45 protein-coding genes, 1 tRNA gene, 1 rRNA gene and 1 pseudogene (1 of these 48 running past the window's edge) are annotated in these 57,671 nt (G+C 70.8%); 20 read left to right on the top strand and 28 right to left on the bottom strand.

What is annotated here, in order from left to right:
- From hflX to miaA, 6 genes are all read right to left on the bottom strand, one after another.
- Positions 1–1,100, bottom strand: the 5' portion of a protein-coding gene (gene hflX, locus ACFVYR_RS19495; RefSeq protein WP_384260845.1) for a GTPase HflX. Its footprint begins 391 nt before the window's first position; 1,100 of the gene's 1,491 nt are visible here — the first part of the coding sequence; the start codon lies at positions 1,098–1,100; the stop codon falls past the left edge of the window.
- Positions 1,101–1,296: 196 nt separating this feature from the next.
- Positions 1,297–2,802: a M1 family metallopeptidase gene (locus tag ACFVYR_RS19490; RefSeq protein ID WP_384260847.1), complete on the bottom strand. Its 1,506-nt coding sequence runs from the start codon at positions 2,800–2,802 to the stop codon at positions 1,297–1,299.
- Between the two features lie 127 nt (positions 2,803–2,929).
- Positions 2,930–5,077, bottom strand: coding sequence for a RelA/SpoT family protein (locus ACFVYR_RS19485; RefSeq protein WP_384260848.1), 2,148 nt, complete (start codon positions 5,075–5,077; stop codon positions 2,930–2,932).
- A 142-nt stretch (positions 5,078–5,219) separates the two neighbouring features.
- Positions 5,220–6,098, bottom strand: a complete 879-nt coding sequence (gene dapF, locus ACFVYR_RS19480; RefSeq protein WP_384260850.1) for a diaminopimelate epimerase — start codon at positions 6,096–6,098, stop codon at positions 5,220–5,222.
- A gap of 79 nt (positions 6,099–6,177) precedes the next feature.
- Complete coding sequence (locus ACFVYR_RS19475) at positions 6,178–6,639, bottom strand: hypothetical protein (protein ID WP_384260948.1); 462 nt, start codon at positions 6,637–6,639, stop codon at positions 6,178–6,180.
- A 106-nt stretch (positions 6,640–6,745) separates the two neighbouring features.
- The gene (miaA, locus tag ACFVYR_RS19470) at positions 6,746–7,684 is read right to left on the bottom strand and encodes a tRNA (adenosine(37)-N6)-dimethylallyltransferase MiaA (protein ID WP_384260852.1); all 939 of its coding nucleotides are present in this window, start codon (positions 7,682–7,684) and stop codon (positions 6,746–6,748) included.
- A gap of 182 nt (positions 7,685–7,866) precedes the next feature.
- On the opposite strand from miaA, the gene ACFVYR_RS19465 reads away from it, so the two are divergent.
- Both ACFVYR_RS19465 and ACFVYR_RS19460 read left to right on the top strand, forming a co-directional pair.
- A complete protein-coding gene (locus ACFVYR_RS19465) occupies positions 7,867–8,157 on the top strand; it encodes a hypothetical protein (RefSeq protein WP_384260855.1) in 291 nt (96 codons plus the stop codon).
- A gap of 25 nt (positions 8,158–8,182) precedes the next feature.
- The gene (locus ACFVYR_RS19460) at positions 8,183–8,458 is read left to right on the top strand and encodes an antitoxin (RefSeq protein WP_384260857.1); all 276 of its coding nucleotides are present in this window, start codon (positions 8,183–8,185) and stop codon (positions 8,456–8,458) included.
- 99 nt (positions 8,459–8,557) lie between these two features.
- Here ACFVYR_RS19460 and ACFVYR_RS19455 read toward each other — a convergent pair whose 3' ends face one another.
- Positions 8,558–9,304, bottom strand: coding sequence for a class III extradiol dioxygenase subunit B-like domain-containing protein (locus tag ACFVYR_RS19455; RefSeq protein ID WP_384260860.1), 747 nt, complete (start codon positions 9,302–9,304; stop codon positions 8,558–8,560).
- A 125-nt stretch (positions 9,305–9,429) separates the two neighbouring features.
- Positions 9,430–10,920: a tRNA (N6-isopentenyl adenosine(37)-C2)-methylthiotransferase MiaB gene (gene miaB, locus ACFVYR_RS19450; protein ID WP_384260862.1), complete on the bottom strand. Its 1,491-nt coding sequence runs from the start codon at positions 10,918–10,920 to the stop codon at positions 9,430–9,432.
- Positions 10,921–11,059: 139 nt separating this feature from the next.
- On the opposite strand from miaB, the gene ACFVYR_RS19445 reads away from it, so the two are divergent.
- Entirely contained in the window at positions 11,060–12,055 is a 996-nt protein-coding gene (locus ACFVYR_RS19445) for a TAXI family TRAP transporter solute-binding subunit (RefSeq protein WP_384260865.1), read from the top strand.
- Positions 12,056–12,067: 12 nt separating this feature from the next.
- Here the strand turns inward: ACFVYR_RS19445 and ACFVYR_RS19440 are convergent, their stop codons facing one another.
- Positions 12,068–13,483, bottom strand: a complete 1,416-nt coding sequence (locus tag ACFVYR_RS19440; RefSeq protein ID WP_384260868.1) for a sensor histidine kinase — start codon at positions 13,481–13,483, stop codon at positions 12,068–12,070.
- 15 nt (positions 13,484–13,498) lie between these two features.
- The gene (locus ACFVYR_RS19435; RefSeq protein WP_384260871.1) at positions 13,499–14,188 is read right to left on the bottom strand and encodes a response regulator transcription factor; all 690 of its coding nucleotides are present in this window, start codon (positions 14,186–14,188) and stop codon (positions 13,499–13,501) included.
- Between the two features lie 286 nt (positions 14,189–14,474).
- Between ACFVYR_RS19435 and ACFVYR_RS19430 the strand changes: the two genes are divergently transcribed.
- From ACFVYR_RS19430 to ACFVYR_RS19415, 4 genes are all read left to right on the top strand, one after another.
- Positions 14,475–15,254, top strand: coding sequence for an amino acid ABC transporter ATP-binding protein (locus ACFVYR_RS19430; protein WP_384260874.1), 780 nt, complete (start codon positions 14,475–14,477; stop codon positions 15,252–15,254).
- Positions 15,255–15,300: 46 nt separating this feature from the next.
- Positions 15,301–16,221, top strand: coding sequence for a glutamate ABC transporter substrate-binding protein (locus ACFVYR_RS19425; protein WP_384260877.1), 921 nt, complete (start codon positions 15,301–15,303; stop codon positions 16,219–16,221).
- Positions 16,222–16,340: 119 nt separating this feature from the next.
- Positions 16,341–16,988, top strand: coding sequence for an amino acid ABC transporter permease (locus ACFVYR_RS19420; RefSeq protein WP_384260879.1), 648 nt, complete (start codon positions 16,341–16,343; stop codon positions 16,986–16,988).
- A complete protein-coding gene (locus ACFVYR_RS19415; RefSeq protein ID WP_384260881.1) occupies positions 16,985–17,941 on the top strand; it encodes an amino acid ABC transporter permease in 957 nt (318 codons plus the stop codon). Before ACFVYR_RS19420 ends, ACFVYR_RS19415 begins: the two co-directional genes overlap by 4 nt.
- Positions 17,942–18,004: 63 nt before the next feature.
- On the opposite strand, the gene ACFVYR_RS19410 is transcribed toward ACFVYR_RS19415, so the two are convergent.
- On the bottom strand, positions 18,005–18,763 hold the full coding sequence (locus ACFVYR_RS19410; RefSeq protein ID WP_384260884.1) for a dienelactone hydrolase family protein: 759 nt from the start codon (positions 18,761–18,763) through the stop codon (positions 18,005–18,007).
- Between the two features lie 517 nt (positions 18,764–19,280).
- On the opposite strand from ACFVYR_RS19410, the gene ACFVYR_RS19405 reads away from it, so the two are divergent.
- The 5 genes from ACFVYR_RS19405 (at position 19,281) to ACFVYR_RS19385 (ending at position 23,278) form a co-directional block, all read left to right on the top strand.
- Positions 19,281–20,966, top strand: a complete 1,686-nt coding sequence (locus tag ACFVYR_RS19405) for an FAD-dependent monooxygenase (protein ID WP_384260886.1) — start codon at positions 19,281–19,283, stop codon at positions 20,964–20,966.
- Positions 20,963–21,175: a putative leader peptide gene (locus ACFVYR_RS19400; protein WP_389612127.1), complete on the top strand. Its 213-nt coding sequence runs from the start codon at positions 20,963–20,965 to the stop codon at positions 21,173–21,175. Before ACFVYR_RS19405 ends, ACFVYR_RS19400 begins: the two co-directional genes overlap by 4 nt.
- 80 nt (positions 21,176–21,255) lie before the next feature.
- Positions 21,256–21,795 carry a cysteine dioxygenase gene (locus ACFVYR_RS19395; protein ID WP_384260889.1) on the top strand — a complete coding sequence of 180 codons (540 nt, stop codon included), beginning with the start codon at positions 21,256–21,258 and terminating at the stop codon, positions 21,793–21,795.
- Positions 21,796–21,833: 38 nt separating this feature from the next.
- On the top strand, positions 21,834–22,250 hold the full coding sequence (locus tag ACFVYR_RS19390) for a rhodanese-like domain-containing protein (protein ID WP_384260891.1): 417 nt from the start codon (positions 21,834–21,836) through the stop codon (positions 22,248–22,250).
- Positions 22,251–22,504: 254 nt separating this feature from the next.
- Positions 22,505–23,278: a polysaccharide deacetylase family protein gene (locus ACFVYR_RS19385; protein WP_384260893.1), complete on the top strand. Its 774-nt coding sequence runs from the start codon at positions 22,505–22,507 to the stop codon at positions 23,276–23,278.
- Positions 23,279–23,415: 137 nt separating this feature from the next.
- Here the strand turns inward: ACFVYR_RS19385 and recX are convergent, their stop codons facing one another.
- Both recX and recA read right to left on the bottom strand, forming a co-directional pair.
- A complete protein-coding gene (recX, locus tag ACFVYR_RS19380) occupies positions 23,416–24,192 on the bottom strand; it encodes a recombination regulator RecX (protein WP_384260896.1) in 777 nt (258 codons plus the stop codon).
- Positions 24,193–24,195: 3 nt separating this feature from the next.
- Positions 24,196–25,317 (bottom strand): recombinase RecA, encoded by a 1,122-nt coding sequence (gene recA, locus ACFVYR_RS19375; protein WP_384260898.1) that lies wholly within the window; start codon positions 25,315–25,317, stop codon positions 24,196–24,198.
- Positions 25,318–25,587: 270 nt separating this feature from the next.
- On the opposite strand from recA, the gene ACFVYR_RS19370 reads away from it, so the two are divergent.
- The gene (locus ACFVYR_RS19370; protein ID WP_384260901.1) at positions 25,588–27,540 is read left to right on the top strand and encodes an SMI1/KNR4 family protein; all 1,953 of its coding nucleotides are present in this window, start codon (positions 25,588–25,590) and stop codon (positions 27,538–27,540) included.
- Positions 27,541–27,565: 25 nt separating this feature from the next.
- Here the strand turns inward: ACFVYR_RS19370 and ACFVYR_RS19365 are convergent, their stop codons facing one another.
- Both ACFVYR_RS19365 and ACFVYR_RS19360 read right to left on the bottom strand, forming a co-directional pair.
- Positions 27,566–28,843, bottom strand: a complete 1,278-nt coding sequence (locus ACFVYR_RS19365; RefSeq protein WP_384260904.1) for an AI-2E family transporter — start codon at positions 28,841–28,843, stop codon at positions 27,566–27,568.
- A 116-nt stretch (positions 28,844–28,959) separates the two neighbouring features.
- Positions 28,960–29,154: a DUF3046 domain-containing protein gene (locus ACFVYR_RS19360; protein ID WP_384260907.1), complete on the bottom strand. Its 195-nt coding sequence runs from the start codon at positions 29,152–29,154 to the stop codon at positions 28,960–28,962.
- A 79-nt stretch (positions 29,155–29,233) separates the two neighbouring features.
- Here ACFVYR_RS19360 and ACFVYR_RS19355 point away from each other — a divergent pair, with 79 nt between their 5' ends.
- From ACFVYR_RS19355 to ACFVYR_RS19330, 6 genes are all read left to right on the top strand, one after another.
- On the top strand, positions 29,234–30,262 hold the full coding sequence (locus ACFVYR_RS19355) for a hypothetical protein (RefSeq protein WP_384260910.1): 1,029 nt from the start codon (positions 29,234–29,236) through the stop codon (positions 30,260–30,262).
- A 153-nt stretch (positions 30,263–30,415) separates the two neighbouring features.
- Positions 30,416–35,101, top strand: a complete 4,686-nt coding sequence (locus ACFVYR_RS19350; RefSeq protein ID WP_384260913.1) for an ATP-dependent helicase — start codon at positions 30,416–30,418, stop codon at positions 35,099–35,101.
- Between the two features lie 115 nt (positions 35,102–35,216).
- Positions 35,217–36,017 carry an Fpg/Nei family DNA glycosylase gene (locus ACFVYR_RS19345; protein WP_384260916.1) on the top strand — a complete coding sequence of 267 codons (801 nt, stop codon included), beginning with the start codon at positions 35,217–35,219 and terminating at the stop codon, positions 36,015–36,017.
- Between the two features lie 70 nt (positions 36,018–36,087).
- On the top strand, positions 36,088–36,681 hold the full coding sequence (locus ACFVYR_RS19340; RefSeq protein ID WP_384260918.1) for a TetR/AcrR family transcriptional regulator: 594 nt from the start codon (positions 36,088–36,090) through the stop codon (positions 36,679–36,681).
- Positions 36,678–37,640 (top strand): alpha/beta fold hydrolase, encoded by a 963-nt coding sequence (locus ACFVYR_RS19335; RefSeq protein WP_384260921.1) that lies wholly within the window; start codon positions 36,678–36,680, stop codon positions 37,638–37,640. Before ACFVYR_RS19340 ends, ACFVYR_RS19335 begins: the two co-directional genes overlap by 4 nt.
- 40 nt (positions 37,641–37,680) lie before the next feature.
- A complete protein-coding gene (locus ACFVYR_RS19330; RefSeq protein WP_384260924.1) occupies positions 37,681–38,502 on the top strand; it encodes an SDR family NAD(P)-dependent oxidoreductase in 822 nt (273 codons plus the stop codon).
- Here the strand turns inward: ACFVYR_RS19330 and ACFVYR_RS19325 are convergent.
- From ACFVYR_RS19325 to ACFVYR_RS19280, 10 genes and pseudogenes are all read right to left on the bottom strand, one after another.
- On the bottom strand, positions 38,450–38,881 hold the full coding sequence (locus ACFVYR_RS19325; protein WP_384260927.1) for a hypothetical protein: 432 nt from the start codon (positions 38,879–38,881) through the stop codon (positions 38,450–38,452). The two genes, ACFVYR_RS19330 and ACFVYR_RS19325, sit on opposite strands and share 53 nt — an antisense overlap.
- A 178-nt stretch (positions 38,882–39,059) precedes the next feature.
- On the bottom strand, positions 39,060–39,530 hold the full coding sequence (locus tag ACFVYR_RS19320) for a Dps family protein (protein ID WP_384260929.1): 471 nt from the start codon (positions 39,528–39,530) through the stop codon (positions 39,060–39,062).
- Positions 39,531–39,717: 187 nt separating this feature from the next.
- Positions 39,718–40,092 (bottom strand): helix-turn-helix domain-containing protein, encoded by a 375-nt coding sequence (locus ACFVYR_RS19315; protein WP_055564110.1) that lies wholly within the window; start codon positions 40,090–40,092, stop codon positions 39,718–39,720.
- A gap of 109 nt (positions 40,093–40,201) precedes the next feature.
- Positions 40,202–40,783 (bottom strand): CinA family protein, encoded by a 582-nt coding sequence (locus tag ACFVYR_RS19310; RefSeq protein WP_384260931.1) that lies wholly within the window; start codon positions 40,781–40,783, stop codon positions 40,202–40,204.
- Positions 40,783–41,478 (bottom strand): annotated as a pseudogene (pgsA, locus tag ACFVYR_RS19305) (CDP-diacylglycerol--glycerol-3-phosphate 3-phosphatidyltransferase); the annotation flags it as partial. The gene ACFVYR_RS19310 and the pseudogene pgsA, both read right to left, overlap by 1 nt.
- A complete protein-coding gene (gene rimO, locus ACFVYR_RS19300; protein WP_384260934.1) occupies positions 41,475–42,956 on the bottom strand; it encodes a 30S ribosomal protein S12 methylthiotransferase RimO in 1,482 nt (493 codons plus the stop codon). The gene rimO and the pseudogene pgsA, both read right to left, overlap by 4 nt.
- Before the next feature lie 138 nt (positions 42,957–43,094).
- Positions 43,095–44,000 carry a helix-turn-helix domain-containing protein gene (locus ACFVYR_RS19295; RefSeq protein ID WP_384260937.1) on the bottom strand — a complete coding sequence of 302 codons (906 nt, stop codon included), beginning with the start codon at positions 43,998–44,000 and terminating at the stop codon, positions 43,095–43,097.
- A gap of 212 nt (positions 44,001–44,212) precedes the next feature.
- Positions 44,213–47,005, bottom strand: coding sequence for a DNA translocase FtsK (locus ACFVYR_RS19290; RefSeq protein ID WP_384260939.1), 2,793 nt, complete (start codon positions 47,003–47,005; stop codon positions 44,213–44,215).
- A gap of 146 nt (positions 47,006–47,151) precedes the next feature.
- Positions 47,152–47,835: a two-component system response regulator gene (locus tag ACFVYR_RS19285; protein WP_384260942.1), complete on the bottom strand. Its 684-nt coding sequence runs from the start codon at positions 47,833–47,835 to the stop codon at positions 47,152–47,154.
- Positions 47,836–48,079: 244 nt separating this feature from the next.
- Positions 48,080–53,491: a HAMP domain-containing protein gene (locus ACFVYR_RS19280; RefSeq protein WP_384260944.1), complete on the bottom strand. Its 5,412-nt coding sequence runs from the start codon at positions 53,489–53,491 to the stop codon at positions 48,080–48,082.
- A gap of 437 nt (positions 53,492–53,928) precedes the next feature.
- Between ACFVYR_RS19280 and ACFVYR_RS19275 the strand changes: the two genes are divergently transcribed.
- A complete protein-coding gene (locus ACFVYR_RS19275; RefSeq protein WP_384260946.1) occupies positions 53,929–56,550 on the top strand; it encodes a SpoIIE family protein phosphatase in 2,622 nt (873 codons plus the stop codon).
- A 92-nt stretch (positions 56,551–56,642) separates the two neighbouring features.
- Here the strand turns inward: ACFVYR_RS19275 and ACFVYR_RS19270 are convergent.
- The 3 genes from ACFVYR_RS19270 to rrf form a co-directional block, all read right to left on the bottom strand.
- Positions 56,643–56,715 (bottom strand) — tRNA-Thr (locus ACFVYR_RS19270).
- 86 nt (positions 56,716–56,801) lie between these two features.
- Entirely contained in the window at positions 56,802–57,464 is a 663-nt protein-coding gene (locus tag ACFVYR_RS19265) for a DegT/DnrJ/EryC1/StrS family aminotransferase (protein WP_384260951.1), read from the bottom strand.
- Positions 57,465–57,580: 116 nt separating this feature from the next.
- Positions 57,581–57,671 (bottom strand): 5S ribosomal RNA (gene rrf / locus ACFVYR_RS19260); the annotation flags it as partial.

Genomic DNA, 57,671 nt, shown 5'->3' with positions numbered 1-57,671 from the left:
ACCGGGTGCGAGCCGTCCACCACATGCAGGATCAGGTCGGAGTCGCCGACCTCTTCCATCGTGGAGCGGAACGCCTCGACGAGGTGATGCGGCAGGTGCCGGACGAAACCGACGGTGTCGGCCAGGGTGTAGACCCGGCCGCTCGGCGTCTCGGCCCGGCGCACGGTCGGGTCGAGGGTGGCGAACAGCGCGTTCTCCACCAGGACGCCCGCGCCCGTGAGGCGGTTGAGGAGCGAGGACTTGCCCGCGTTCGTGTACCCGGCGATCGCGACCGAAGGCACCTTGTTGCGCCGGCGCTCCTGCCGCTTGATGTCGCGGCCCGTCTTCATCTCCGCGATCTCCCGGCGCATCTTCGCCATCTTCTCGCGGATCCGTCGCCGGTCCGTCTCGATCTTGGTCTCACCGGGACCGCGGGTGGCCATGCCACCACCGCCGCCGCCACCCATCTGACGGGAGAGCGACTGGCCCCAGCCACGGAGCCTCGGCAGCATGTACTGCATCTGCGCGAGGGCTACCTGCGCCTTGCCCTCTCGGGACTTGGCGTGCTGGGCGAAGATGTCGAGGATCAGGGCGGTCCTGTCGACCACCTTGACCTTGACGACGTCTTCGAGGTGGATCAGCTGCCCCGGGCTCAGCTCACCGTCGCAGACGACCGTGTCCGCGCCCGTTTCGAGCACGATGTCGCGCAGCTCCATGGCCTTGCCGGAGCCGATGTACGTCGCCGGGTCGGGCTTGTCGCGGCGCTGGACGAGGCCGTCGAGCACGAGCGCGCCCGCCGTCTCGGCGAGAGCCGCCAGCTCGGCGAGGGAGTTCTCCGCATCCTGGACCGTTCCCGAAGTCCACACGCCGACGAGCACCACACGCTCCAGGCGGAGCTGTCGGTACTCGACTTCGGTGACGTCCTCGAGCTCGGTGGAGAGGCCCGCGACGCGGCGCAGGGCCGCGCGCTCGGAGCGGTCGAACTGGTCGCCGTCCCGGTCTCCGTCGATCTCGTGGCTCCAGGCGACGTCCTCTTCCATCAGGGCATCGGCCCGAAGACCTTCGGGGTAGTTCTGCGCGAAGCTCTGTGCGTCCTGGGAAGGGGAAGAAGAGGAGGTCATTGGGTCCTAACGTCGATACGTCGATGGAATGTGCGGCGGATGCGGGATCCGTCACTGTCGACAACGCCCGGGCTGGTCCGGAGATTCCCGGCACCGGCCGGATCCGGCCCTGAGAAGTCCCCGAGGGGAAATCCCGGACGGACCGCGCCGCCGACCTGAAGATGGTTGCACGGCACGGTCCGTCTCGTCACCCGGATTATTTCGCGGTCTTCCCGGGTTTCGTGGACTTCCAGTCCGGATGCCCGGGCATCGGCGGCGTCTTCTTCCCGTACAGCCAGGCGTCGAAGAACCCGCCCAGGTCACGCCCGGCAGTCAGGGAGGCGAGCCGCACGAAGTCGGCGGTGGCGACGTTGCCGTCGCGGTGGAGGCGGATCCACTGCCGCTCCACGCGCTCGAAGGCGGCCTTTCCGATCTCCTGGCGCAGGGCGTAGAGCACCAGCGCGCTGCCGTCGTAGACGACGGGACGGAAGATGCTGATCTTCTTTCCGGGCGCCGGCGCCTTCGGCCTGGCCGGCGGCCCGCCGGCCGCACGCCAGATGTCCGACTGGGTGTAGGCGGCCCGCATCCGGTCCGTCAGGGGCTTCTTCGCCTTCTCCTGCGCGAAGAGGGCCTCGTACCAGGTGGCATGGCCTTCGTTGAGCCAGAGGTCCGACCAGCTACGGGGGCTGACGCTGTCACCGAACCACTGGTGTGCGAGCTCGTGCACCATGATCGCCTCGACGTACCACGCCGGGATCTCGGGGCGGGTGAAGATCTCTCTCTCGAAGAGAGAGAGCGTCTGCGTCTCCAGCTCGAAGCCGGTCTGCGCGTGGGCGATCAGGACGCCGTAGACCTCGAAGGGGTAACGGCCGACCTTCTTCTCCATCCAGTCGATCTGGCCGGGCGTCTTCTTCAGCCAGGGTTCCAGGACCTTGCGGTCCTTGGTGGGCACCACATCTCGTACCGGGAGGCCGTTCGGCCCTTCTCGGCGCACCACGGTGGAACGGCCGATCGACACCTGGGCCAGTTCGGTCGCCATCGGGTGGTGGGTGCGGTACACCCTGGTGGTGGCTGCGGCGCCGTGTCGGCTCTCGGACTCCGGGAGGCCGTTGGCGACGGCGGTCAGCCCCTGGGGTGCGGTGATCCGGAAGGTGAACTCGGCCTTGTCCGCGGGGTGGTCGTTGCACGGAAAGACCAGGTGGGCGGCGTCCGCCTGGTTGGCCATGGCGAGTCCGTCACCGGTGCGCAGCCAGCCGCCCCCGCCGTTCTTCGTGGGCATGGGATCGCTGGTGTGCCGGACGGTGATCCGCAGCCGGTCGCCGGGCCCGACCGGCGCGGTCGGCGTGACGACCAGGTCCTCGCCGCTGCTTTCGAAGCGTGCGCGCTCGCCGTTCACCTCGACGGAACGCACCGTGCCGTGCGCGAAGTCGAGATTCACGTGCTCCAGGAGGGCGGTCGCCTGTGCGTCGATCTTGGTGACGGCGTTCAGCGGCTTGCTGTTGTCACCTCCGTAGGTGAAGGCGATGTCGTACGACATCACGTCGTACCCGGGGTTGCCCAGGTGCGGGAAGAGCGGGTCGCCGATGCCGAGCGGGGCGACCGGTGACGGTGCGCTCGCCGCGATGAGGGCGGCGGAGGCGGTCGCCGCGATCAGTGCGGCGGCGATGCGGGGGGTGCGGAGGGCCTTCGGCCGGGAGGCCGCGGTCCGAGGGGTGAGCAGCATGAACTACCGCTATCAGCGTGTGCCCTCCCGCACGTGCCGACGCGCGCCGGGCCACTCGAACGAGTCGCCGTCGGGCGTGACTTGGCCGAGCGGAGTCACGCGTACGAAGTGGGCCGGTGCGCCCTCGTCAGTGCGCGGCGGCCGCCGGATGCTGGGCGCGGTTCACGTCGTACACCCCGGGCACCGCGCGCATCGCCCGCATCAGCCCTGGCAGGTGCGCCGCGTCCGGGAGTTGCAGCGTGTACGTATGGCGCACTCGCTGTTGGCTCGGCGGCTCCACGGTGGCCGAGATGATCGCCACCCCTTCGAGGGCGATCGCTTCGGTGAGGTCGGCGAGCAGATGGGCCCGGCCGAACGATTCAGCGATCAAGGTGACCCGGCACTCGGCGGTGTCCCCCCAGTGCACGCCGACCTCGGGGCGCCCGACCTCCTTCATCCGCGCCACGGCGGGACAGCCGACCCGGTGGACGGTCACGACACCGCCGCGCACGGCGAAAGCGGTGACGTCGTCGGGCGGCACCGGCGTACAGCACCCCGCGAGGCGGACGCTCGCACCCTCGCGGTCCACGACGGCGTTCGCCGCGGCGGGCCGTGCCGCTGCGGAGGGTTCCGGTTTCGGTACGGGCGCCGATGCCTGCTGGGGCGGGCGCTGTGCGGCCGGCGTCGGCACGGGCGCCGCGGGCGCCGGGTGGGTGGTGAGCCAGCGCCGGATGGCGATGCGCGCGGCGGGCGTGCGGGCGTGGTCCAGCCACTCGCGCGAGGGGCCGGAGGTCAGGTCCTGGCCCATGAGCAACTGGACCGTGTCACCGTCCCGCAGGACCGTGCTGAGCGTCGCGAGGCGGCCGTTGACGCGTGCTCCGATGCAGGCGTGCGCGTCCTCGCCGTACTGGGCGTAGGCGGCGTCCACGCAGCTGGCGCCCGCCGGCAGGCCGAGCGTGCCGCCGTCGGGCCGGAAGACGGCGATCTCGCGGTCCTGGGCGAGGTCCTCCCGCAGCGTCGACCAGAACGTGTCCGGGTCCGGGGCGGCCTGCTGCCAGTCGAGGAGCCGGGAGAGCCAGCCGGGCCTCGTCGGGTCCACCCGCTCGTCGTCGGCGCCGTCGGACGGCTCCTCCGAAGGAGGAGCGTAGGGGTTGCGCAGTGCGACCACGCCCGCCTCGGCGACCTGGTGCATCTGATGCGTGCGGATGAGTACTTCGGCGACTTCGCCGTCGGAGCGGGTCACGGCCGTGTGGAGCGACTGGTAGAGGTTGAACTTCGGTACGGCGATGAAGTCCTTGAACTCCGAGACGACCGGAGTGAAGCAGGTGTGCAGTTCCCCGAGGACTCCGTAGCAGTCCGCGTCCTCGTTGACGAGCACGAGGAGCCGGCCGAAGTCGGACGCGCGGAGTTCGCCGCGCTTGCGGTGCACGCGGTGGACGGAGACGTAGTGCCGCGGCCTGATGAGGACCTCGCCGGCGATGCCCGCGTCCCGCAGCACGCCGCGTACATCGTCCGCGATGGCGCCCAGCGGGTCGTCCGCGCTCTCCGCGTTGGCGGCGACCATGGCCTTGACCCGGGCGCACTCCTCCGGATGGAGGATCGCGAAGACGAGATCCTCCAGTTCGGTCTTGAGCGCCTGCACACCGAGGCGCTCGGCGAGCGGAATGAGCACGTCCCGGGTCACCTTGGCGATGCGGGCCTGTTTCTCGGGCCGCATGACACCGAGAGTGCGCATGTTGTGCAACCGGTCGGCAAGCTTGATCGACATGACGCGTACGTCGTTGCCGGTGGCGACGAGCATCTTGCGGAAGGTCTCGGGCTCGGCCGCCGCTCCGTAGTCGACCTTCTCCAGCTTGGTGACGCCGTCGACCAGATAGCAGACGTCGTCGCCGAACTCGGCCCGCACCTGGTCGAGGGTCACGTCCGTGTCCTCGACGGTGTCGTGGAGCAGGGACGCGGTCAGGGTCGTGGTCTCGGCACCGAGCTGGGCGAGGATCAGGGTCACCGCGAGCGGGTGCGTGATGTACGGCTCACCGCTTTTGCGCATCTGACCGCGGTGGGAGGACTCGGCCAGTACGTACGCGCGGCGCAGCGGCTCCAGGTCGGCGTCCTGGTAGTGCGCCCTGTGGGCCTCGGCGACGTGGCCGATCGCGTCCGGGAGCCGGTCCCGGGTGCCGGATCCGAGCAGGGCCGCACGGCCGAGCCTGCGCAGATCGAGGCGGGCGCGGCCGCGCCTGCGCTGGACCCCGGGCGTCGCGGGGCCGGGCGTGGCTGGGTTCGTGGCCTCCGCACTCATGGGCACCTCCGGCTGCTTCGACCGGCGGTGAGCGGACGACGGCATACTCCGTCCGGGCCGGTGCTTGATGCTACCGAGCCCATCACGCGGCGCTGACCGCCTCTCGCCGAGCGTGAAACGGATCACCCATTCGAGCGACAGTTCATGGGAGTACCGTTTCGAGCCATTCGGACGCGATCTCGCCCTCGGCGACGATCACCGCGCCGCCCGTCATCTCGATCTCGCCGTCGGGCCGCTCGGTGATCGTCAGGCGTCCGCCGGGCAGGTCGACGGCGTAGGTGACGGGGGCCCCGGTCACGGCCGGGTCCACGCCGTCCCTGCGGGCCGCCGCCACGGCGACGGCGCACGCGCCCGTGCCGCAGGAGCGGGTCTCGCCCGCGCCGCGCTCGTGCACGCGCATGGCGACGTGGTGGGGGCCGCGGGGGACGACGAATTCGACGTTCACCCCGTGCGGGTAGGCGGCGGCCGGGCTGAAGGGCGGCGGGTCGTAGAGGCTGCCGGCTTCGGAGAGGTCGTCCACGAAGGCGACCGCGTGCGGATTGCCCATGCTGACGTTGCGCGCGGGCCATCGGCGGTCGCCGACCGAGACGGTGACGTCGCCCTCAAGGAGCAGCGCCTTGCCCATCCCCACGGTGATCTCGCCGCCGGACTCGGCCTTGGCGATGTGCACGGTCTTCACGCCGCCCCGGGTGGCCACCGCCAGGTCGCCCTCGTCGACATGCCCCGCACGCTGCAGGTAGCGGGCGAAGACGCGCACGCCGTTGCCGCACATCTCCGCGAGCGATCCGTCGCCGTTGCGGTAGTCCATGAACCACTCGGCCCGCTCCGCCAGATGGCGCGCCTCGGGGTGGGCGGCGGAGCGTACGACATGGAGGAGGCCGTCGCCACCGATGCCCGCGCGGCGGTCGCACAGAGCGGCCACGGCGGCCGGAGGCAGCTCGATGGCGTTGTCGGGGTCGGGGATGATCACGAAGTCGTTCTCGGTCCCGTGCCCCTTGAGGAAGGCGATCCGCGTGCTCATTCCTCGATCGTACGGGGTGGGTACGACACTCGGTTCACGGAGTGCGGCCGGGAAGGCGGGCCGCAGAGGTTTTCCGACCTCAGCGGAGTCTGGCCACCCGCCACACGGCGAGGACCACGGCGCCCAGGAACGTCAGGGCGTACGCGGAGACGACCCGCCAGTCCGGGCGGCGACCGGAGCCGCGCTCGGGCAGCCCCGGCCAGGTGTGCCCCACGCGGCGGGCGGCCATCATGCCCCAGCCTGCGGCGCAGCAGCTGATCAGCAGACCGAGCATGGCGACCACCGCGCCGCCGTCGCCGAATTCGAAGGCGAGCGGGAAGGCGAACATCAGCGAACCGACCGCGGCCAGGATCACGATGGGCGCGAGCTGCCAGATGCGCAGGCGGCGCTGTGGGCGCAGCTCGACCTCGACCTCGGCCTGCGCCGTCATCCCGTCCGCGCCGGGACCGTCGTCGCTCACACTGCCCGGGGTCTCGTCGGGACCGTCGGGACTCAGTTGCTCTTCGCCGCCATGTGCGGTGTCACGAGGGCCGGCCTCCATCGCCACGCGCCCTCCACTTCGGACTCCACCGGTCGATCGATGGTCGATGATGGCACGGCGTCAGGCACCGGGATGACCGCCGGAGCGTCCCGATGCCATCACGTGATCAGGCTGTGACCGGTCGTTCGACCAACGCCAGTGCGCGTGCCCGGAGTTCCCCTCGGTCGGCCTCGGCACCACTGAGCCAGCTCACCCGCGGATCGCGGCGGAACCACGAGTCCTGACGGCGCGCGAAGCGCTTGGTGGCGCGTACGGTCTCGGCACGCGCCTCGTCCTGTGTGCACTCCCCCGCGAGCGCCGCGAGCACCTGCTGGTAGCCGAGCGCGCGTGAAGCCGTGCGCCCTTCGCGCAGCCCCTGCGCCTCCAGTGCACACACCTCGTCGACCAGGCCCCCCTCCCACATGCGGTCCACGCGCGTGGCGATGCGTTCGTCGAGTTCGGGACGTGCCACGTCGACGCCGATCTGGAGGGTGTCGTACACCGAGTCGTGGCCGGGGAGGTTGGCGGTGAAGGGCTTGCCGGTGATCTCGATGACCTCCAGGGCGCGGACGATCCGGCGGCCGTTGCTGGGCAGGATCGCCTGCGCCGCTCCTGGGTCGGCGGCGGCCAGGCGGGCGTGCAGCGCACCGGATCCGCGCAGCGCGAGCTCCTCCTCCAGGCGGGCGCGGACGGCCGGGTCGGTGCCGGGGAACTCCAGGCGGTCCACGGCCCCCCGGACGTACAGTCCGGAGCCGCCGACCAGGATCGGCCAGCGCCCCTCGGCGAGGAGGCGGTCGATCTCGGCGCGGGCCAGTTTCTGGTACTCGGCGACGCTGGCCGCCTCCGTGACGTCCCAGATGTCGAGGAGGTGGTGCGGGACGCCGCCACGCTCCTCGGGCGTCAGTTTGGCGGTACCGATGTCCATCCCCCGGTACAGCTGCATGGAGTCGGCGTTGACGATTTCGCCGCCGAGGGACTGGGCGAGGAAAACGCCCAGATCGGACTTTCCTGCCGCGGTCGGACCGACGACGGCGATGACCCGCGGGGCGGGGGCTGCACTACTCACCGCCCCAGTCTCGCAAACGCGGGGCTCTCTTCCCGAACGAGCTACGTGACGGCACGGCTCCGGGGTCGTTGCCTGTTGCGAGGTTCCGGCCGCCGGTTTCGAGGACCGATCACCGGTGCGCCGCAATGAGACGCACCGGGCGGGGCGGGATTTCGCCCACACGAGTAACGTATGGAGTAGATATGGGCGTTTTTGCACGGTTCCGTCGGAAGGCCAAGGACGGCGAAGAAGCGTCAACGACCGAGGCAGCTGCCGCCGCGCTGACGGCCGAGCCCGAGGAGGCCGAGGGCCTTCCCGAGGCCGGCACCGATGCGAAGCCCGCTGCCGAGGCCGGCACGGACGCCGAGGGTGCCGCCGAGGAGAAGTCCGCGGAGCCCGCTGACGCGGCCGCCGCGGAGGGCGTGGAGATCCCGAAGCAGCAGTCCGCCGAGGCCGCCGCCGACAGCGAGGCCGGTGAGGGCGCCCGGAAGTAGCTCCCCAGCGAGGGAAGGTGTACCCATGGGCTTCCTGGACCAACTGAAAGCCAAGCTCGCCCCTGCCAAGGACAAGGTCTCGGACCTCGCGCAGCAGCACGGGGACAAGATCGACCAGGGCCTGGAGAAGGCCGCGAAGGTCGTCGACGAGAAGACCAAGGGCAAGTACAGCGACAAGATCCAGGCGGGCACGGGAAAGGCGAAGGACGCGGTCGACCGCCTCGCAGGGGCGGACGAGGGCAAGAACCCGGGCGGCAGCGCCACCCCTCCGTCGCCCCCACCACCCCCTCCGGCTTCCTGAACCACAGCGGCGGACGGCCGCGGAGCACACCGCTTCGCGGCCGCCACCGTCCGTCCCGGCCGGTTCGCCGGAAGTGGCCGGTCCGCCCGGCGTCCCGGGCTACGACCAGGCGGCCACCACATAGCCCACGCCGTACGGCGCGTCCTCGTAGAGAAGCTCGCCGCTCAGCGACGCGCCCTCCGCCGCGCCTGCCAGCACCTGCCACGGGGCGCGGCCCGCCGCCTTCAGTTCGTACGCGAGGCCCGCGTCCAGCGCCTTCAGCGCCGCCACATCGGCTGCGCCGAGGGCACGTCCGACCTCCGCGTCGAAGTCGGCCGCCCGCTCGTCCAGGTACCCCGGGGCCTTGAGCGTGCGGCACGCGCTGGAGTCGCCCATCACCAGCAGTGCCACGCGGTCCGCGCGTGCCCCGATCTCCCCTCCGACTTGAATACACCGCTCGGCGGGAAGTGGTTCCCCCACTCCGAGACCTTCCACCGGGGCGGTCGACCACCGCGTCTGCCCGAGCAGCCATCCGGCCACCGCGAGGGACGGCGGCAGCGGACGCTGAGGGGCGGCGTCCGGCGCCGTGCCGGGCCGGGAGGTCTCCCGCGCCGGCCCGGGACCAAGGTGTACGTCGAGGTCCACCCCGAAGCCGCGGAAGGATCCGCGTGCGCCCTGGGGGTGCGGCCCGCGGCCGCTCTGCTCGGCGGGGCCGACCACGACGAGGCGGTCGGGCCGTGCGGCGGCGAGCACCCCGATGGCGTCCGAGCAGGCCGCGCGCGCGGCGTCCAGTTCAGGACCGGCGCCCGCGGCGACCTCGGGGACGAGCAGCGGCGGACAGGGGCAGACGGCAGCGGCGACAAGCATGATCCGCAGCGTAACGCGCCCCTGTCGGCCGATCGTTTCCGATCCCCGCCCCGGTGAGCATCGATTCCGGATCCCGCCCCGGTGCGGGCCTTGCGCCCGCCCCCGTGGTCCCACCGGCTGTGCGGTCAGTCGCAGCCGCAGCCGCTGCCCGCTGCCGCGGGGAGCGGCTCCGGGGCGCCGATCTTCGGCAGGCCCAGCATCACGCCCGCGGGCTTCGCGGCCGCCTCGGTGTTCCGTTTCTCCCAGGCGTCACCCGCGCGCGTGGGGCGCACGTTCAGTACGGCGCCCTCGGCCAGCAGGTGGTGCGGCGCGGCGTAGGTGATCTCCACGGTCACGACGTCACCGGGTCGCACCTCGGTGTCCGGCTTGGTGAAGTGGACCAGTCGGTTGTCGGGGGCGCGGCCGGAGAGGCGGTGCGTGGCGCCGTCCTTGCGGCCCTCGCCCTCGGCCACCATCAGGTCCAGGGTGCGGCCGACCTGCTTCTTGTTCTCCTCCCATGAGATCTCCTCCTGGAGGGCCACCAGCCGCTCGTACCGCGACTGGACGACCTCCTTGGGGATCTGCCCCTCCATGGTCGCCGCGGGCGTCCCGGGGCGCTTGGAGTACTGGAAGGTGAAGGCGCTCCCGAAGCGGGCCTCGCGGACCACGTGCATCGTCTGCTCGAAGTCCTCCTCGGTCTCGCCGGGGAAGCCCACGATGATGTCGGTGGAGATCGCCGCGTCGGGCATGGCCGCGCGGACCTTCTCGATGATCCCCAGGAAGCGGTCCTGCCGGTACGAGCGGCGCATCGCCTTGAGGATCGTGTCCGAGCCGGACTGCAGCGGCATGTGGAGCTGCGGCATCACGTTCGGCGTCTCGGCCATGGCGGCGATCACGTCGTCGGTGAAGTCGCGCGGGTGCGGGGAGGTGAAGCGGACACGCTCCAGGCCCTCGATCTTTCCGCAGGCGCGCAGCAGCTTGCTGAAGGCCTCGCGGTCGCCGATGTCCGAGCCGTACGCGTTCACGTTCTGTCCGAGGAGCGTGATCTCGCTGACGCCCTCGCCGACCAGCGCCTCGATCTCCGCGAGGATGTCGCCGGTCCTGCGGTCCTTCTCCTTGCCGCGCAGCGCGGGCACGATGCAGAAGGTGCACGTGTTGTTGCAGCCGACCGAGATGGAGACCCAGGCCGCGTACGCGCTCTCGCGACGGGTCGGCAGCGTCGAGGGGAAGGCCTCGAGGGACTCGGCGATCTCGACCTGTGCCTCTTCCTGGACGCGGGCGCGCTCCAGGAGGACGGGCAGCTTGCCGATGTTGTGCGTGCCGAAGACGACGTCCACCCAGGGCGCCCTCTTGACGATGGTGTCGCGGTCCTTCTGGGCCAGACAGCCGCCGACGGCGATCTGCATCCCCGGACGCTTGGTCTTCATCGGCGCCAGGCGCCCGAGATTGCCGTACAGACGGTTGTCGGCGTTCTCGCGCACGGCGCACGTGTTGAAGACGACGACGTCGGCATCGCCGTCCGCCCCTTCGGGCGCACGCTCGTAACCGGCGTCCTCCAGCAGGCCGGAGAGCCGCTCGGAGTCATGGACGTTCATCTGGCACCCGTAGGTGCGCACCTCGTAAGTCTTCGCGCTCATCTCGCCCCCCAGGGTACGGGGTCGCCACGCGCGCGTGGCCGCGGATGGCGACCGGGGCAGCAGGCGAGCGGGGCCCGGGGCGGCACAGTGTGGTCTCACCCCTGGTCAGCACGGTGAACGGGCTGGCAGGATCGCGCGCATGCTCAAGGCACTCCCCCACATCGGCAGGCGCCGCGCCCTCCAGGGTTCGGCCGCGGCGCTCGTGGTGTTCGGCCTGCTGCTGTGGTGGCTGCTGCCCGTGGGAGAGGACTCCCCGAGCGGGCGGATGACGTTCAGTACGGGCGTCGAGAAGGGTGTGTACGAGCGGTACGGCAAGCTCCTGCGGACGGAGATCTCGCGGGACATGCCGAAGGTCGACGTCGAGCTCCTCAACAGCGAGGGCTCGCAGCAGAACGTCGCGCGGGTGGCCACAGGGAAGTCCGACTTCACCATCGCGGCCGCCGACGCCGTGGAGACGTACCGCCTCGACGGCGCACCCGGCTGGTACCGCCTGCGTGGCTGTACGCGGCTGTACGACGACTACGTCCAGCTCGTGGTGCCCCGGTCCTCGGACATCGACACCGTCGAAGAGCTGCGGAACAAGCGCGTGGCGGTGGGGCAGGAACATTCGGGGGTGCGGCTGATAGCCGACCGGGTGCTCAGCGCCGCGGGCCTCGATCCGGTCGCGGACGTGAAGCCGGTGGCCGCCGGGATCGACACCATGCCCGGGCTCCTGAAGAGCGGCTCCATCGATGCCTTCTTCTGGTCGGGCGGGCTCCCGACCACTTCGGTGCGGGAGCTCTCCGAAGAGATGGACATCAAGCTCGTGAAGCTCGGATACCTGGTCGACGCGTTGCACAAGCAGGGTGGTGGTTCGCGCTACTACCGGGCCGCGACGATGCCGGCCGACGCCTATCCCCTGGCCCAGCGGGGCTCCGCCGTACCGACGCTCGCCGTGGCGAACCTCCTGGTCACCACGGACCGGGCCGATCCCGAGCTGACCGAGAGGCTGACCCGCACCGTCATCGACAGCCGCGACCACATCGGTGATCAGGTGCACGCGGCCCAGCTGGTGGATCTGCGCACCGCCCTGTTCACCGACCCGCTCCCGCTGCACGACGGCGCGCGCCGCTACTACCGCTCGGTGAAGCCCTGAACCGCTGCCGTCTCACACCGGCGCCGAGGGCCCGCTGCGCGGGACGCTGACCGTCACCTTCAGGCCGTGCGGTTCATGACGGGCGTATGCGATGGAGCCGCCGCCCGCCGCGAGCAGGGCCCGCGAGATGGACAGACCGAGCCCCGAGCCCTGCACGTTCTGATGCCGGTTGCTGCGCCAGAAGCGGTCGCCGACGCGCGCGAGCTCGTCCTCGGTGAGGCCGGGGCCGCCGTCGGTGACCACCACGGTCGTCGTCGCGTCACTGGAGGAGACCGCGACATGGACGAGCCCGGCCTCGGGCGTGAACTTCAAGGCGTTGTCGATCACCGCGTCCAGTGCGCTGGAGAGGGCGATCGGGTCGGCCCAGCCGGTGGTGGCGGGGCAGTCGCCGGTCAGCCGCACGCCTCGCTCGTCGGCGAGCGGCCGCCAGGAGGCAACGCGCTCGGCGGCCAGTTCGCCGATGTCGGTGAGGCTCAGGTCGGCCGCGGCGTGCTCGGCGAGGGCGAGGTCGAGCAGGTCGTCGAGCACCTGGGCAAGGCGCTTGCCCTCCGTGCGGACCGAGGCGATCTCTTCGTTGCCCTCGGGCAGTTCGAGGGCGAGGAGCTCGATGCGCAGCAGCAGGGCCGAGAGGGGGTTGCGCAGTTGGTGGGAGGCGTCGGCGACGAAGGCACGCTGCTGCTCGAGGACGTCCTCGACGTGGTCGGCCATCTCGTTGAACGACCGGGCCAGGCGTCTGAGTTCCGGCGGCCCGCCCGCCGCCGCGACACGGGACTTGAGGCGCCCGGTCGCTATGTCGTGCGTGGTCGCGTCCAGGACGCGCACCGGGCGCAGCACCCAGCCGGTGAGCCGCAGGGCCGCGCCGACCGCCAGGAGCATGGCCGCCGCCTCTCCCGCGCCGATGAGCAGCCAGCCGTGCAGTGTCGCCGAACGCATGCGCCCGGTCGGTGAGTCCGTGACGACGACGGCGATGACGTCGCCGTCCTTGATCACCGGGGACGCGACGGCGAGCCGCCCGCGCTGCCACGGCCACACCTGCTCGGGATCGTGGCTGCCGCGCGAGCGGAGCGCCTCCTCGAAGGCGCCTCGCACGTCCCCGCGCCGTGGCAGGAACCAGTTGCTCGGAGCGTTGGCCATGGGCCCGCCGTCGCGGTAGAAGACACCCGCGCGGATGCCGTAGACGTCGAAGTAGTCGTCGAGTTCCTTCTGGAGCGTCTCGCGGCGCTCGTCGCTGCTGCCCTCCACCCGTGAGCCCGCGGGACGTTTGGTGACGAACTGCGCGAGCGAGGCGAAGCGCGCCGTGTCGTCGATCCGGTCGACGACCACCTTCTGCTGCTGGGCCGCCGCGACGCTGACGGCGAGCGGGAAGCCGAGCGCGAGCAGGACGCCCGCCATCAGGATGATCAGCAGCGGGAGGAGGCGGGAGCGCACCTGTCCTCGCCCGGGCTAAGCGGCCGGGGCGACGAGGCGGTAGCCGACGCCGCGCACGGTCTCGATCAGGGCCGGCATGTGCAGTTTGGAACGCAGGGACGCCACGTGCACTTCGAGCGTGCGGCCGGTCCCTTCCCAACTGGTGCGCCACACTTCGCTGATGATCTGTTCCCGGCGGAACACCACTCCGGGGCGCTGGGCAAGGAGGGCGAGCAGGTCGAACTCCTTGCGGGTCAGCTGGACGACCGCGCCGTCCACGCTGACCTGCCGGGTGGGCAGTTCGATGTGCACGGAACCGAGCCGGAGTCTGCTGTCGCCGGGCGTCACCGCGTCGCCCGGCGCGGGCCGCCGGATGACGGCGTGGATGCGGGCGATGAGCTCCCCGGTGTCGTACGGCTTCACTACGTAGTCGTCGGCTCCGAGGTTGAGGCCGTGGATGCGGGAGCGTACGTCCGCGCGCGCCGTCACCATGATCACCGGCGTCGAGCCGCGCTTGCGGATCTTGCCGCACACCTCGTAACCGTCCTGGTCGGGCAGGCCCAGGTCGAGAAGCACCACTCCGAAGGGGGCCGATTCGGCGGGCAGCAGCGCCTGCAGCGCCTCCGCGCCGCTGCGGGCGTGCACGACGTCGAAACCGTGCCGGGCCAGGACCGCGGACAGGGCGGCGGCCACGTGATCGTCGTCCTCTACAAGAAGCAGTCTCATACGGGCCCCCTCCAGTTCATCGGTCGTTGTGCTGTGGCCGGTAATGGTGGTCGCGTACTCGCGCGGCGCACCAAGGCATCCACGCCGATGGATAAGGACCGCGTCAAGAGGGTTCAGGGCGTCGGCACGTTCCGTTACCCACCCGGTACGCACATCGTGGACCCTCTTCACACGGTGTGTCCGGTTGCGGCCGGATCGTTATGCTCAATTTCCCCTCAGATGTAATGACGCTGGTCGCACTGGGTTATTACTGTCCTCCCAACCGAGGAGGATGGAGCAACAAGCCGTGACCGAAGTATCGGTGACCAAGGACGCCATACCGTCTGGGGCCGACGACCTGGTCGTGCTGAAGAACGTCAACAAGCACTTCGGCGCTCTGCACGTCCTCCAGGACATCGACCTGACCATCGCCCGCGGCGAGGTCGTCGTCGTGATCGGCCCCTCCGGGTCCGGCAAGTCGACCCTGTGCCGCACCATCAACCGCCTGGAGACGGTCGACTCGGGAGACATCTCGATCGACGGCAAGCCGCTGCCCCAGGAGGGCAAGGAGCTGGCCCGCCTCCGCGCCGACGTGGGCATGGTCTTCCAGTCCTTCAACCTTTTCGCGCACAAGACCGTGCTCGAGAACGTGACGTTGGGCCAGACCAAGGTGCGCAAAACCGGCAAGGCGGAGGCGGAGACGAAGGCGCGCGCCCTGCTCGACCGCGTGGGCGTCGCCTCCCAGGCCGACAAGTACCCCGCACAGCTCTCCGGCGGTCAGCAGCAACGCGTCGCCATCGCGCGGGCGTTGGCGATGGACCCCAAGGTGATGCTCTTCGACGAGCCCACATCGGCGCTCGACCCGGAGATGATCAATGAGGTCCTCGAGGTGATGCAGCAGCTCGCCCGGGACGGGATGACGATGATCGTCGTCACCCACGAGATGGGCTTCGCCCGCTCCGCGGCCAACCGCGTCGTCTTCATGTCGGACGGGCGGATCGTCGAAGAGGCCGTGCCGGACCAGTTCTTCAGCAACCCGCGCAGCGACCGGGCCAAGGACTTCCTCTCGAAGATCCTTAAGCACTGAGGCTTCCACGCCGTCTCAACTCCAGTCGAAACAGAGGATGTTCACGATGAAGTTCCGCAAGTCCGCCGCCGCAGCCGCCGTTGTCGCCGCTCTCGCCCTGACCGCCACCGCCTGTGGTGGCGAGGAGGGGACGGCCGGTGACAAGCCGAAGGACCCGGCCGGCGGGAAGAACGCGCCCAAGCTGCCCACGTACACCGTGAAGTCCGGCGTCAAGGTCGACTCCGACGTCCTGAAGAAGGCCCAGAAGGCCGGCAAGATCGTCATCGGCGCCAAGGACGACCAGCCGTACCTGGGCTTCAAGGACAGCGCGGGCAAGCGCTCCGGCTTCGACATCGAGATCGCCAAGATGGTCGCGGCCGACCTCGGGTTCAAGCCCGAGCAGATCGAGTTCAAGACGATCGACTCCGGTGTCCGTGAGACCACCATCTCCAAGGGCGACGTCGACCTCTACGTAGGCACGTACACGATCAACGACGAGCGCAAGAAGCAGGTCGGCTTCGCCGGGCCCTACTTCATGGCCGGCGCCGACCTCCTCGTCCGCCACGACGAGAAGTCCATCACGGGACCGGACTCCGTGAAGGGCAAGAAGGTCTGCTCCATCGTCGGCTCGACTCCCCTCCAAGAGATCAAGAAGCCGAAGTACGGCGCCAAGACCGTCGAGCTGGCCAAGTACTCCGAGTGCGTGCAGCAGCTCATCAACAAGGAGGTCGACGCCGTCACCACCGACGACGCCATCCTCAAGGGCTACGCGGCACAGCAGCCGAAGGCGCTGAAGGTGGTCGGCAAGCCGTTCACCAAGGAGCCCTACGGCATCGGCATGAACAAGAACGACAAGGCCCTGCGGAACGCGGTCGCGGACGCCGTCGAGGCGCACCAGAAGAACGGCGACTACAAGAAGGCGTACGACGCGACGCTCGGCCTGTCGGGCTCCAAGTTCACCGAGCCGCCGGCCCTCGAGCGCTACTGACCCGCTGCTCGCCCGCTCCACTCCCCGGCAGTGAGCTGACCGGCCCCCCGTAGGCACCCAGGCGGTGCCTGCGGGGCCGGCTCCCCTGCCCGACCACTGCCGCCCACGAGGACATCCCCGTGAATGTACTGCTCGACCATATGGCGGAATTCCGCGAGGGATTCATAGGCACGATCTGGCTGACCGTGGCCAGTGGCGTGCTCGCGCTGCTCCTCGGCGTCGCGCTCGCCGGCTTCCGTGTCTCGCCCGTGCCGCCGCTGCGGTTCTTCGGCGCCGCTTGGGTCACCCTGTTCCGGAACACCCCGCTGACGCTGCTCTTCCTCACCATCTGGTTCGCGGTGCCGCAGGTCTTCGACTTCGGCTTCGACCCGTGGACCAAGGCGCTGATGGTGCTCAGCATCTACACCTCGTCGTTCGTCTGCGAGGCTGTCCGGTCCGGCATCAACACCGTCCCCCTCGGTCAGGCGGAGGCCGCCCGTTCACTGGGGATGACGTTCTTCCAGACGCTCGGGACGATCATCCTGCCCCAGGCGGTGCGCACCGTACTTCCGCCGCTGAGCAGCATCTTCATCGCGCTGACGAAGAACTCCGCCATCGCGGGCGCGTTCAGCGTCACGGAACTCTTCGGCTGGCAGAAGACCCTCAGCGACCAGGGCTTCGCCATCGCCTGGCTGTTCCTCTGGGTGGCGCTCGGCTACCTCATCATCACATTCACCATCAGTGGCCTGTTCCGGCTGCTCGAACGGAGCCTGGAGGTCGCACGATGAGCTCCAGCGTCCTGTACGACGCCCCGGGCCCCAAGGCCCGGATGCGCAACCGCATCTACTCCGTCATCGGCACGGCGGCCATCATCGGCCTCGCCGTCGTCGTGATCATGCGTCTCTCCGACCGCGGCCACTTCGACTCCGCGGTCTGGAAGACCTTCAACTACTCCAACGTGCGGACGATCATCCGCGACGGCATCGTCACCACGCTGAAGGTCTTCGCCCTCGCCGGGGTGCTTTCCCTGGTGCTCGGCGCGCTGCTCGCGGTCGCCCGTGCCTCGGACCACCGTCCGGTGCGCTGGCTGGCCACCGGTTTCATCGAACTGTTCCGCGCCATCCCGCTGCTGATCACGATCTACGCCCTGTGGGTGCTCTTCCTGACCTACAAGAGCGACCTCGGCTCCGTCGGCGCCAACAACGGCTTCTGGGCCCTGGTCATCGGTCTGGCCGTCTACAACGGCGCGGTGCAGGCAGAGGTGCTGCGGGCCGGATTCAACGCCGTGCCACGCGGTCAGGTGGAGGCGGCTTATGCGCTGGGGCTGCGCAAGTCCCAGGTCATGACGATGCTCCTGCTGCCGCAGGCGGTCAGGTCCATGCTGCCCACGATCATCAGCCAGCTGGTGGTCACGCTGAAGGACACGTCGCTCGGATACATCATCACGTACGCGGAGCTGCTGTACGCGGCGCGGCAACTGGCCAACACCACGCTCGTCAACGGCCAGTACATCTACGTTCCGGTGATCATGGTCGTCGGCACGATCTACGTGGCGATGTGCATGGCGCTCTCCGGGCTCGCCACCTGGGTCGAGAAGCGCGGGCGCCGCGCGAAGACGGGCATCGTCGTGGCGGCGGCCGCCGAACCGGCCGAGGCACCCGGCGTTCTCGACCCGACCGAGCCGCTCGACGGACCCGGCGGCCCTGACGGCCCCGACGCGCCGCCCGCCAAGGTGAAGTAGCGGCGCGCCGGGCCGGAACCGGGTCCACGGAGTCAGGTGAGGCAGTGGCCGTGGGCCGCTGCCTCACTCTTTGGTCAGGGTGCGCCCAAGGAGGGCAAGCAGGCGGTCCCAGTGACGCCGCAGTGCGGCCGGGCTGAAGGCGTCCGTGTCGGCCATGGTGAAACCGTGGACGGCGCCGGAGTAGGTCTCGCAGGTGTAGTCGACTCCCGAGGCGTCCAGCGCCCTCTGAAGCTCGCTGAGAGCCTCGGGCGACAGGTCGTGTTCGGCGAGGCCGATGTGGACCTGGGCGGTCAGCTCGGGCACGAGGCGGTGCGGGCTGTCGGGCGCGTCGGTGACCACGAAGCCGGGATGGAACGCGGCGAGGGCGGCCACCTGCCCGGGGTGGGCCGTCGCGGTGCGCATCGCCAGGGCGCCGCCGATGCAGTAGCCGATCACGCCGACCGGCCCCGCGCACGTCTCGGGCCGGGTGGCGAGGAACCCGAGGTACGCGTCGGCGTCACGCAGAACGCGTTCGGTGGTGTGTTCCTCGACCAACGGCATCAGCCGGCCGATGATGTCGGACCTGACCTCTTCGCCTATGTGGTCGGGGAGTTCGGTGACGGGGGCCGGGCCCCGCCGGTAGTAGATGTTGGGGACGAGCACGTAGTACCCGTGCCCGGCTAGTTCGCGGGCCATCCGCTCCAGAACGGGCCGCACTCCGAAGGCGTCGCTGTACAGCAGCACCCCCGGGTACCGCCCACCGTCATCGGGGAAGGCGGCGAAGCCGTCGGCCTCGCCGTCGGCGGTGGGAATCTGCAGCGTCTTGGTGAGCGTGACGGACATGGCGGATGGTCCTTCCTCGGAACGATGCAAGTACGCGACCTCTCTCCAGACCGGAACAGAGCGGAGAACGACCCGGTGGTGACCTACGGTCACGGGCAGACCTGGCGCCGGTGCGAGGGCACCTGCACATCAGGTACCGGTCGAACCCGGTAGGAACCGTAACAGCGATGATCAACCCCGGTCGCTCGCAGAACCCCCCCAACGGATCACGGAGTTGATTCGCACCCGCACCCCCTACAGGGGGCCCGCCTTCGTCATCCCATCGGACCACGTCAGACGCCGGGCGGCGCCCTCACGGCGTCCCGCGCGGGCAGGGCCGCGATTGGTGGGACCATCGGACATGGTGGTGACGGCGGTGCTCAGGCCGGGGCCACCGTCGCTTGACGCGGGCACAAGCAATGGGTTGCATACGTTCTGTGATCGTGCACCGGGCTCCAACTGCCAGTTTCTGTACGTACGTCCAGCGCATCCGGGCAGCCCGGACCCTCGGAGTCCGCCGGGCCGGAGGGTGTGCGCCGTGGACCCGGTGATCGTCGTCGGCGCGGGTCCCGTAGGACTGGCGCTCGCCCTCGCCCTCGCCCGCCATTCGGTACCCACCGTCGTCCTCGACGAGGGGCCCGGCAAGGACGAGCAGCGGCCCGCGCGGACCGTCGTGCTCCGCGAGGACACCGCCGCGTTCGTGGAGCGGCTCGCGGGCCGCTCCTTCGGTGACGTGGAGTCGGGTGCGCGGTGGGCCGGCTGGCGTTCCGTACGGCGCAAGCAGTTGACGCAGGAGCTCGACTTCGGCGACGGGACCCGCGCCCCGCTGCATGTGCCGCAGCACGTACTGACCGGAGCGCTGCGCGAGGCCATCGCCACCGAGCGACTCGTCAAGATCGCGGTGGAGAGCAAGCTCGACTCGCTGGAACAGGACTCCACAGGTCTGACCGCACACACCCGCGACCCCAAGGGCACCTGGTGGCGCGGCAGTTACCTGGTGGGCTGTGACGGCTCCCGCTCCACGGTGCGCAAACTCCTCGACGTCCGCTTCCCAGGACGTACGGCCGTCGAACGACACGCCGTGGCCTCGCTGCGCACGGAACTTCCCTGGCCCCGCCAGGCGTTGTTGCATCGGATGCCTCCGTGGCGCGGCGGCGGCGCCGAGGTGACGGGCCGCCCGCTCGCCGACGGGGTGTGGCGGCTCGACTGGCTGCTGCCGCCGCGCGGTGAGCTGGTGACGCCCGACGCCCTCGTCGTACGCATCCGGGAGACGCTCGCGGGCTGGTGCGGGGGGTCCACACCACCGTACGAACTGCTCGACACCGGAGTGCACATCGTCCACCACCGGCTCGCCCGACGGTGGCGGGTCGGCCGTGCATTCCTCGCCGGGGACGCCGCGCATCTGCTCGGCGCGCTCGGCGCACAGGGGCTCGACGAGGGCCTGCGGGACGCCGACAACCTCGCCTGGAAGCTGGGGCTCGCCTGGCACCACGGGCCGCGCGAAGCACTGCTCGACAGCTACCAGGTCGAGCGGCGGGCCGGCGTGGCCGCGCGACTGCGCGCCGCCGACCAGGCGTTGCCCGTGCTGCGCGGCGGCAAGGGTCTGCGGTCGTATGTGCCGGGGACCGCACGCGGGCACGACACGCTCCTCACCGACGGCCACGTGGGGCGCGGCCGGATCGGCGCGCCCCCGTCGTACGCCGAGTCGCCGCTGGCACCCGCCCCTTCGGAGTCCGTCACGGCGGTGGGCACGGAGCCCGGTGCGCCGGTCGTCGACGTACGGGTGACGGCGCCCGACGGCTCCATCGTCCAGTTGCGGGACCGCCTCGGGCTCAAACATCTGCTCGTCGTCCTCGTCGCGCCGGGCACCGTGGTGTGGGAGCGGCGGCACTGGGTGACGGCCGGAATCATGCCGCGGCTCGCCGCCGCCGTCACGGCGCTGCCGCACCCCGCGGAGCTGCTCGTCGCCGAGAGCTACCCGGGGGCCGCCGCCCACTCGGTGCTGCTCGTACGGCCCGACGGGCACCTGGTCACCGCGCTCTCGGGGGTGCACCCGGCCGAGCTGTACGCGGCGGCCGAGGCGGCGCTGGGCGGCCCCGCGCCGGCGGGAGGCGGGGGCGAGGCGGGGCAAGCGGACCGGGCCGGCCAAGCGGATCAGGAGGAGCAGGGGGAGCAGGGGGGTCAGGAGGAGAGCGCGGCGGCGACGGTGCGGCCTCGGAGGTGAGGGGGCGGGGGCGGGGCCCGTTTCTCGCGTTCGAAGGGCCCGTCCGCCTGGTTCCGAGGGTCATTCGACCGCATGCTGGGCCGAGGTTGACCGGCCCTCAGCCCCGTGGTCTACTCCGGAACGTGACCGACACCGATGTGCGCCTGTGGCGGAGGGTCCACATGGACCTCGTCCGCTACGCAGGCTGCGTGTGTCACCCGTCCTGTTGATTTCGCCTTCTCCTTCGCGCGCTGAGCACCCGTTCCGGGCCGTCTCGCGCGCTCTTCCGCGAACCACCAGGACGGTACCCGTGTCTGTTGTCCCTTCCTCCGCCGCGCCCGCGTCCGCGCGGTCCTCCGCGCCCACCGCGGCCGAACTCCTCGCCTTCGTCCGCCGCACCGCGGCCGACCCCGACCTCATCGCCTCCCTGCCGCTCGATCCCGAGGGCCGCACCTGGGTGCGGCTGCAGGGCCCCGGCGGCAGCGAGGCGTGGCTGATCGGCTGGCCGCCCGGCACCGGCACCGGCTGGCACGACCACGCCGAGTCGGTCGGCGCCTTCCTCATCGCGACGGGCACCCTCAAGGAGTACTCGCTCGCGGCGCGGCTGCCCACCGACGGCTGGAAGACCCTGGAGCTCTCCGACGGCGTCGACCGCGAGCGGGAACTGACGGCCGGTGAGGGCCGCGCCTTCGGCACCAATCACGTGCACGAGGTACTGAACGAGTCGCTGAGCGAGCATGCCGTGTCTGTGCACGCCTACTACCCGCCCCTGCCGCGGATCCGCCGGTACAGCCGTACCGGCGCCGTGCTCCGCCTGGAGTCCGTGGAGCGTCCGGAGGACTGGCAGTGAGCGATCGAGGACGAGTCGAGGAACGGACTGACGGACCAGTGGACACACACGCCGAGGAACGCCCCATCGGTATAGACGAGTTGCTGGAACGCGTACGGCTCGGCCTCGACCGGCTCACTCCGGAGGAGGCTTACGAGACCGTGGAGGGTGGGGGCCTCCTGGTCGACATCCGCTATGCGACGCTGCGGGAGCGCGACGGGCTGATCCCCGGGGCGCTCGTCGTCGAACGCAACGAGCTGGAGTGGCGCCTCGACCCGCAGGGAAGCCATCGTGCCCGGGAGGCCACCGGCCACGACCTGCGCGTCGTCGTGGTCTGTAACGAGGGGTACGCGTCCAGTCTCGCGGCTGCGTCCTTGCGGCAGTTGGGGCTGCGCCACGCCACCGACCTCGTCGGCGGCTTCCAGGCATGGCGGGCGGCGGGACTGCCGGTCCTGACGGTCGAATTCCGCTCCTGAACGCGTCTGTGGCTCGGTAAGGGGCGTCTGCCATGGCCGACTGCCCCTTACCGCCCAGTCGGCGGGCTGGGCCGGCCCGCCGAGTCACAGTCATCGGTGTTTCCGGCCGCTGTCCGCGCGGAGATGTCCGCAAACTCTCCCGGAATTGTCCGTGATCGGTAACAGACGCATCCCTGGGCCGCCGTGCCTCGTCCAACCAGTTGGTCGCGAGCGACCAGGGGGATTGGCGAAGAACTGCGTGAAAAGGGGCGGACATGGCACGGCACGGCGGCGGGCGTGGCTGGTACGGCAAGGTGATCGGAGCGGCGCTCGGGGTGACGATGCTCGCCACCGGCGCCTCGGTGTGGACCGCGCAGGCCGGTTCCGCGGAGGACGCGCCGCCGGAGGCGACCGCGCCGGCCGGACCGGCCAAGAACGTCAAGCCCGTCGATGCGACCATCGTGCACGCCTCGGAGAAGGGGAAGCGCGGCATCAACATCACCATAGACGACGGCCCCGACCCCAAGTGGACTCCCCAGATGCTCGACCTGCTGCGGGAGCACGGGGTGAAGGCCACGTTCTGCATGGTGGGAACGCAGGCGCAGGCCCACCCCGACGTCGTGAAGAAGGTCGTCGCGGCCGGACACCGGCTGTGCGACCACACGGTGTCCCACAACACCGCCATGGACAAGGACTCCCAGGACTACCAGTCCAAGCAGATACTCGACGCCGAACGCATGATCACCAAGGCGTCCGGTGGCGTACGGCCGATGTACTACCGGGCGCCCGGCGGCGCTTTCACCCCCTACAGCCGCAAGCTCGCCGCCTCCCGGGGCATGCGCCCGCTGGGCTGGAACGTGGACACCAAGGACTTCGAGCGGCCGGGCACGGACGCCATCGTCGCCACCGTCGAGCGGGAGCTGTCCAACGGCCCGACGCTCCTCTTCCACGACGCGGGTGGCGACCGCACCCAGACCGTCGAGGCCCTGCGCCGGATCCTCCCCCGGCTCAAGGAGCAGGGCTACACCTTCGGCTTCCCGGTGCGCTGAGCGCAGCAGCGCGCGGGTGGTCCGTGGCAGCCGGGCCCAGCGGCTCCGCAGGGAGGGGGAACCCCGCCCTGCGGAGCGCGGGTTGAAGTACAGGGAATCGCTCTGGTTGCCGCCCCACCCCCGTGGGGGCGGCCCGCTCAGAACGCCCCGTACCCCAAGTCCTCGGTATCCTCGCCCTCTTCCTCCAGGGCCTGTCGGACCACTCTGAGCGCCATGCCCTCCCCGTAGCCCTTGCGGGCGAGCATGCCCGCGAGGCGGCGCAGCCGCTTGTCGCGGTCGAGGCCTCGCGTGGAGCGGAGCTTGCGGGCGACCAGCTCACGCGCGGTCGCCTCCTCCTGCTCCGGTTCGAGCTGCCCCACGGCCTCGTCGATCAGCGTGGAGTCCACGCCCTTGGTACGCAGTTCCCGCGCGAGCGCACGGCGGGCCAGGCCCCGGCCGTGGTGCCGGGACTCCACCCAGGCGTCCGCGAAGGCGCTGTCGTTGATCAGACCGACCTCTTCGAAGCGGGAGAGCACCTCTTCCGCCACGTCATCGGGGATCTCCCGCTTGCGCAACGCGTCCGCGAGCTGCTTGCGCGTACGCGGGGTGCCGGTGAGCAGGCGCAGACAGATCGTCCGCGCCCGCTCAGCCGGGTCCCCCGTGGGCGGCTCCCCCTTCTCGGCCCTCGACGAGGAAGGGGAACCGCTGTCCTGGTGGCCGTCGAAACCGCCACGCCGTCGTCGGCGCCCACGGCTTCTACCGTCACCGTCCTTGCGGCCACCGTCCCGGAAGCCGTCGCCATCGCCGCCGAAGCCGCCGTGGCTGTCGTCCCGGCCTGTGCCGTCCTGATCCGCACCGTCCCCGTGGCCCCGCCCGGCGGGGCCGGTGCGGTTTTCGGGGGCGGTGTGGTCCGCCCAGTCGGTTCGCCGTGTCACGGGCTAGCTCTTGGCCGCCGTGGCCTTGGACTTGGTGACCTTCGCCGCCGGCGCGGGCACCGCCTTGGCGTCGTCGGCCGGAACCGCGGCCACCACGTCCGCGACCGGCTCGTCGGCCGGGGCCTCGGGCTTCACACCGACGCCCAGCTTCTCCTTGATCTTCCTCTCGATCTCGTTGGCGAGGTCGGGGTTGTCCTTCAGGAAGTTGCGGGCGTTCTCCTTGCCCTGGCCGAGCTGGTCGCCCTCGTACGTGTACCAGGCGCCGGCCTTGCGGACGAAGCCGTGCTCGACACCCATGTCGATCAGGCCGCCCTCGCGGCTGATGCCCTGGCCGTAGAGGATGTCGAACTCCGCCTGCTTGAAGGGGGGCGCGACCTTGTTCTTGACGACCTTGACGCGGGTGCGGTTGCCGACCGCGTCCGTGCCGTCCTTGAGGGTCTCGATGCGGCGGATGTCCATGCGCACCGAGGCGTAGAACTTCAGCGCCCGGCCACCGGTCGTGGTCTCGGGCGAGCCGAACATCACGCCGATCTTCTCGCGGAGCTGGTTGATGAAGATCGCGGTGGTCTTGGACTGGTTGAGCGCGCTGGTGATCTTCCGGAGCGCCTGGCTCATCAGGCGGGCCTGGAGACCCACGTGCGAGTCGCCCATCTCACCCTCGATCTCCGCGCGCGGCACCAGGGCGGCGACGGAGTCGATGACGATGAGGTCGAGGGCGCCGGAGCGGACCAGCATGTCGACGATCTCGAGGGCCTGCTCGCCGTTGTCCGGCTGGGACAGGATGAGGTTGTCGATGTCGACGCCGAGCTTCTTCGCGTACTCGGGGTCGAGGGCGTGCTCCGCGTCCACGAAGGCCACCGCGCCGCCCGCCCGCTGGGCGTTGGCCACGGCGTGCAGCGTGAGGGTCGTCTTACCGGAGGACTCCGGGCCGTACACCTCCACCACGCGGCCGCGCGGGATGCCGCCGACGCCGAGCGCGACGTCGAGCGCGGTCGACCCGGTGGGGATGACCTCGATGGGCTCGTTCGGCCGCTCGCCCATGCGCATCACTGCGCCCTTGCCGAATTGTCGTTCAATCTGTGCGAGCGCGGCGTCGAGCGCCTTCTCGCGGTCGGTTCCTGCCATGGGTTCCACCCGATTTGCTTGAGTCGATCGCTTCACGTCAAAGACGCTAACGCCTGCCACTGACAATCCGCCTCGACGCCCGTCCCGCCTGTGGATAACTCAAGGTCATCCCGCACCGGAATCCTCTGAAGCGTCCCGGGCATCCTCCGCGCAACCCCCGGAAAATCACCGCCGGACTCCCCATGAGAATGGATGTTCGATTTCAGTGTCAAGCATGGCACGCGGCAGGCGTCAGGGCGTTGTCAGTGGCGGCTGACAGCATCGCCTGCCATGACGGACATGATCGACGACTGGCGGTCCTTCCTGGCGCGCTGGAGCCGGGAGTGGGCGGACGCGCAGGTCTCCGACCTCACCGAGGACGGGGCGAGCGCCCGGCGGGACGACGAACCTCCGAATACGCGCCGATTGGCGTTCCCGCCCGCGTCCGAGGAGAAGATCCTGGCCCTGGAGCAGCGGCTCGGCCTCCGGCTGCCGCCCTCGTACCGGACGTTCCTGGCGGTCAGCGACGGCTGGCGGCACGCGGGCGGCTTCGTCTGGCTGCTCGCGGGCACCGACCAGGTCCGGTGGCACGAGGACGAGGCGGGGCTGTCCGAGTTCTTCCCCGGAGAGCTCGACGAGGACTCCACGCCCGAGGAGGAGGTGCTCGCCGGGATGTGGGAGCGGTCGCTGCAGCTGGACGTGGAGTCGGACGCCGTCCACGTCCTCCTCGACCCGGGTGACGTGGGCGACTCCGGCGAGTGGGCCGTGTACAGCTACGCGTCGTGGCGCGCGAGCCCGCCGGAACGGTACGCGTCGTTCGGCGCGTTCATGGAGGCGATGTACCGAGAGTTCCACCTTCTGCAGGTGGACCGCTCGGAGCGGGCGGGGAGGCGGTTCGTCAACGCGACGACGCGGGCGCAGGACGCGGCCGTCGAGGCCGCCCGGCTGGACGCGCTGGGCGGGCGGTACGAACAGGCCTCGGCGGCCCTGGCCGAGGCGGTCGCGTACGGCAGGCCCCGGGCGACGGGCCTGCGCGACCAGATCCGCCGGCTGCTCGGGGAGACCTGCATGGTGTACTTCCACGGGCTCACGGGCGATCCGTTGTACGCGCCGGAGGTCCTTGCCGTACTGGAGGCCGAGCACCGCAGGCACCACCGGGGCGACGGATCGTCGACCCACCTGCTGAGGGGCGTTCCCGACGCGGTGCGCGAGGCGGTGGACGAGACCCTGGCACGCGTGCGTGAAGGCACCTTTCGCTATACCGCCGAGGGCCCGTTCGGCCGCGCCGTGGACGAAGCGCGGGAGCAGGCACGCTGGGGCGAGACGGACACCGCCTGGCGCACCTTGTGTGCCGCCCTGCCGAAGTGGCGGCCGCTCGGGTCCGACCACATCGCTCCCGTCGGCCTGCTCGCCGACCCGCTCCTCGGCCCCCTGATCACCCCCGACCGCGGCCGGGAACTGCTGGCCACGCCCCGCGCGGGCCTGCCGGGCGACGCCCCGGGGCCCGCGGCCCACCTGGACCCGCCGGGCCTGGCATGGCTGGCCGAGGACTCCGGCAGCTTCCCGGACGCGTACCGCTTCCTCCTGGTGGAGGGGGTGGAGCCGACCGGGCTGCCCGCCCGTATCGGTGCCGACGAAGACACCGGCCTGAACGAGCCGATGGAGTACTGGGAGGCGCGCACACGCTTTCCCGGGGACCGGAGCAGCTCGGCGCGGGAGGAGGGCGCGCTCGCCGCCGTGGGCCGGGCGGGTCCCGGTTGGAGCTTCGCCTTCGAGCCGCGGCCGGGCACGAAGTTCGACGAGCGGCGGTTCATCTCCCTGGGGATCGCCGCTTCCGCGGGCACGCGGGCGGTGACGGTGTGGAGCGAGCCCTCGGACGGGCGCCGCCCCGGTGTCTTCCATCTGTCCGTGGCCGAGAACGGCGAGGAGAGGTACGGATTCACCGTCCGAGGGGCCACGATCGCCCGGCAGGGGCACCTGCCGGGCGCACTGGACCCGGACGGTCTCTACTCACGGGACGCGCCGCACGGGGAGCGGCTGGAGCCGCACGGGGAATGGCTGGAGCCGTACGGGGAGCGGCTGGGTGAACGTCGCGCCCTGGAGGCCCTCGCGGCCGAGTTCGGCTGCCGGCTGCCCCGGTTCGCCATCCGGCACGGAAGCCTCCACACCTTCCGCACCCGCCCGTGGAGCCGCCCTCCGGGCCTGGAGGACCTGTACGCGACCTTCCACATACTGCGGGAGTAGCCGGTCGACGGCCCCGCCGGCCCGCCTACTGGTGTCCGTCCTGTTTCGGCCGTGCGTCGCCCGACGTCGGCGGCGCTTCCGGCCTGTTCGGCCCGCGCAACGCGCGCCGCATACGCGCGATGAGGGGCGCTCCGACCTGACGCCTGTGCCCGTGCACCCGGGGGTCGTCCGTGACGTCGTACCTCTTCACGTACGCCCCGAGGAACGCCTGCAGGGTCGCGACGGCCGGGATGGCGATGAGGGCGCCCACCGCGCCGAGGAGCGCCGTGCCCGCGATGACCGAGCCGAAGGCGACCGCCGGGTGGATGTCCACGCTCTTGGCGGTGAGTTTGGGCTGCAGCAGGTAGTTCTCGAACTGCTGGTAGACGACCACGAAGATCAGCACCCAGAGCGAGTACCAGGGGTTGACCGTGAAGGCGATCAGCATCGGCAGGGCACCTGCCAGATAGGTGCCGATCGTGGGGATGAACTGGGAGACCAGGCCCACCCACACGGCGAGCACGGGCGCGTAGGGGACGTCCAGCGCCTGGAGCAGGATGTAGTGCGCGATGCCGGAGATCAGTGCCATCAGGCCGCGCGAGTAGAGGTAACCGCCGGTCTTGTCGACCGCGATCTCCCAGGCCCGCAGCACCTCGGCCTGCTTGGCGGGCGGCAGCACCGAGCACAGCGCGCGCCGCAGCCGCGGCCCGTCGGCCGCGAAGTAGAACGAGAACAGCAGGATCGTCAGGAGCTGGAACAGGCCGCCGAGGACCTGCGCGGAGACATCCAGGACGCCGCTGGCGCTGTTCTGGACGTACTTCTGGAGCCAGTCGGAGTGGACCAGGCTGTCCTGGACCTGGACGCGGGAGAGCTCCGTGTGGAAGGTCTGGTTGATCCAGCTGATGACCTTGTCGAGGTAGTCAGGGAAATCCTCGACCATGTCCACGATCTGGCCCGCCAGCATGGACCCCATCAGCGCGATGAACCCCGCGCTGAAGATCATGATGCCCAAGAAGACCAGGAAGGTGGCGAAGCCCCTGCGCATCCCGCGCCCCGCCATCCAGCTCACCGCGGGCTCGACCGCGAGGGCCAGGAAGAACGCGATCAGGATGTTGATCAGCAGCCCGGTCAGCTGGTGGAACGCCCAACTGCCCAGCTGGAAGCAGGCGATGAGGGCGAGAGCGAGCACCATGGCGCGCGGCAGCCAGCGCGGCATGCGGGCGCCCTGCCCTGCCTCGGCCCCGGCTGGGGGCTGTGCGGGCGGCGTCGTGCCGGACGGAGCGGTGTTCTGGGTGACCTGCGCGGTCTCTTCTGTCGGTGCCACGGAGCCAGTCTCGCCCACGCCGCCGACAACTGACCGCCACCCTCACATCTTGGGACGGCCGCACGCGCGCGTGCGGCCTCACCGGAGGCACTACGGCGACAACAAGCCGTCCGCGGTCAGCGCTTTTCGTCCGGTACGTCCATGGCGGTGCACACCGCGCGCCAGACGTCCTTGGCGTCCCACCCCGAGTCCAGTGCCTCGTGGACCGTACGGCCGCCGAGCTCCGCCATCACGTGATCGCGCGCGAAGGAGTCGGCGTACCCCGCACCGAAGTGAGCCGCCATCCGCTGCCAGAAGACCGTCAACCGCATGCCTCCAGTATCACGCCCCTGAGGGTGCAGCCGGGCGCAGGGGGCTTGTGGGGAACGCTTTCCGCCCTACGGTCGGGGCATGGCCGAAACCGGAGCATCCCCCGACGCAGTGTCCTCTCCCGACGCAGTGTCCTCTCCCGACGCGGTGTCCTCTCCCGACGCGGTGTCCGCCTTTGACGCGGCGTCCTCCCCGGTCGTCCGCGCCGGGCACTTCGTCTGGCTCACCGCGCGCGTCCTCGAGCAGCGACGGTTCGCGTACCACTTCCCCGATGGCGCGGATGGCGCGGCCGGCGTGCCGGCCGCGGACGCGGTCGAGACCGCCCTGGCCTCGTACGCCACGGAGGACGGCGGGTACGGCTACGCGCTCGAACCCGATCTGCGCGGCCCGGTCAGCCAGCCGCTGCACATCGGACACGCGTTGCGCGTGCTGGACTCGATCCACCGCTGCGGCGGGCAGCGGGTGGAGCGCGTATGCCGGTACCTGACCTCGGTGTCGACTCCCGATGGCGCCCTCCCGGCGATCCATCCCGGCCAGCGCGGCTACCCCTCGGCGCCGTTCGTACCGATCGTGGACGATCCGCCGAGCGCGCTGCTCGCCACGGGACCCGTGGTCGGTCTGCTGCACAGCAACGAGGTGTGGCACGCCTGGCTCTTCCGGGCCACGGACTTCTGCTGGGCGGCCGTCGAAGCGCTGGAGGAGTCGCACCCCTACGAGGTCCAGGCGGCCGTCGCCTTCCTGGACGGCGTGCCCGACCGCCCGCGCGCGCGGGCCGCCGCCGACCGGCTCGGCCGCCTCGTGCGCGAGCAGCGGCTCGCGGCGCTGGATCCGGAGGACCTGGCCGCGTATCCGGTGCCGGTCGGTTACGCGCCGGGAGAGCACCACTTCGCCCACGACTTCGCGAGGACCCCGGAGTCCCTCGCGCGCTCGTGGTTCACCGACGCGGAGATGGAGCAGTCGCTCGATTTCCTCGCCCGGGAACAGCAGGCGGACGGCGGCTGGCCCGTGCGCTGGCAGCAGTGGGCGCCGGGCACGGCCCTGGAGTCCCGCCCGATCGTCACCATCGAGGCGCTGCGCACCTTGCGGGCGTACGGACGTCCGATCGCCTAGTGGGCCCGCAGCAGGCCGACGCCCTGCAGCCCGGCGTACCGCCACTGCCGTGCCCGCTCCGCCGAAGCTGCCATGCCTCCATTCCGCGACGGGCGCGCGACCGCTCCTTCGCAGGTCGGCGCCGTTGTCAGTGGTGGGGTGCACGATGGGGGCATGGTCAGCTCCGCGTCCAGTGCCCGCGGCGCCCACGGCGCCCTAGACGGATTCTCCCCGGCGACCCGCAGCTGGTTCGCGGGGGCCTTCTCCGCGCCCACCTCCGCCCAGGCCGGTGCGTGGCGGGCCATCTCCGAGGGTTCCGACGTGCTGGTCGTCGCGCCCACGGGTTCCGGGAAGACCCTGGCCGCGTTCCTCGCCGCACTCGACCAGCTGGCCTCGACGCCTCCGCCCGCCGACCCGAAGAAGCGCTGCCGGGTGCTGTACGTGTCACCGCTGAAGGCCCTTGCCGTGGACGTGGAGCGCAATCTGCGCAGCCCGCTGACCGGCATCCGACAGGAGTCGGTGCGCCTCGGCATGCCCGAGCCCGAGGTGCGGGTCGGCATCCGCTCGGGCGACACCCCGCCCGCCGAGCGCCGAGCCCTGTCGACCCGGCCGCCGGACATCCTGATCACCACGCCCGAGTCGCTGTTCCTGATGCTCACCTCCGCCACGCGGGACGCGCTCACCGGCATCGAGACGGTGATCCTCGACGAGGTGCACGCGGTCGCGGGCACCAAGCGCGGCGCCCATCTCGCGCTCTCCCTGGAGCGGCTCGACGAGATCCTGCCGAAGCCCGCGCGCCGCATCGGCCTGTCGGCGACCGTGCGGCCGGTGGACGAAGTGGCCCGCTACCTCTCGCCCAAGCGCAAGGTCGAGATCGTCCAGCCGCCGTCCGGCAAAGAGTTCGACCTGTCCGTGGTCGTTCCTGTGGAGGACCTCGGGGAGCTGGGCGGATCCCCGGTCAGCGACTCCGGGGACGGCCCCGGGGCCGAGGCGGAGCGCCCGTCGATCTGGCCGCACGTCGAGGAGCGCATCACCGACCTCGTCCAGGCGCACCGCTCGACCATCGTGTTCGCCAACTCCCGCCGCCTGGCCGAGCGCCTGTGCAACCGCCTCAACGAGATCGCGTACGAGAGAGCGACCGGCGAGTCGCTCCCCGAGGACCACTCCCCGGCGGAGCTGATGGCCGAGTCGGGCGCCGCCAAGGGCGCCCCGCCGGTCCTGGCCCGCGCCCACCACGGCTCGGTCTCCAAGGAGCAGCGCGCCCAGGTCGAGGAGGACCTCAAGGCGGGCAGACTGCCGGCCGTCGTCGCCACGTCCAGCCTGGAGCTCGGCATCGACATGGGCGCGGTCGACCTGGTCATCCAGGTCGAGTCGCCGCCGTCCGTGGCCTCCGGACTGCAGCGCGTGGGCCGGGCGGGCCACCAGGTGGGCGCGGTCTCCACAGGAGTGGTCTTCCCGAAGTACCGGGGAGACCTGGTCCAGGCCGCCGTCGTCACGGAGCGGATGCGGACCGGCTCCATCGAGTCCCTGCGCGTCCCGGCCAACCCCTTGGACGTGCTGGCCCAGCAGCTGGTGGCGATGGTGGCGCTCGACACCTGGCAGGTCGACGACCTGCTGGCGGTGGTCCGCCGGGCGGCCTCCTTCGCGTCCCTCCCGGAGTCGGCGTTCACGGCCGTCCTGGACATGCTCGCCGGCCGCTATCCCTCCGACGCCTTCGCGGAGTTGCGCCCCCGCGTGGTCTGGGACCGCGTCGCGGGCACGGTCACCGGGCGCCCCGGTGCGCAGCGCCTCGCGGTCACTTCGGGAGGCACGATCCCCGACCGCGGCCTCTTCGGAGTCTTCCTCGCGGGCGCCGACCCCAAGAAGGGCGGCGGCCGCGTCGGCGAGCTCGACGAGGAGATGGTCTACGAGTCCCGGGTGGGCGACGTCTTCACGCTGGGCACGAGCTCCTGGCGCATCGAGGACATCACACGCGACCGCGTCCTCGTCTCCCCCGCCCCCGGAGTGCCGGGCCGCCTCCCCTTCTGGAAGGGCGACCAGCTCGGCCGCCCGCTCGAACTGGGCCGCGCGCTCGGCGCGTTCCTCCGTGAGGTCGGCGCCCTCTCGAAGGAGGACGCGCGCGGGCGCCTGCTCGCCACGGGCCTCGACTCCTGGGCCGCCGACAACGTCCTTGCGTACCTCGCCGAGCAGCGTGAGGCCTGCGGTCACATCCCGGACGACCGCACGATCGTGGTCGAGCGGTTCCGCGACGAGCTGGGCGACTGGCGGGTCGTCGTGCACTCCCCCTTCGGGGCCCAGGTGCACGCCCCGTGGGCCCTCGCCCTCGGCGCCCGCCTCACCGAGCGGTACGGCATGGACGCGCAGGTCATGCACGCCGACGACGGCATCGTGCTGCGGCTGCCCGACGCCGACCTGATGGGCCTCGACCTGCTCGACCAGGAACCCGCCGCGCCCCCCGTGGAGTACGACGCCGAGAAGGCTCCCGTGGGCGCCGCCGACGTCACCTTCGACAAGGGCGAGGTCAATCAGGTCGTCACCGACGAGGTGGGCGGCTCGGCCCTGTTCGCCTCCCGGTTCCGCGAGTGCGCCGCCCGCGCGCTGCTGCTGCCGCGCCGCAGCCCCGGCAAGCGCACCCCGCTGTGGCAGCAGCGCCAGCGTGCCGCCCAGCTGCTCCAGGTGGCCAGCGAGTTCGGGTCCTTCCCGATCGTCCTGGAAGCGGTCAGAGAGTGCCTCCAGGACGTCTTCGACGTGCCGGGGCTCACCGAGCTGATGGGCGACATCGAGTCCCGCCGCGTCCGCCTCGTCGAGGTCACCACCCCCGAGCCGTCTCCCTTCGCCCGCTCGCTCCTCTTCGGCTATGTCGCCCAGTTCCTGTACGAGGGCGACTCCCCTCTCGCCGAACGGCGCGCGGCGGCCCTCTCCCTGGACTCCAGGCTGCTCGCCGAGCTCCTCGGCCAGGCGGAGCTGCGCGAACTGCTCGACGCGGAGGTCCTGACGGAACTGGAGCAGGAGCTCCAGTGGCGTACGGAGGATCGCCGTGTCAAGGACTCCGAAGGCGTCGCCGACCTGGTGCGGCTCCTCGGTCCGCTCACCACGGCGGAGTTGGCGGAGCGCGGCGCCGAGCCGGAGTGGGCCGAGGAGCTGGCGTCCGCGCGCCGGGTGATCCGGGTCCGCATCGCGGGCGAGGAGCACTGGGCGGCCATCGAGGACGCGGGCCGCCTGCGCGACGCCCTCGGCACAGCCCTGCCCGTGGGCATCCCGGAAGCGTTCATGGAGCCGGTCAAGGACCCGCTCGGCGACCTCCTTGCCCGTTTCGCGCGCACGCACGGCCCCTTCACTTCCGCCACCGCCGCCGCCCGCTTCGGCCTCGGGGCGGCGGTCACCGAGGGCGCGCTGCAACGCCTCGCGGCCAACGGCCGAGTGGTGCAGGGAGAGTTCCATCCGGCGGGCATCGGCCAGGAGTGGTGCGATGCCGCGGTCCTGCGCCGTCTGCGCCGCCGCTCCCTCGCCGCGCTGCGGCACGAACTGGAACCGGTGCCCCCCGCCGCGCTCGCCCAGTTCCTGCCCCAGTGGCAGAACGTGAGCGGGCACGGCCTGCGGGGCATCGACGGCCTGGTGCGCGCCGTCGAGCAGCTCCAGGGCGCCACCGTCCCCGCCTCCGCGCTCGAAAAGCTCGTCCTGCCGTCGCGCGTCACGGGCTACAACCCGGCCATGCTCGACGAACTGACCGCGGCCGGCGAGGTCGTCTGGGCCGGCGCCGGTTCCCTCCCGGGCAAGGACGGCTGGGTCTCCCTCTACCTGGCCGACGCCGCACCCCTGCTCCTGCCCCCCGCGCACCCACTGGAGCTCACCGCCCTGCACGAGTCGGTCCTGACCACCCTCTCCGGGGGGTACGGCCTCTTCTTCCGCCAGATCGCCGACCAGGTCCGCGCCACCACCCACCCGGAAGCCCTCGACCCCCAACTGGCCGACGCCATCTGGGAGCTGGCCTGGTCCGGCCGACTGACCAACGACACACTCGCACCGATGCGCTCACTCCTCGGCTCGGGCCGCACCGCGGGAGCCACAGCGCACCGCGCCAAGCGCAGCGTCCCGCGCGGGCGGTACGGCAGCCTGACCGGAGCCGCCCGCCCCACGTCCCGCTCCGGCCCCCCGACGGTCGCGGGCCGCTGGTCGCTGCTGCCCGCCCGTGAGCCCGACCCGACCCTGCGCGCCCACGCCCTGGCCCGCACCCTCCTGGACCGGCACGGCGTGGTGACCCGCGGCGCGGTGGCGGCCGAGGGGGTCGAGGGCGGCTTCTCGGCGACGTACCGCGTCCTCTCGGCCTTCGAGGACAGCGGCCAGGCGCGCCGCGGTTACGTCGTGGAGGGTCTTGGCGCTGCCCAGTTCGCGATGGACGGCGCGGTGGACCGGCTGCGCGCCACCGCGAACACCCGGGAGCGTACGGACGGATCCCGCCCTTCCGACGCGCAGGCCGCCGTCGTCCTCGCCGCCGCGGACCCCGCCAACGCGTACGGGGCCGCACTGCCCTGGCCCGAGCCGCCGAACGACACGACCCACAAGCCGGGCCGCAAGGCGGGCTCCCTCGTCGTCCTGGTCGACGGCGCGCTGACGCTGTACATGGAGCGCGGCGGCAAGACACTCCTGGCCTGGCCCGCCTCTCCGGAGGACCCCATCGCCGACGACCCACGGCTGCACGCCGCCGCCGAGGCGCTGGCCAAGGCCGCCCGAGCGGGCTCGCTCGGCACGGTCACCGTGGAGCGGGTCAACGGCACCGCGGCCCTGACCTCGCCCTTCGCCCCTCTCCTGGAAGGAGCCGGTTTCCTCGCCACACCGCGCGGGCTGCGCCTGCGTGCGTGACAGCGCGGATGAGTAGGCGCGGGTGAGTACATGCGCCTGCGGGTGCGGGTGAGCCCGCGGGTGCGGGTGAGCCTGCGACAGACCCCACCCGCCCCCGCCGTGCCACCCTGGACCCATGCCCGAAGGTGACACCGTCCACCAAGCGGCCCGGCGCCTGCACACCGCCCTCGCCGGGCACACCCTCATCCGCTCCGACCTCCGCGTGCCCAAGCTCGCGACGGTCGACCTCACCGGCCGCGCCGTCCTGGACGTCACTCCGCGCGGAAAGCACCTCCTCACCCGCATCGAGGGCGGCCTCACCCTCCACTCGCACCTGCGGATGGACGGCTCCTGGCGGCTGTACGGCCCCGGTGAGCGCTGGCGCGGCGGACCCGGGCACCAGATCAGGGCGATCCTCGGGACCGCCGAACGCACCGCCGTCGGCTATCGCCTGCCCGTACTCGAACTGCTCCGCACCAGCGACGAGGCCAAGGCCGTGGGCCACCTGGGCCCCGACCTCCTCGGCCCCGACTGGGACCCGGAACGCGCGCTGGCCAACCTCCTGGCAGTGCCGGACCGCCCCCTCGGCGAGGCCCTCCTGGACCAGCGCAATCTCGCGGGCATCGGCAACATCTACAAGAGCGAGCTCTGCTTCGTCCTGGGCGTCACTCCCTGGCTCCCCGTCGGCGAACTCCCCGAGGAGAAGGCCGCCCGTCTTCCCGCCTTCGCCAAGAAGCTCCTGGAAGCCAATCGGGACCGGGCTTCCCGCACCACCACCGGCCGCGACCGCAACGGCCTGCGCCTGTTCGTGTACGGCCGCGCACCCCGCCCCTGCCTTCGCTGCGGCACTCCCGTCCGGCTTGGCGAGCAGGGCGACGGCTCCCGCAGCCGTCCCACCTACTGGTGCCCCACCTGCCAGCAGGGCCCAATTCCCTGACCTGGTATTCCGATTGCCGTTCCTAGGGTCCCTAGGTTATACCTAAGGCCCCTAGGAATGAGGAGAGCGCATGGCGCGGGCCGGACTGACGGCGGAGCGGGTCACGATCGCAGGCGCCGAGCTGGCGGACGAGATCGGCCTTGACCGGATGACCATGTCCCAGCTGGCGCGGCGGCTCGGAGTGAAGGACGCGAGCCTCTACACGCACGTCCGCAGCCTGGAGGACCTGCGCGGACGGATCGCGCTGCTCGCGGCGGACGAGAAGACCATCCGCATCGCGGAGGCGACGGCCGGACTGGCGGGCAGGGACGCGCTGGTCGCCTTCGCGAACGCCTGGCGGGACTACGCCCACGAGCACCCCGGCCGTTACACGGCGACCCAGATCCCGGTCCGGATCGACCCCGACCTGGCCGAACAGGCACCCGGACCGCGACGTGCGGTCGAGCTGACCTACGGCATGCTGCGCGACTACGGACTGGCCGAGCCCGACCTGACCGACGCGGTCCGGTTGCTGCGGAGCACGTTCCACGGGTTCGTCGCGCTGGAGGCCGCGGACGAGTTCGGGCATCAGCGCCCGCCCCAACAGTCCTGGTCCCGCGCCCTCGACGCCCTGCACCTCCTCCTGGAGCGCTGGCCCTCGTCCCGAGAAGGAGACCCCTCATGACCGGCCCGACCACCGGCAGCCTGCGCGTGAACGGCGCGACCCTGCACTACGAAGTACGCGGCCAAGGCCCTCTCCTGCTGCTGATTCCCGGCGGGACGGGCGGCGCGGCCTCCTTCGACGGCGTCGCCGACGGCCTGGCCACCGAGTACACCGTCGTGACCTACGACCCGCGCGGCATCTCCCGCAGCACCCTCGACGATCCCGAAGCCGAGCAGCACGTGGCCGAACACGCCGATGACGCGTTGCGGATCCTGGACCTGCTGTCGCCCGACGAGCCGGCCCGGGTGTTCGGCGCAAGCTCGGGCGCGATCGCCGCCGTCCACCTGCTCACCGCCCGTCCCGAACGCGTGGAGCGCGTCGTGGCGCACGAGCCGCCGCTGGTGGAGGTCCTGCCGGACGCCGCCGAGCACCGCGCTCTCATCGCCCGCGTGGGGGAAACGTTCCGCACCCAGGGGCTCATGCCGGCAATGGCAGAGTTCGCCGCGGGCCTGAAGAAGGAGGCCGGAACAGAGGCCACCGACACGAAGGGTGCCGATGCATCGGGCACCGCCACAAAGGGCGCCGGGACCGCCGGGCCACCGGCCGAGATCAAGCTCCCCCCGCAGGTGGCGGCACGGGCGGAGCAGACGATGGCCGACCTGCCGTACTTCGTCGGACGCATCGTGCCCGGCTTCATGTCGTACGCCCCTGACCTCCGTCGACTCGCGGAGCTGTCGGACCGGCTCGTGCTCGCCTGCGGCCAGGACTCGCGCGGCGAGCTGCCCTACCGACCGGCCGCCTTCCTGGCTGAGCACCTCGGCACCGAACTCCTGCACTTTCCGGGCGGGCACACCGGCCTGACCACGCACCCGGCGGATTTCGGCGACCACCTCCGCGACGCGTTCCGCGCCCAGGCCCGAGCCCGCGCCCAGGCCCAGCCGCTGGTGGGACCCGACACCCCACTGGAGGCGGCCAGTTGACCAGTTGACGCCCCGTCAGAACTAGTCGTACCTTCCCGTCATGCCCGTCAAGGCGTACGACCTCACCGGACGCACCGCATTCGTCACCGGCGCCGCCAGTGGCATCGGCCGCGCATCGGCCCTGCTCCTCGCGGAGGCCGGCGCCACCGTCCACTGTGCGGATCGCGACGAGCAAGGCCTCCACGAGACCGCCACCCTCATCAAGGCGGTCGGCGGCACCGCGCATACCCACCCTCTGGACGTGGCCGACAGGGCGCAGGTGGACCGCGCCGTCACGGCTGCGGCTGCGGCTGCTACGACGGCGGCAGACGCGAGTGCGCCCGCGCGCGATCCCCGCCCGCCGCGCCTCGACATCATGGCCGCCATCGCGGGCGTCATGCACAGCAGCCCGGTCCTGGAGACCCGCGACGAAGACCTCGACCGCGTTCTGAACATCAACTTCAAGGGCGTCCTGTACGCCTGCCAGGCCGCGGCCCGCATCATGATCGACGCGGGCTCCGGCGGCAGCATCGTCACCATGGCCTCGGGTGCCGTCGACACCGGCGGCCCCGGCCTCCTCTGCTACGGCGCGGCCAAGGCGGCCGTCGTCCAGCTCACCAAGACCCTGGCCACGGAGGTCGGCCCGCACGGCATCCGCGTCAACGCCGTCGCACCCGGCTGGATCCGCACTCCTATGACGGCCCGGCACGACGCGGAGACCCAGGCCCATACCGAGCGCCTCATGGTGCGCATGTCACCCCTCGGCCGCGTCGGTGAACCGGACGACATCGCTCACGCCGTGCTGCACCTGGCGTCGGACGCCGCGTCCTTCACGACGGGCCAGATCCTCCGCCCGAACGGCGGCGTCGCCATGCCGTGGTAGCTCCCGCCCAGCGGGCCTCCGCTCTGGTGGCCCGCTCCCGGATCGCCCGCCCCGGCATCCGCTCCGGAGCCAGGATCGCCTGCGCCCACCGCGGCCCGCTTCCGGACTCGGACCCGCGGCCGTCCGGCCCCGGCTCCCGCCCGGCTTCGCCCTCGCCCGCGGCCGGCCCCGCAACATGCGGCGCCCTCGACTTCGGCACGCAGTGCACGGGCAGTACGCTCAGCCCCCATCCGCCGGCGACGACCGTGCCCTCCAGGACCCCGGCACCGGGCACGAAGATGAGCCGCAGCACGCCCCACCACCACAGCAGACCGAACACCAGGGCGGGCACCCACCGCATGGCACGCCACGACACGGTCGACCCGCTCACGGATGCCACATGTGCCACCTCCCGCCCAACGCGAGGCCGACGCTAAGGCCGGGGTTCACCCCACGGGAGGGCGCACCGCTGTCACCGGAAGCAGCACGGCGCACAGACGGTGGCACCGTCCCACGGTTCACGCCCCCTGAGAGCCTGTGTCCTGTCGCCGGCCGGGGCGCCCGGACGTATCGGCCGGTCAGCCGCTCTCCGCCTGGAACATCCAGTGGTGCTTCTCGAGGTCGGCCGTGATCCCGATGAAGATGTCCTGGCTCACCGGGTCAGCCTCACCGGTCGCGTCGATACGTTCACGCATCCGGGTGATCACCGCGCCGAGCGCGTCCACGAGCGCCTTCACGGCGTCCACGTCCTTCACCCAGCCGTCGGGGACCGAACCGATCCCGCTGCTCTTGGCCACGGTCGCCGCGCGCCCGTCCGGCGACACGCCGAGCGTGGAGGCGCGCTCCGCCACCGTGTCGGAGTGCTGCCTGGCCGTGTCCACGACCTCGTCCAGCTGCAGGTGCACGGAGCGGAAGCGCGGGCCGACCACATTCCAGTGAATCTGCTTGGCCACCAGCGAAAGGTCGACCAGGTCCACGAGCGCGCCCTGCAGTGCATCCGAGACCGTCTTCAGATCCGCATCGGACAGCGGGCTCTTCACGACGTACATCTGTCTCCTCCAACTCACGAGCGAATGAGGTAAATCCCCACCAACCATGTCATACAAGAGCCAAATAGGTCGATTCGTGCACCTTGGTCATGTGGGGCTCACCTCGAACAACACAGAAGCCCCGACCGAGTACCCGGCCGGGGCTTCCACACACTTCTGGGGGCTGCCGCTGAGAGACAGCGCAGCGTCACGCCGCGACGACGTCGACCGCCTCCGCGGGCGCCTTGATCGTGACCCGTTCCGGTGGCACACCGGCCACGGAGACGGAATTGAGCATCGAACGAACCGGTGCGCGCACCGGTTCCGGGACTGCTGCAGACTCAGCCAGCTCGGCGAGCGACAGTTCATCGCTCACTTCACGCATGAGCTCGGACATCCGTACGTCAAGCGCGTCGCAGATCGCGGAAAGCAGCTCGGAGGAAGCCTCCTTCTGCCCCCGCTCCACCTCGGAGAGATAGCCGAGCGAGACTCGGGCGGACGAGGAGACTTCGCGCAGAGTACGGCCCTGGCGCTGGCGCTGCCGACGCAGCACGTCACCCAGCAGGCGACGGAGCAGAATCATCGGTGGCTCCCTCCTCGGACCGCGTAGCCGCATCCTTCACGCCCCACCGTACCGCCTCGTGCGGCGGCCGTGCGGGGAGCGATGTCGTGTTCACTCAGGGCTGCAAACATCAATTCCCCCCGTTCTGTTCCGTATCCTGTGCTCGCCCGTTCTCGGCGCGTTCTCCGGAAAGCTGCTCGAGAAGCAGAGTGAGCACGTTCCGTACGCTCTCCCTACGGATTTCCGAACGGTCTCCGTTCAACCGCAGGGCCGCAACTTTCCCACGGGCTCCGCCAACGGCGTAACCGGGCACGCTTTCGAGACCCGGCCCCGAGACCGCCACGAACACGGTCCCCACCGGCTGCCCGTCCTGCGCCTCGGGTCCGGCCACCCCGGTGGTCGCGAGCCCCCAGTCGGCGCCGAGCACCTCGCGCACACCCGCCGCCATCTGCCGCGCGACCTCGGGATCCACGGCCCCGCGCTCGTCCAGCAGGGTGCCGTCGACCCCGAGCACGTCCCGCTTCAGCTCGGTGGCGTACGCGGTCACGGACCCCCGGAAGACCTTCGAGGCCCCGGGCGTCGCCGTGATCTCGGCGGCCACCAGGCCCCCGGTCAGCGACTCGGCGACGGCGAGCGTCTCGCCGCGCGCGGCGAGGAGCCGCAGCAGCGTGCTCGCCGGTTCCTCGCCGGTCAGGGCCCCGGGGGACGTCACTTCGCCGCCTCCCGAGCGGACTCGGCAGCCGCCGCACGCGCCTCGGCCATGCCCTGCCTGCGCAGCACGACGGCCTGCTTCACATAGTCGAGCCCGGTCACCACGGTCAGCACCACGGCGACCGCCATGACCCAGAAGCGCAGCGTCGCGAGCGGCCCGGTCAGAGCGAGAACGTACATCCCGACGGCCGTGCCCTGCGCGAGCGTCTTCATCTTTCCGCCGCGACTGGCCGGAATGACGCCATAGCGGATCACCCAGAACCGCAGCAGTGTGATGCCGAGCTCACGCCCGAGAATCACCCCGGTCACCCACCAGGGCAGGTCACCGAGCCAGGACAGGCAGATCAGCGCGGCACCCATGATCGCCTTGTCGGCGATCGGGTCGGCGATCTTGCCGAAGTCCGTGACCAGGTCGTACGTGCGAGCCAGGTGCCCGTCGAAGAGGTCGGTGATCATGGCGACGGCGAAGGCGGCCCAGGCGAACGAGCGCCAGGCCGGGTCGTACCCGCCATTGCCGAGCAGCAGCATCACGAAGCCCGGCACGAGCAGCAGCCGGACCATGGTCAGCAGGTTCGCGACGTTCCACAGGCTGGCCTGATTGACCGCCGCGGCTCCCAGCTTCCCGCCCCGCACCGGCTTGGCGCCCGGAGCGCCCTGCGCGCCGGAGCCGCTTGCGGATGCCGGGACTCCGGTCATCTGCCGGCCTCCTGCAGACACTCAGCCACCAAGTCCACGCCCTCCGTGCCGACGACCTTTGCCACGACCATACGGCCGACCTGGAGGCCGTCCGCACCGGTGGCGCCCGTCAGGCGGATCTGGCCGTCCGTCTCGGGGGCCTGGTGCGCGGCCCTGCCGAGCGGGCCCTCCTCCTCGTCGAGGGACTCGACGAGGACCTCGACGGTCTCGCCGAGCCGCTCGTCGGCACGCTGGGAGGTGAGCTCCTCGGCCAGTCGCGAGATGCGCGCGAGCCGCTCGTCGACGACGTCCTGGTCGAGCTTCTCGTCGTAGGTCGCCGCCTCGGTGCCCTCCTCGTCGGAGTACCCGAAGACGCCGATGGCGTCCAGGCGCGCGCCCGTCAGGAACCGCTCGAGCTCGTCGACGTCCGACTCGCTCTCGCCGGGGAAGCCCACGATGAAGTTGGACCGCACACCGGCCTGCGGCGCCTTGGCCCGGATGGTGTCCAGAAGCTCCAGGAAGCGGTCGGTGTCGCCGAAGCGCCGCATGGCGCGCAGCACGCCGGGCGCGGAGTGCTGGAAGGACAGGTCGAAGTACGGGGCGATCTTCTCCGTCGACGTGAGGACGTCGATGAGGCCGGGGCGCATCTCGGCGGGCTGCAGGTAGCTGACCCGCACCCGCTCGATCCCGTCGACGGCGGCGAGCTCGGGAAGCAGCGTCTCCAGGAGACGGATGTCACCGAGGTCCTTGCCGTACGAGGTGTTGTTCTCGGAGACGAGCATGACCTCCTTGACGCCCTGCTCGGCGAGCCAGCGGGTCTCGCCGAGGACGTCGGAGGGGCGGCGCGAGATGAAGGAGCCGCGGAAGGACGGGATGGCGCAGAACGAGCAGCGCCGGTCGCAGCCGGAGGCGAGCTTCACGGACGCGACGGGGCTGCTGCCGAGGCGGCGGCGCAGCGGCGCGCGCGGCCCGGAGGCGGGCGCGACACCCTCGGGAAGGTCCTTGGGGGCCGGGGCGGGCTCGGCGGGGCCGTGGCCCGGGAGGGCGACGCTCGCCTGGGCGTCCTGGCGCTCCGCGGGGCTGATCGGCAGCAGCTTGCGCCGGTCGCGCGGGGTGTGGGCCTCGACGCTGCCACCGCTGAGGATGGTCTGCAGACGGCCGGAGATGTCGGCGTAGTCGTCGAATCCGAGCACGCCGTCGGCCTCGGGCAGCGCGTCGGCGAGTTCCTTGCCGTACCGCTCGGCCATGCAGCCGACCGCGACGACGGCCTGGGTCCTGCCGTGGCCCTTCAGGTCATTGGCTTCGAGGAGGGCGTCGACGGAGTCCTTCTTGGCGGCTTCGACGAAGCCGCAGGTGTTGACGACGGCCACGTCCGCGTTCTCGGCGTCCTCGACGAGCTGCCAGCCGTCCGCCTCCAAGCGGCCTGCGAGCTCCTCCGAGTCCACCTCGTTACGGGCGCAGCCAAGAGTGACAAGGGCGACGGTGCGGCGTTCGGGCATGGTCTCAAGACTACTTCGTCCCCGCCCCGGCACCGGCCGCCAGGGTTACCGACCGGTCGGCCCCCGGTCGGCGGGGCTTCACCGGCCGTCACCGTGTCTCGCGGAGCGTCGCAGCTCAGGCGCCCTGGAGGGCGTCGGTCAGCCGGCCTGTGGGTCGCCCTTGGTGTAGGTGAGGCGCTCGACCTGGCCGGGCTCGAATTCGTTGTCGACCTGCTTGCCGTTCACGTAGAGCTCGATCGCGCCCGCGTCGCCGAGGACCAGATCGATCTTCTTCTTGTCCTGGAAGGTCTTGTCCTGGCCCTGCTCGAGGACGCCGTCGAAGAGGGTGCGGCCGCTGTGGTCCTTGGCCGAGATCCAGCTGCGGCCGTCGGGGGCGACGACCTTGACCGTGACCTTGTCGCGCGGGACACCGGCGATGGCGCTGTCCGACGGGTCGGGCTTGGGGTCGGCGGGCTTGGTGGGCTTCGGCTTCTTCGTGGGCTTGGGCCCTGCGGGCGTGGAGCCCTCGGCGACGGCCTTGGAGCTGTCGTTGTCGTCGCCGCCGCTGAACGCGGTGAAGCCGACGAAGCCGATCACCGCGACGATCGCGGCGACCATGGCGGCGGTCCAGTTCGGCCGGCGCGGCTCGGAGCGGATGCGCTCGGCCTCGAAGAGGGGCGCCGCCGGAGTGGGCGCGGGCGGGTGGCCTCCGTGCCCCTCGTCGTACTGGGCGAGCAGCGGGGCCGGGTCGATGCCGACGGCGCGCGCCAGCGTTCGGATGTGGCCCCGGGCGTACACGTCGCCGCCGCACCGGGAGAAGTCGTCCTGCTCGATCGCGTGCACGATGGGGATGCGCACCCGGGTGGTCGTGCTGATCTCTTCGACGGTCAGGGCGGCGTCGAGGCGGGCCTTGCGCAGGGCGCGGCCGATCGAGGTCCCGGCGTCGGCCTGGTGGTCGGCGGCCTGGGGCGCCGCATCCGCCCGGCTCTCGTCGGCGAAGCGGTCGGGGCGGTCGAGGCGGTCGTCTGAAGGACGGTCGTCTTCAGGGGAGTTGCCGATGGACACGGGGGCGCCTTTCGAGCGTGTAGCCACCTGCCGGAGGTTCAGTTTAGGGGGGTCTTGAAAGGGTGGGGCAACCGGGCGGACGGACTTTGTACGCCATCAGAATGGCCGGACATCCTGATGGTGGGACATCGTGCTCTTCTTCCCCTCAACTTGACGTGCTCCGAAGGGAAACGGTTGCCTGCCGACCCCTTACGGGTGAGCCTCGCCCGGCCTTATGGGTGAGCCTCCCCGCGGATCACGGCGAGCACGCCGTCCAGCTCATCAGGTTTCACAAGAACGTCACGTGCCTTTGAGCCTTCGCTCGGCCCGACGATGGAGCGCGACTCCATCAGGTCCATCAGCCGGCCGGCCTTGGCGAAGCCGACGCGCAGCTTGCGCTGCAGCATGGACGTGGACCCGAACTGGGTGGATACCACCAGCTCAGCGGCCTGGCACAGCAGATCCAGGTCATCGCCGATGTCCTCGTCGATCTCCTTCTTCTGCTTGGTGCCCACGGTGACGTCGTCCCGGAAGACCGGCGCCATCTGGTCCTTGCAGTGCTGGACCACCGCGTGGATCTCGTCCTCGGTGACGAAGGCGCCCTGCATACGGGTGGGCTTGTTCGCGCCCATCGGCAGGAACAGGCCGTCGCCCTTTCCGATGAGCTTCTCCGCGCCGGGCTGGTCGAGGATGACGCGGCTGTCGGCGAGCGAGGAGGTGGCGAAGGCGAGCCTGGAGGGGACGTTCGCCTTGATCAGTCCGGTCACGACGTCCACGGAGGGGCGCTGGGTGGCGAGCACCAGGTGGATGCCGGCCGCGCGGGCGAGCTGGGTGATGCGCACGATCGAGTCCTCGACGTCGCGGGGCGCCACCATCATCAGGTCCGCGAGCTCGTCGACGATCACCAGCAGGTACGGATACGGGCTGAGCTCCCGCTCACTGCCCTCGGGCGTCTTGAGCTTGCCCTCGCGGACCGCCTGGTTGAAGTCGTCGATGTGCCGGTAGCCGAAGGCGGCGAGGTCGTCGTAGCGCAGGTCCATTTCCCGTACGACCCACTGGAGCGCCTCCGCGGCCTTCTTGGGGTTGGTGATGATCGGCGTGATCAGGTGCGGGATGCCCTCGTACGCGGTGAGCTCGACGCGCTTGGGGTCGACGAGGACCATCCGGACGTCCTCGGGCGTCGCTCTTATCATGATCGAAGTGATCAGGCAGTTGATGCACGACGACTTGCCGGAGCCGGTGGCGCCGGCGACCAGGATGTGCGGCATCTTCGCCATGTTGGCCATGACGTAGCCGCCCTCGACGTCCTTGCCGAGCGCGACGAGCATGGGGTGGTCGTCCTCGGCCGCGTCCGCGAGGCGCAGCACGTCGCCGACGTTGACCATCTCGCGGTCGGTGTTCGGGATCTCGATGCCGACCGCGGACTTGCCGGGAATGGGCGAGATGATCCGGACGTCCGGGGAGGCCACCGCGTACGCGATGTTCTTGGCCAGCGCCGTGATCTTCTCGACCTTCACGGCGGGGCCGAGCTCGATCTCGTAGCGCGTGACCGTCGGGCCGCGGGTGAAGCCGGTGACGGCGGCGTCGACCTTGAACTCGGTGAACACGTTGGTCAGCGAGTCCACGACCGCGTCGTTGGCGGCGCTGCGCGACTTGCCGGGACCGCCGCGCGTCAAGAGGTCCAGCGAGGGCAGCGCGTAGGTGATGTCCCCGGCGAGCTGCAGCTGCTCGGCGCGCGGCGGCAGTTCGCGCGCGGGCTCGGGGGCGGGCTTGGTGAGGTCCTGCACGGCGCCCTGAGCGGGCTCCTGCGGCTTCTTCCTGAGCTTGCCGGGCACCGGGGCGTCCGTGGCGCGTGCGGGCGGCACAGGCGCCGTGTGCTCCGCCTGCTCCGGCTGCCCGGACTCCGCACGCTGCCCGCGCTCCCCGGAGACGCCCTGCGTCAGATCGGCGACCAGCGGCGAGGGCGGCATGCCGTGCAGCACGGCGCCGTCCAGGGCGGCGGCCGCGGCGGCCGCGACGTCCACGGCGTCCATCGGCCGGTCCATGTCCGGCTGTACGGGGGTCCTGCGGGGCCTGCGGCGCTTGGTGAGCGCCTCTTCCTCCGCCTGGTCCGCGCCGTACGCGTCGGGGGCGGCGGTGCGCCGGCGCACGGGGCGCGGCGGCAGCGCCTCGCGCCACTGCTCCTCGTAGCGCTCCTCGTCGTCCATGAACAGGTCGGCCTCGGGCTCCGGCTGGAGCAGGCCGAGTCTGGTGCCGAGCAGCCGCAGCCGCTGCGGGATGGCGTTGACGGGTGTCGCCGTGACGACGAGCAGCCCGAAGACGGTGAGGAGCACCAGGAGCGGTACCGCGAGGATCTCGCCCATGGTGAAGATCAGCGGGGTGGCGGAACCCCAGCCGATCAGTCCGCCCGCGTCCCTTATCGCCTGCATGCCGGAGCTGCGTGCGGGCGAGCCGCACGCGATGTGGACCTGGCCGAGGACGCCGATGACCAGGGCGGACAGGCCGATCACGATGCGGCCGTTCGCCTCGGGCTTCTCCGGGTGGCGGATGAGGCGTACGGCGACGGCGCCGAGCAGCAGCGGCACCAGCAGGTCGAGGCGGCCGAACGCGCCGGTCACCAGGATCTCGACGAGGTCACCGACCGGGCCGCGCAGGTTCGACCAGGTGCCCGCGGCGACGATCAGGGCGATGCCGAGCAGGAGGAGCGCGAGGCCGTCCTTGCGGTGTGCCGGGTCGAGTCCCCTGGCGCCGCGCCCTATGCCACGGAACATCGCGCCGACGCCGTGCGCGATGCCCAGCCAGACGGCGCGCACGATCCGGTACACGCCCCCGGTGGCGCTGGGCGCCGGTGCGGGCGCGGGCTTCTTCGCCGCGACCTTCTTGGCCGGTGCCTTCTTCGCGGGCGCCTTCTTCGCCGCGGCCTTCTTCGCGGGCGGTTTGGCGACGGCCTTCTTCGCCGGGGCCTTCGTCGGCGCGGCCGCCTTCTTCGCGGGCGTCTTCTTGGCTGCGGACTGACGTGAGGCCATGGGTGTGAGGTTACCGGTGTCGACCACCGCGGACACGTGTGCCCACTGCTTCACCCGTTGGTGTCGCCCTTGCGGTGGCGCGGAACTGACGGGGGTTCACCGCGCGCACGCGCCACGAGGCCCCTTCAGCGAGGCCTCGTGCCGCGTCAGTTCTGCGAGGGGACCGAGGGGGCGCCGCTGCCGGCGCCCGGCTCCAAGGCGTCAAGGGCCCGGCGCAGACCGGTGAGTTTGCGTTCGAGATGGGCGGCCGTGGCGACCGCCGCGGCGTCCGCCGACTCGTCGTCCAGCTGTTTGGACAGCGCCTCGGCCTGCTCCTCGACCGCCGCGAGCCGCGCCGACAGCTCGGCGAGGAGTCCCGCGGGCTCCTTCGTGTCGCCGGCCGCGGCCTTGCCGCCGCCTTCGAGCTGGAGCCGCAGCAGCGCCGCCTGCTCCCGAAGTTGGCAGTTCTTCATGTACAGCTCGACGAACACCGAGACCTTCGCGCGCAGCACCCACGGGTCGAACGGCTTGGAGATGTAGTCCACCGCGCCCGCGGCATAGCCGCGGAAGGTGTGGTGCGGCCCGTGGTTGATGGCGGTGAGGAAGATGATCGGGATGTCCCGGGTCCGCTCCCGCCGCTTGATGTGCGCCGCGGTCTCGAAGCCGTCCATTCCCGGCATCTGGACGTCCAGCAGAATGACCGCGAAGTCGTCCGTGAGTAGTGCTTTGAGCGCTTCCTCCCCGGACGATGCCCGCACCAGTGTCTGATCGAGCGCAGAGAGGATGGCCTCCAGCGCCAGCAGATTCTCCGGCCGGTCATCGACCAGGAGGATCTTGGCCTTCTGCACCATGGCCCGCCCTCCTCGCCCCGGCGAAACACCGGGCGCCGCCCCAGAGGACGACTCCCTTGCGCCGCCCGTCCTTGTGCCGGTCATCGTAGCCGCACCCCGCCTGTCGCCACACCCTGTCACCGCGATGTCACTGTGCACGTAGCAGAAACGCGGTGGGAGACCAGAAGGTTCCCCCAATACCGCCGTTCTACACGACTCCGGCCACACTCTGTCAGCAACTGCGTGTGACGAAGCCTGTTCTCGGTCACTGAGCGCGCATCCACTGCTCCATCACCGACAACAGATGATCGGGGTCGACCGGCTTCGTGACGTAGTCAGAAGCTCCGGAGTCGATCGCCTTCTCCCGGTCACCCTTCATCGCCTTCGCGGTGAGCGCGATGATCGGGAGCCCGGCGAACTGCGGCATCCTGCGGATCGCCGTCGTCGTCGCGTACCCGTCCATCTCCGGCATCATGATGTCCATCAGAACGACCGTCACATCATCGTGCTGCTCCAGCACCTCGATGCCTTCCCTGCCGTTCTCCGCGTACAGCACCGCAAGACCGTGCTGCTCCAGGACGCTGGTGAGCGCGAAGACGTTTCGGATGTCGTCGTCGACGATCAGGACCTTCTCGCCGCCGAAGTGGAAACCGGGCCGCGCCGCGGCCGGCGTCTCCTGCCCCGCGGCCGGCCACTGCTCCTCGGGCCGCTGCTCGGGAGCCTGCGGACCCGGGGCCGACTGCCCCGGCAGGGCCGTCGGCTCCTGCGCGGGCGCGGGACGGCGCCGCCTGCGGAAGAGGGCCGCGGGCCCCGAGGCCGCGTCGTGACGCGCCGGGGCCGTCTCCTGCTGCCCCGCGTCCTCGGGGGCGGGCATCTCCTCCAGAGCGGGCAGTTCGCGCGGCTGGGGCGCGGGCGCCAGCTGCGTGTAACCCTGGGGCGGCAGTTCGCTCGGGTGCAGCGGCAAATAGAGCGTGAAGGTGGAGCCGCGTCCCGGCTCGCTCTGCGCGTGGATCTCGCCGCCGAGCAGCCGCGCGATCTCCCGGCTGATGGAGAGGCCGAGGCCGGTGCCGCCGTACTTCCTGCTCGTCGTGCCGTCGGCCTGCTTGAACGCCTCGAAGATGACCCTCATCTTGCTGGCCGCGATGCCGATGCCGGTGTCCGTCACCGAGAAGGCGATCAGGTCGGCGTCCGCGTCGCGCAGCGAGCCCGCCTCCAGGAGCTGTTCGCGGATCGCGTTGGGCACGTCGTTGCTGGCGTGCCGGATGACCAGCTCGACCGCTCCGGAGTCGGTGAACTTGACCGCGTTGGAGAGCAGGTTGCGCAGCACCTGCAGCAGGCGCTGTTCGTCCGTGTGCAGCGTTGCGGGCAGCTCGGGAGAGACCCGTACGGAGAAATCGAGCCCCTTCTCCGCGGTCAGCGGGCGGAAAGTGGCCTCTACGTAGTCGACGAGTTGGACCAGTGCGATGCGCGTCGGCGAGACGTCCATCTTGCCCGCCTCGACCTTCGACAGGTCGAGGATGTCGTTGATCAGCTGCAGCAGGTCCGAACCCGCGCCGTGGATCGTCTCGGCGAACTCCACCTGCTTCGGGGTGAGGTTCGCGTCGGCGTTGTCGGCGAGCAACTTGGCCAGGATCAGCAGGGAGTTGAGCGGCGTGCGCAGCTCGTGCGACATGTTCGCGAGGAACTCGGACTTGTAGCGCATCGAGACCGCGAGTTGCTCCGCCCGCTCCTCCAGGACCTGCCTGGCCTCCTCGATCTCGGTGTTCTTGACCTCGATGTCGCGGTTCTGCTGGGCGAGCAGCTCGGCCTTCTCCTCCAGCTCCGCGTTGGAGTCCTGCAGCGCCTTCTGCCGGTTCTCCAACTCGGCCGAGCGCTCGCGCAGTTGCTCCGTCAGCTCCTGCGACTGCTTGAGCAGCACCTCGGTCTTCGTATTGACGCTGATCGTGTTGACGCTCGTCGCGATCATCTCGGCGATCTGGTTGAGGAAGTCCTTCTGGATCTGCGTGAACGGCTGGAACGCGGCCAGCTCGATCACGCCGAGGACGGTCCCCTCGAAGAGCACCGGCAACACGATGACCTGCGCCGGCGGCGCCTCACCGAGGCCCGACGCGATCCGCAGGTAGCCGGAGGGCGCGTTCTCCACGAGGATCGTGCGCCGCTCCTTGGCCGCCGTCCCGATCAGCGTCTCGCCGGGCCGGAAGGACGTCGGCATGGACCCCATGGAGTACCCGTAGCTGCCGAGCATGCGCAGTTCGTACGCGTCCTCGTGATCGCCCCCGAGATCCTGGCCGTCGTCCGTGGGCATCGCCAGGAAGAACGCTCCGTGCTGCGCCGAGACGACCGGCGTCAGCTCGCTCATGATCAGCGAGGCGACGTCCTCCAGGTCGCGGCGGCCCTGCATCAGGCCGGAGATCCGCGCGAGGTTGCCCTTGAGCCAGTCCTGCTCCTTGTTGGCAAGGGTGGTGTCGCGCAGGTTCGCGATCATGGTGTTGATGTTGTCCTGGAGCACCTGGATCTCGCCGGCCGCGTCGACCTCGATCTTGAGGTTCAGGTCGCCGCGGGTCACCGCGGTGGCGACCTTGGCGATGGCGCGCACCTGCCGGGTGAGGTTTCCGGCCATCTCGTTCACGGACTCGGTGAGGTCCCGCCACGTGCCGTCGACGTCACGGACGCGTGCCTGGCCGCCCAGCTGCCCCTCCGTGCCCACCTCGCGGGCGACCCGGGTGACCTGCTCGGCGAAGGACGACAGCTGGTCCACCATCGTGTTGATGGTGGTCTTGAGCTCCAGGATCTCGCCCCGGGCGTCGATGTCGATCTTCTTGGTCAGGTCGCCCTTGGCGATCGCGGTGGTGACCATGGCGATGTTGCGGACCTGACCGGTCAGGTTCGACGCCATCGAGTTCACGGACTCGGTGAGGTCCTTCCACGTACCGGATACGCCAGGGACGCGCGCCTGACCGCCGAGGATGCCGTCGGTGCCCACCTCGCGGGCCACGCGCGTCACCTCGTCGGCGAACGAACTCAGCGTCGTCACCATGGTGTTGACCGTGTCGGCGAGCTGCGCGACCTCGCCGCGCGCCTCGACCGTGACCTTCTTGGTGAGGTCGCCGTTGGCGACCGCCGCCGAGACCTGGGAGATGTTCCGCACCTGGCTGGTCAGGTTGTTGGCCATCAGGTTGACGTTGTCGCTCAGGTCCTTCCAGATGCCGGTGACGCCCGGCACGCGCGCCTGACCGCCCAACTGGCCCTCGGTACCCACCTCGCGGGCCACCCGCGTCACCTGCTCGGCGAACGACGACAGCTGGTCGACCATGGTGTTGACGGTGGTGACGAGTTCGAGGATCTCGCCCTTCGCGTCGACGGTGATCTTCTTGGAGAGGTCACCCATGGCGACGGCCGTCGTGACCTCGGCGATGTTCCGCACCTGAAGGGTGAGGTTGTTCGCCATGCCGTTCACGGACTGCGTGAGGTCCTTCCAGGTGCCGGAGACGCCCTGGACCTCGGCCTGGCCGCCCAGGATGCCGTCCGTGCCCACCTCGCGGGAGACCCGCGTGACCTGCTCCGCGAAGGCCGAGAGCTGGTCGACCATCGTGTTCAGCGTGTTCTTCAGTTCGAGGATCTCGCCCCGCGCGTCCACGTCGATCTTCTGCGACAGGTCACCGCGGGCCACCGCCGTGGCCACCTGCGCGATGTTGCGGACCTGCGCGGTGAGGTTCCCGGCCATGCCGTTCACGGAGTCCGTCAGATCGCGCCACACACCGGCCACGCCGGGCACCTGCGCCTGACCCCCGAGGCGCCCCTCCGTGCCCACCTCGCGGGCCACCCGGGTCACCTGGTCGGCGAAGGCGGAGAGCTGGTCGACCATCGTGTTGATGGTGTTCTTCAGTTCGAGGATCTCGCCCCGCGCGTCGACCTCGATCTTCTGCGAGAGATCACCGCGCGCCACCGCCGTGGTGACCTGCGCGATCTGTCGCACCTGCGACGTCAGGTTGCCCGCCATGAAGTTGACGGAGTCGGTGAGGTCCTTCCACGTACCGCTCACGCCGTCCACACGGGCCTGCCCGCCGAGGCGGCCCTCCGTACCTACGTCGCGCGCCATCCGCGTGACCTGGTCGGCGAAGGACGACAGCTGGTCCACCATCGTGTTCACGGTGTTCTTCAGCTGGAGCATCTCGCCGGAGACGTCGACGGTGACCTTCTGCGACAGGTCGCCGTTGGCGACCGCCGTCGTCACCTGCGCGATGTTGCGGACCTGCCCCGTGAGGTTGCGGAACGCGGTGTTGACCGAGTCCGTGAGGTCCTTCCACGTACCGGCCGCGCCCTGCACCTGCGCCTGGCCGCCGAGCTCACCCTCGACACCGATCTCGCGCGCCACGCGCGTCACTTCGCTGCCGAAGGCCGAGAGCTGGTCGACCATCGTGTTCGTGGTGTTCTTCAGTTCGAGCATCTCGCCCGCGACATCGACGGTGACCTTCTGCGACAGGTCGCCGTTCGCGACCGCCGTCGTCACCTGCGCGATGTCCCGCACCTGCGTGGTGAGGTTCCTGAAGACGGTGTTGACCGAGTCCGTCAGGTCCTTCCACGTACCCGCCGCGCCCGGCACATTGGCCTGGCCACCGAGCTGCCCCTCGGCGCCGACCTCGTTGGCCACACGCGTGACCTCGTCCGCGAACGTCCGCAGCGTCTCGGTCATCTGGTTGATCGTCTCGGCGAGCTGGGCGACCTCGCCGCGCGCGCTCACCGTCACCTTCTGCGACAGATCGCCGTTGGCGACCGCCGTCGTCACCTGGGCGATCCCACGCACCTGCGCGGTGAGGTTGCCCGCCATCAGGTTCACCGAGTCGGTGAGGTCCTTCCACACACCCGCCACACCCGGCACCTGCGCCTGCCCGCCGAGCTCACCCTCCGTACCGACCTCGCGGGCCACCCGCGTCACTTCGGAGGAGAACGACGAGAGCTGGTCCACCATCGTGTTGACGGTGTTCTTCAACTCCAGCATCTCACCCGCGACATGGACGGTGACCTTCCGCGACAGGTCGCCCTTGGCGACCGCCGTCGTCACCAGCGCGATGTCCCGCACCTGGGCGGTCAGCCGGTACGCCATGGTGTTCACGGAGTCCGTGAGGTCCTTCCACGACCCCGACATCCCGCGCACCCTGGCCTGCCCGCCGAGCTTGCCCTCGGTACCGACCTCGCTGGCCACCCGCGTGACCTCGTCCGTGAACGTGGAGAGCTGGTCGACGAGGTTGTTGACCGTCCGCCCGACCTTCAGGAACTCCCCGCGCAGCGGATGACCGGTCCCGTCGTCCCCCTGCGCCCGCAGCTCCATGCGCTGCTCCAGGTCACCCTCCGCGACCGCGGAGAGCACCCGGCCGACCTCGGAGACCGGCCGCACGAGATCGTCGACGAGCGCGTTCGACGCGTCGATCGCCGCGGCCCACGAGCCCTCGCTCGCTCCCGTCTCCAGTCGTTCCGTGAGTTTTCCCTCACGTCCGACCATGCGCCGCACCCGCGAGAGCTCACCGGTGAGGTGCAGATTCCGGTCAGCCACCTCATTGAAAACGGCGGCGATCTCCGACATCACATCGTCACCGGAGACCGTGAGCCGCTTGCGGAAGTTGCCGTCCCGCATCGCTGCCAGGGCTGCGAGCAGCCTGTTCAGAGCCGCCGCATCCACTGAAGCCGTCGTCCCGTTGCGCGGTTTGCGCTGTTTGTTCAGGGACTGTCCGTCTTTCGCGCGCGTCTTAGTGGCCCGCGTCGCTGCGCCAGACTCCACTGTGTCCCTCCCGCAAGGGTCGACCGGTACTGCTCGGGTTGTTCTGAGCTGCTGCATGAAGCTTGCCCAGTGTTTCACCATGGCCGAACCAGGCCATAACAGTTCGGCAGCTTCGCACACCGTCCGCACACCCTCCGGGCGGAAACACTGACGACCGGCATCAGCATGGACGGCGAAGGTAAGTAACCTTGCATCCGGCTGTCCAACCACCCCGGTCCTGCCCGGCCAGGGCGGTGGTACACGAACAAGCGGGCATCGGAGGGGCGGCCGTCACCATGGGTTCGGGAGAACTGGGCGTCGATACAGTCGACACTGTCGATACTGGTACGAGGAGTGCTGTGATCACCGCGCGCGCGGCTGCGACCTTCGACCCCGTCGGACGTTCCGTCGCGACGGCCCGCTCCTTCGTACGCGACACCCTGCAGGGCTGGGGATTCTCGGACATCGTCGACGACGCCGTCGTCCTCACCAGCGAGCTGGTGACCAACGCCGTGGTGCACGCAGGCACGGCCGCCGACGTCGAGTGCCTGCGCAGCGAGGACGCCGTCCGCATCGAGGTCTCCGACCGCTATCCGGAACGCGAGATCCCACTCCAGCAGTCCTCCGTCAACATGGGCAGCCCCGACCGCGAGGGCGGCCGCGGCCTCCAGCTCTGTGCGGCGCTCGCCACCCGCTGGGGCGTCGACTACTCCCCCACCCACAAGCAGGTGTGGTTCCAGCTCGACCTCCCGCACCGCCCCGTCGGCACCCGCACCGCGGGCCCCGCGCTGCCGGCCGACCTGCTGCCCATCGCCGACGGCAGAGTCCGCGTCGCCGTCATCCAGATCGACCGCCTGGGCGCCGTCTCCGCCTGGAACGAAGACGCCGAGGAACTCTTCGGGTACGTCGCCGAACAGGTCATGGGCAAGCCTCTCAGCGACCTCGCGGCCTGGCCGCACACTCCCGGTACCAGCACCGGCATCGCGGAGGCCCTCCGGCTCTCCCGCTGGGAAGGCAGCTACGGCGTCCGCGGCGCCAACGGCTGTGTGATCCCCGTCTACGCCTCGCACCTGCGCGTCCGCGACGCCGACGGCGAACCCTCCACGGTCTGCCTGCTCGTACGCGACGACGAGCGCGCCGTGCTGCAGACCCCGCTGCGCGGCGCCGCCCCCGAGCCGGGCGCCCGCAGCGAGCCGCACGCCACGGACCCCTTCGAGGTGTTCATCGGCTCTCCCGCCCCTGACGACCTCGACGGTCTGCTCCAGCGCACCGTCGAACGCGCCCGCGACATGCTCGACGGCGACGCCGCCTTCCTGCTCCTCGCCACCGACGACGAGACGGAGCTCGAGGTCCGCGCCTCCACCGGCCTGCCGTCGGCCCGCCAGCGCTTCGCCCGCGTCCAGGTCGAGTCGGCCCCCGGCCGCTACGGCTCGGCGCGCATGCCGGCCGTGCACGAGGACCTGACGGTGGTGCCGGGCGCGGTCCCCCTGCTCGCCGGCACGGGCATGCGCTCGGTCGTCACGGTCCCGCTGAAGGTCGAGGGCCGCCTGACGGGCTCCCTGGGCGTCGCCGCCGAGGCCTCGGGGCGGTACTCCAACGAGGAGGCACTGCGCCTGCAGTTCGCCGCCGACCGCATCGCCCTGGCCGTGGAGTCCGCGCGCCTCGGCGAGCTCGAACGGCTGCGCCGCGGCTCCCTCTCCTTCCTCGTCGAGGCCTCCGACCTCCTCGCGGGCACCCTCGACCGCGACCAGACCCTGGCTCTCATGGCCCAGATGACGGTCCCGACCCTCGCCACCTGGTGCGCCGTCTATACGATCGCGGACCAGTCGGCCGAGCCCTATCTCTCGTACGTCCTGCACGAGGACGAGGAGCGCATCGACGGCCTCAAGGCCCTGCTCTCCAAGATCGCCCCGCCGGACCCGGTCCCGACGCCGGGTGCGCGGATCTGGGCGGCCCCCTCCGAGGCCGCGCACCAGGCGGCCCTGCGCACCTCCATGCGCAGCCTGGGCCTGGGCGAGACCCCGCCCCTCGGCTCGGGGATCGGCACGACGCTCTCCACCGCCTCCGCGGTCGGCGGCGAGACCGTGGTCCTGCCCCTGGTCGCCCGCAACCGCGTCATCGGCATGCTCACCCTCGGTAAGCCCGCCGACGAGCACTTCCGGCAAGAGATCCTGGAATTGGCCGAAGATCTCTCCCGCCGGGCGGCCCTCGCCCTCGACAACGCCCGCCTCTACTCCGAGCGCATGGCCATCAGCCAGTCCCTGCAGCGCAGCCTGCTGCCGCCGGGCCTGCCGCAGGTGCCGGGCGTCGAGGTCGAAGTCATCTACCGCGCGGCCGGCGAGGGCAACGAGGTCGGCGGTGACTTCTACGACCTCTTCCCGATCCGCGACGGCGCGTACGGCTTCGCGATCGGCGACGTCTGCGGTACGGGCCCGGAGGCCGCGGCCGTCACGGGCCTCGCCCGGCACGCGCTGCGTCTGCTGGCCCGGGAGGGCTTCGGCGGCCCCGCGGTCCTCGAACGCCTCAACGCCGCGATCCTCGACGAGGGCGCCCGCAGTCGCTTCCTGACGCTCCTGTACGGCGAGTTGTGGCCCCAGGAGGACGGCTCGGCGGTCCTGAAGGTCGTGTGCGCCGGCCATCCGCTGCCGCTCCGGCTGCGCCAGGACGGCACGGTCGAGCCGTACGCGGAACCGCAGCCGCTGCTCGGCGTGATGGACGACCTCGAACTGTACGAGCAGACGATGACGCTCGACCCCGGCGATGTCCTGCTGTGCGTGACCGACGGCGTCACCGAGCGCCGCGAAGGAACCCGCATGCTCGGCGACGACGGCCTGGCGGAGGTCCTCACCACGTGTACGGGCCTCACGGCCGGCGCGGTGGCGGCGCGCATCATGCGCGCGGTGGAGCGTTTCGCGACGGACGCGCCCTCCGACGACATGGCGATTCTGGCGATGCGCGTGCCGGGCCTGCAGAAGGACTGAGCGTTACGGGGCCCGGAGAAGGGCCCCGAAGAAGGGTCCCGAAGAAACGAATGAAGGCCTCCGCCCAACCGGGCGGAGGCCTTCATTGTTTGAGCCCCCAAGCGGAATCGAACCGCTGACCTTCTCCTTACCATGGAGACGCTCTACCGACTGAGCTATAGGGGCCTGCTGCCTTTCGGGGGTTTTCCCCGCGGCAACGGAATAGATCATACCTGAAATCGAAGGCGCATCGAACCGCCCTTCGCAGCGGCTCAGAAGGCCGGCTGGAGAAGTCCGCCGAGTGCGTTGCACGCGGAGACGACGCGCTGCAGCTCGCGCCGCGACATCGAGGCGTCCACCGGCAGCGCCAGCGTCTCGTCCGCGGCCCGTTCGGTCTCCGGCAGCCGCACGTCCCGCCAGAACCGCGGCATGCGGTGTACGGGAGTCTTCACCGGCACCCGGCACTCGACTCCCCTGGCGCGCACGGCGCGCGCGAAGGCGTCCCGGTCGGGCCGCCCGTTCCCGGGCACCCGGACGACGTACTGCTGGTAGCGGTGTCCCTCGCCGCCGTCGGGCGTCATGACGCCGCTGAGACGGCCGTTGAGATACGCCGCGTGCGCCCGGCGAAGAGCGAGCCCGTCGTGCGCAGCCTCCGGCTCGCCCTGCTCCAGGACGAGCAGCCCCTGCCGCTGCCCTATGTCCCGCAGCCTCCGCACATCGGCCTGGTTGCCGAAGCGGTGCACGACGACGACGGCGGCCGTACGCGGCGTCAGCGCGGCGCTGACGGCGTCCGGGTCGAGGCAGTACGTGGCGGGATCTATGTCGGCGAAGACGGGCACCGCTCCGGCGAGGACCACGTCCTCGGCCACCTCGGCGTTCCCGTAGGCCGACACGACGACCTCGTCGCCGGTCCCGACACCTGCGGCGCGCAACATTGCAACTGTCCCCATGTCTGCGGATGTTGGCTGCGCAACGTGAACGGCAAGTAACAGAAAACAAAAAAGAGCTGGTCCCTGAACCGAAGTTCAGGGACCAGCTCTTATCAAGATTAGTTCGGCGGCGTCCTACTCTCCCACAGGGTCCCCCCTGCAGTACCATCGGCGCTGTGAGGCTTAGCTTCCGGGTTCGGAATGTAACCGGGC

Origin of the sequence: Streptomyces sp. NPDC058284, from assembly GCF_042881135.1 — a bacterium.
In the GTDB taxonomy this organism is placed as follows: domain Bacteria; phylum Actinomycetota; class Actinomycetes; order Streptomycetales; family Streptomycetaceae; genus Streptomyces.
Note: the sequence above shows the minus strand (reverse complement) of the source record. Positions and strands in the feature narration are given on the sequence as shown.

Coding starts and splice junctions, on each gene's coding strand:
- ACFVYR_RS19475 (WP_384260948.1), bottom strand. CDS start 6,639: ATGGAGGCCGGCCCTCGTGACACCGCACATGGCGGCGAAGAGCAACTG.
- ACFVYR_RS19455 (WP_384260860.1), bottom strand. CDS start 9,304: ATGCTTGTCGCCGCTGCCGTCTGCCCCTGTCCGCCGCTGCTCGTCCCC.
- ACFVYR_RS19355 (WP_384260910.1), top strand. CDS start 29,234: ATGGCCGAAACCGGAGCATCCCCCGACGCAGTGTCCTCTCCCGACGCA.
- ACFVYR_RS19340 (WP_384260918.1), top strand. CDS start 36,088: ATGGCGCGGGCCGGACTGACGGCGGAGCGGGTCACGATCGCAGGCGCC.
- ACFVYR_RS19435 (WP_384260871.1), bottom strand. CDS start 14,188: ATGAGACTGCTTCTTGTAGAGGACGACGATCACGTGGCCGCCGCCCTG.
- ACFVYR_RS19385 (WP_384260893.1), top strand. CDS start 22,505: ATGGCACGGCACGGCGGCGGGCGTGGCTGGTACGGCAAGGTGATCGGA.
- ACFVYR_RS19490 (WP_384260847.1), bottom strand. CDS start 2,802: ATGCTGCTCACCCCTCGGACCGCGGCCTCCCGGCCGAAGGCCCTCCGC.
- ACFVYR_RS19350 (WP_384260913.1), top strand. CDS start 30,416: ATGGTCAGCTCCGCGTCCAGTGCCCGCGGCGCCCACGGCGCCCTAGAC.
- ACFVYR_RS19445 (WP_384260865.1), top strand. CDS start 11,060: ATGCTCAAGGCACTCCCCCACATCGGCAGGCGCCGCGCCCTCCAGGGT.
- ACFVYR_RS19465 (WP_384260855.1), top strand. CDS start 7,867: ATGGGCGTTTTTGCACGGTTCCGTCGGAAGGCCAAGGACGGCGAAGAA.
- ACFVYR_RS19265 (WP_384260951.1), bottom strand. CDS start 57,464: ATGTTGCGCGCCGCAGGTGTCGGGACCGGCGACGAGGTCGTCGTGTCG.
- ACFVYR_RS19460 (WP_384260857.1), top strand. CDS start 8,183: ATGGGCTTCCTGGACCAACTGAAAGCCAAGCTCGCCCCTGCCAAGGAC.
- ACFVYR_RS19315 (WP_055564110.1), bottom strand. CDS start 40,092: ATGATTCTGCTCCGTCGCCTGCTGGGTGACGTGCTGCGTCGGCAGCGC.
- ACFVYR_RS19285 (WP_384260942.1), bottom strand. CDS start 47,835: ATGGTGCAGAAGGCCAAGATCCTCCTGGTCGATGACCGGCCGGAGAAT.
- recA (WP_384260898.1), bottom strand. CDS start 25,317: ATGGCAGGAACCGACCGCGAGAAGGCGCTCGACGCCGCGCTCGCACAG.
- ACFVYR_RS19415 (WP_384260881.1), top strand. CDS start 16,985: ATGAGCTCCAGCGTCCTGTACGACGCCCCGGGCCCCAAGGCCCGGATG.
- ACFVYR_RS19345 (WP_384260916.1), top strand. CDS start 35,217: ATGCCCGAAGGTGACACCGTCCACCAAGCGGCCCGGCGCCTGCACACC.
- ACFVYR_RS19320 (WP_384260929.1), bottom strand. CDS start 39,530: ATGTACGTCGTGAAGAGCCCGCTGTCCGATGCGGATCTGAAGACGGTC.
- rimO (WP_384260934.1), bottom strand. CDS start 42,956: ATGCCCGAACGCCGCACCGTCGCCCTTGTCACTCTTGGCTGCGCCCGT.
- ACFVYR_RS19410 (WP_384260884.1), bottom strand. CDS start 18,763: ATGTCCGTCACGCTCACCAAGACGCTGCAGATTCCCACCGCCGACGGC.
- ACFVYR_RS19335 (WP_384260921.1), top strand. CDS start 36,678: ATGACCGGCCCGACCACCGGCAGCCTGCGCGTGAACGGCGCGACCCTG.
- ACFVYR_RS19370 (WP_384260901.1), top strand. CDS start 25,588: ATGACGGACATGATCGACGACTGGCGGTCCTTCCTGGCGCGCTGGAGC.
- ACFVYR_RS19360 (WP_384260907.1), bottom strand. CDS start 29,154: ATGCGGTTGACGGTCTTCTGGCAGCGGATGGCGGCTCACTTCGGTGCG.
- ACFVYR_RS19330 (WP_384260924.1), top strand. CDS start 37,681: ATGCCCGTCAAGGCGTACGACCTCACCGGACGCACCGCATTCGTCACC.
- ACFVYR_RS19425 (WP_384260877.1), top strand. CDS start 15,301: ATGAAGTTCCGCAAGTCCGCCGCCGCAGCCGCCGTTGTCGCCGCTCTC.
- miaB (WP_384260862.1), bottom strand. CDS start 10,920: ATGAGCGCGAAGACTTACGAGGTGCGCACCTACGGGTGCCAGATGAAC.
- dapF (WP_384260850.1), bottom strand. CDS start 6,098: ATGAGCACGCGGATCGCCTTCCTCAAGGGGCACGGGACCGAGAACGAC.
- ACFVYR_RS19485 (WP_384260848.1), bottom strand. CDS start 5,077: ATGAGTGCGGAGGCCACGAACCCAGCCACGCCCGGCCCCGCGACGCCC.
- ACFVYR_RS19290 (WP_384260939.1), bottom strand. CDS start 47,005: ATGGCCTCACGTCAGTCCGCAGCCAAGAAGACGCCCGCGAAGAAGGCG.